This window comes from Paenibacillus kribbensis (assembly GCF_001705305.1).
Taxonomy (GTDB): domain Bacteria; phylum Bacillota; class Bacilli; order Paenibacillales; family Paenibacillaceae; genus Paenibacillus; species Paenibacillus kribbensis_B.
Window position 1 is genome coordinate 172698 of the sequence record NZ_MCBP01000010.1, and the last position, 57671, is coordinate 230368.

The window sequence follows — 57671 nt, forward strand, 5'->3', positions numbered from 1 at the left end:
CATATTACGCAACAGACTATTGATTTGGTTGGTTTCAGGCTTTTTTATGTTCGGTATTTTAAATGGGGGATTTAGCGTTTTACCGATGTTTATTCTTAAATATAAGCTAGCTCCAGACAACTATGAGCAGTATATGGTATGGACAAGTATTATTTTTGGATCAGGTGTGTTGCTTGGCACCTTAATCGCTTCCCTTATCTCCGCCAAGCTAAAGCTACACCAAATGATTGCAGCGGGAGTTCTGGTCGCCGGAATTGGTATATGCATACTTGGATTTGTTAATGACCTTTATGTTTTTTTGATTATCGACTTCGCCATTGCACTGGTACTTCCGTTCATTAATATCGGCATAGGAGGATGGCTGCCTTGTATTGTAGATCCTCAAATGATGGGACGTGTGCAAGGTTTAATTAATCCGTTAATGATGCTGTCCCAATCTCTTACATTGGGTTTCATTGCTATAAGCTTTCCTGCATTTATTTCAATTGACGTCTTGTTTTTATTAGTTGGGGTCTGTACCGTTATTGTAGGAATATACTACACTATTGTGCTCCCCCGTTATGCTGATTACGGCACTTCTTCTAAAGCCATTCAGGAATCTTTATAGGCAAATTAAAAGAAGTTATACATGGCGGCATTGAAGTTATCCACTACATCAGCACTTCTATCTGAAACTGAGATAACTAATTTCTATTGCTGAATTGAGCACACGAAAAATCCAGTAGAAACAAAGGCTGATAAGGTCTTTAATATTTCAAATAACGAAGTACATGTTTCCACTTATTTCTGTATGTATTTATTGGTAAACAGGGCTCCAAATTATAAAAAAATGCCCGGCAGGCGCAATATCTGCGTCAGCTGGACATTTGGATTGTAATCGGAGTAGCGGGATTCGAACCCACGACCTCACCCACCCCAAGGGTGCGCGCTACCTAGCTGCGCTATACCCCGATAAACCAGTGTATGTAGATCAATGCTGTTATTTACCATTATAATCTGGTCATAAAAGCCTGTAAAGGGATTATTTAGATCAATTGATACAAAAAAATAAGCGCCCAATAACTTGAGATCACAGGAGCTAACCATGCAGAGCAAAAAAATAATCATACCCGCAGCCTTACTTCTTTTAATACAGTTAAGCGTTCCTGCCTGCTATACCTTTGCACAGGAGAACCTTGTCATTGATCAAGAAACGAAAGAGAGAATAGCGGAGCAATATGGCTTGGAAGAACCTCAGTCACCTACATCAGAACAGCAGCAAAACATATTATTCGGTGGTGATTGGGGCTTTAGTCCTTCTGCTGGTGCTGTGATGCTGGAATTGACCATCTTAATTCGCAACCCACTTGTATTCATCAGTCAACAACTGGTACATTCGCTGAAACAGTAAGCTTTTTTCTATTCGAAAAATTCAATAATGTAGCGCACAAAGATCACTTTTCGTAGAAGTTGTAGGCTGGCTGGAGTCACTTCATCCTTTTTTGAAAAGGTTTAATTCAATAGGTCCCCTGCCATATAGCCACAGCAGCTCGTCGAATAAAAATGTCAGCCCATCCTTGGCGCGCAAGCGCTCGATGATCTCCGTGACAACTTGCATAACCTCCCCTTGTACCCCCTCTGCCAGTTGCAGACCTCCGCTCTCTCCATCCAGGTAAAGATGCGTATGATATGGTTGTTCTACCTTCTTCACATGGCGCAAGCACAGTATACCGTTTTCAAGGTAAAAGAAATACTGTTGGTCATAAAGAACTCCTTCGCATATCTCATACATATGAGGTAAATCATACGGCCCCTGAACCATGGATACCCGTTCCAATTCCATTACCGATTCCAGCATAAATCCCCGCTCCATTCGTTGGCTTATTTTTTTCAGGAGAATATTAATCGAAGTTGTGAGCATTATTATTTATGGCATTTATCTGTCCTTTCTTCTATTGACAGCTCTTTTAAAATTAGATGTCTGTGCAATATATATTGCTAATTTTAAAATGTTTTGATACGATGAGCATATTACCATAACGTTTATAAAGCATATTTCAGTAAATCAAAAGCACACTATAGTGTTACTTTTGTTAACCCTAATATACATCTAGTGATGTGTATTGTCAATACTTTGATATCAATTTTGAACACTATAGAGTACATTCGGTTGGAGGAAAATATGATAAAGATTCATCTTTCCCGTATTATGGGTGAAAAACGAGTAAATATTGCCGAGCTTTCCCGCATGACTGGATTACATAGAAACGGAATTACTAAACTTTACAATGAAGAAACAGACGGTGTGAAATTTGATACGCTAGATAAAATTTGTAAAGCTCTAGACTGCCATGTTCAAGATGTAATCGAGTATGTAGAGGATGATGCAGACTAGATCCCTTCCGTTTATTTAATCCCTCTTCATTCATTAATTGTTTAGGATTATCAAAATAGTGACTGTTGCTAATTTTAAAGCATTTTGATACTATGGAAGCATCAATCTAGTTTACTTATACTCTAATCAACTAGATTACTTGTTTACAAATATACACTCCTATCCAATATATGTCAACTAGTTTACTTGATTACTTTTTGGAGGAATTGTTGTGATTAGATTTTCTCTTGATAAAATTATGAAGGATCGTGGATTGGAACAAAAAGATATCGTTTCTATTACGGGAATTAATCGGAATACGGTTAAAGCTTTGGCCTCCAACGCAAACGCCCGGATTGACTTTCCAACCTTGAATACACTTTGTAGAACCCTCGGCGTACTCCCTGGTGAACTGATCGAATACTTGCCGGAAGACAACGAAGAGAGCCAATAACATGCTTACGGCTCTCTGTTCTTTATATAATATTCAAAATACTTTTTTACCGAATTACCATTTCAAATAATACTGATCCATATAAAAGGCGGCGATTGCTCCCAATCACCGCCTAATATCCCTTCCTGTGACTTCAATTTAAAGAAAAGTTCACATTAACACGACCTGAGACCAAAATCCTTAATAAATCCATAAAATATTGATCGGATGAGGAAACATAATCCATCCCTACTGGATCTTTTTTTTCCTGATAGTTTTTCAAAAAGTAGTGCGGGCTTCTCCAATTGATTGTAAAAGGTGCAGATGCTCCAAAACCTCCACACAGACAGTCTTTTAAACTAGATAAATTAAATCCATAGTAGCCTCCAGGTTCGTTGATCGCTTCACCTAATGCTATAAAAAAGGTTAGGTAATCAGATACATATTCTCCATCTATAGTATAAACTTCTCCATGCTTGTCTTGCTTTGATGATTTATTATACATGGAATGTATTCTAACCACGTTTAACCATCCTAGGCGCTCTTCTTCGGAGAACTCTTTCCATTTATTTTTTCCAAGCTTATGTTTCCTCCTTAACAAGTCCCATAATCTTAATTCGACAGGTGACAGCTTTGTGTCAAGTACCCCCATAAGTTCAAGATTCGCTTCTCTTTTAATGTCATTAAGTTTCTGAATTTTAAATGATTCCGGCAGATAACAATGATAACTTCCAATCACCTCCTCTTCATCATTTAAAACAGCAATTCGCAAATTGTATAAGGATTGTTTTGTGGCAGTCATATTTTTTATGAATTCTTCATTAAATATAAATTTCTCAAAGATTATTTTTTCATACGTTTCAACAATTGCCTCACTCGTTAAACCAATTACATTCCTACAAAAACCGAGCATGTGCCCACTTTCATCATCAATGATTGCAAATCTATACTTCATATCAGACCTCTTTTCAGAATAGTCAGGGATTCACATTTTTATTTTCCACCCTCTGAACACCATGGTGCTGGAAATAACTTAGGTTCAGAATAATCATGATTAACAACATATCCAAGTTTGCCATCTGGTCTTTTTAAAATCCTATGAGAAGTACCTGGAACATCATATTCTAATGATCCTGCCCATACATTAGAGCTAGCACCTTTTTTAAGCTCGTTTGCTTGGAAAATTGTTTGTTTACCAGTTCCGGGATCAATTCTTGGCGTACCTCTTCCAAGTATAATTTCCTAATACGACCTGTATGTTCTGCTTTCCTCAGCAGCCGTCTCAATCGTAACAGATGCAGTGGTAGTATAGGAACTAATACAGGGCCACGACTTGATCACTTTGTCATTACATTTTTAAAAATAAGATAATATGAACAAAAGAACCTTGAAAGGCATGTAGCCAATCAAGGTCGGGATTTAGTTAATAGTTATTACTTCCCTAATTAGAGAGTTAGCATGGTCTGTTTTCATCGACCAATAATTTTCTAAGAGCTCATCAATTGATTTGTCATCTTTAATTGTATGTAATTTTAGTAATCCTGCTAATGAATCATGTGCAATTATTAATAATTCCGCATTTTCACAAATTATTTTAATGCCAATATCAACTTCGACAAACCAATTATTATCATTAGTCTTCCAAGTTACTTTATCCCTAAGAATAGTAATACCTTTCATTTTCTTCTCGCCATCAGACCTAACAAAGCTGTTTTTTGGTGTCATAGCTTGTTCAATTACTAACTTAGGATATTCATCCCCATCTGATGCTTCCGTGGGTATGTTTTTGATAATGATATCTCTATTTGGTGCTTCAATCAAAACACTTATTGCAAACTCTCCAGATTCATTAATTAATAGATCGAAAGTTTCACCCTTTAAGCTTTTAAGCATGTTTTTTTGTTCTTGATTTAGAAGATTCTTTATAGTGTGCCTCACTCAAGTCCTCCTTATTTTATAAAATGAATTTTTTGCTGTTTGAGCATATTGCCTCCGTTAATATCAACTGCAGGAGTTCCGTCAGAATGCGAGACTGATCTATAAGTGACCGTGGTACCATCTTCCATAATTCTAAGTATTTTACCTTTACCAAGGTCTTTTTCGGTTTTAAATCCTTGTGTTTTTTCATTAAAGAATTCTCGTCGACCTTATCTCCTTCAGAAATATTTCTCACCTTGCTACTTCCGCTCTGACCGATTGTACCAAAGTATCCAGATTCATTGGCTATGAGCTAAACTACCCGGGTTGGTTTGATTAGTAGCAAGACCAAAAAGATATTTAAACTGATTCTGGGTCATTTCCCCACTTAGAGCATACCCAAACATGGATTTACTATGTTTAGATAGAAGTTGTCCTAAAAGCTGATTTTTTACACCATTGCTTGCTCCGCGAGCATTAATTATGCTCATCGTGTCTTCAGATGTTGCCACACTATAATAGAGCCCACCACCACCTGCGCCAGCCATATGTGTATGACCACTTGGATCAATATAAATCAACGGATTGTTTTGAACATACGTATACAAGTTCAAACTCGAAGGATTTTCATTCTCTCCTTCATACGTATCCTCATTGATAAATCTTCCACTATCAGGATCATACCATCTGGCGCGCAGGTATTGTAATTCCGTTGTATCATCCCACAGTTCGCCAGAGTAACGGAATGGATTATGGACTTTTTCTTCCTTGACCTCTTCATTGCCCCAGATATCATATTGATATTGATTCAGCAAGGCTCCAGATGAATCTCTGATTTCAATTATATCTCCGTGACCATTAGTGACAATCCGTTTCGAATTGTCATACGTAAAGGAATCCACTACATCATTTTTGAGAAAGCTCCATTTCGAGATAGAAAGAGACCACATGCAAATATTTCACATGTGGTCTCTACAGAGCATTTTATCTATAGGACTTCTAGTTATTCGCAAAAAGCTATCACGAAAAAAATCAGTTAAAAAGACGCAGAGAATCTAACAAAAAGGTGCGATTATTTTTATTTTTCTCATCAGCTATCTTGTCTTTTATCAATTGTTTACATATTTCCTTTTGTGTACTAGAGAGATTATTAGCCACGCCACTTATCAATTGAAAAGAATGTCTGCTGACTTCAAAGTTATCATCAAGTAAATCTGTTATTGTAACAATATGGGGAACAATATCAAAAGATTCTAAAGCATACAATAACGTTCCTCTGCTCCCTTCTGTTTTTGGGTGTTTCAGTACATTGATAAGTGGTAAAATAGCTTCTTGATTCCTTATATCAGCTAATGCAATAGCGATTGCATTTCTTAATATTGGACTATCAGTTGATCCAAGATGCTTAATCAGTATAGATGTAAATTCATTATCTCTCTTTTCGCCCACTTCTTCTATCATTTTTACTGCTTCCATTAAATCCCCATTATTTATAACATTTTCTAAAAGTAATTTATTCACTTCGTCTCCACCTTATTTTACATTTGGCTTACCAATCGACGTCCAGTATTCATATATTGCTTTAGCCTCTGCACTATCTTCGATATCATTACCACCATATTCTTTCTTGCCCGATCTGTGCCACCATTTTTGAAATTCTTTATCATTATAGCCATACCAATTATCACGGGTTGACTTTGCTCCTCCTCTAAATTCTTTTCCCTTTTTAGCAAATAGCTGTAAATCCATCTTAAGCATATAAGTAGTAGTTTGCTCAACACTTTTTTTACCCAATGTCTTAACTGCAAGAGAGGCTGCAGCTTTATAAGACAAAGTAAATGTACCATCAAATAAAAAGAATAATGGATCTTCTAGAAAAGGAACCTCATTTGCGCTACCTTTAAGTAATTCATTATACTGATCCTTATTCACAATAGGATAGTAAACCTTAGATAAATAGTTAGTTCGATTTACATAAGTTTGATATTTCAATCTAACAAAGTTAGCAGCATCATGTGCACTTTGCATTATAAGTGGATTTCTGTGAACAACTCCAAGTTGAAAAATAGCCTTATACTTATTAATTGAGGCGCTATCATTTGCACTATAGTTAGTACCTATTTCAGTATACATATGTCCACTAGGATCAACAAAACCTAATGGATTATTTTGGACATACGTATACAAGTTCAAACTCGAAGGATTATCCTGCTCACCTTCATACGTATCCTCATTAATAAATCTTCCACTATCAGGATCATACCATCTGGCGCGCAGGTATTGTAATTCCGTTGTATCATCCCACAGTTCGCCCGAATACCGGAATGGATTGTGGACTTTTTCTTCCTTAACCTCTTCATTGCCCCAAATATCATATTGATATTGATTTAATAAAGCTCCAGATGAATCTCTGATCTCGATAATATCTCCGTGACCATTATAGACTGGATAGGCTTCCGTTTGATCCGCATAGGCTATGGCCTCTAATTTTAGTCCCCGAATATAATTGGCTTTTAAAACAGGTTTTCCATTTTCAATCGTAGCTTCTGCTATGATTTGGGCACTGTTTCCATCGTAGTAGTATCGGGTATGAACGCCATCCTGTATACGGTCTGTCAGTAATCCATCCCCGTTGTATCGGTACTCTACGAGCTTTCCGTCGACCTTGACTTGCGTCAATCGGTTCTGATCGTCAAAGCTGTTCTCACGTGGCTTCGTATGAGGAGGTCTCTCCGTTTCCATCGTAAGACGGTTACCTCTGGCATCATACGAATAAGCATCCTGATTTTCGGTAGAGGTAGCAATCCGATTCAACTTGTCATACGTAAAGGAATCCTCTACACCATTTTGATCGGGGGTTCATTTAGAGATAAAAAGAAACCACATGCAAGAGTTTTGCATGTGGTTAAAATAAGATTTATATTTTAAATACATTGTTTATTCAAATCTAAATATGAGCAGTCATCTTCATAGAAATCAATTAGATTGATTCTTTATATAAACTCTTCCCACGTATGATAAATATCAAATAATGCATTAGGATTACGTTGTCCCTTTAATACTGCAAACATTTTATTCGTTACGATCATGATCACATCCATATCTGTTTCTTTAGTCAAACCAGTGATAACAGGATGATTTACGCCAATATAAGACTTTGGTTTAAAAATAATGCCCCAGTCCAACCCACTATGATTACTTTTTACAACTTCCCCTAAATAAATTCCGATGTCTAGTGTAAAAGCTTTGGATTGGGTACTAACCTTTTTGTCATTAATATATTCTTTTATCCATTTAGAAGATTTTGAATACTCCTCTTCTAATTCGGATGTACTTTTATTTTGAATCTGTACATTTGCTAGATACCAATCCCAAATATCTATAAGCGAACGATCACTATAATCCAGATGTATCTGTGAAAATGCACCAAGTTGCTCTAAACGCGAAGGTATTTGTTGTTTAAACCAATTAAAATGTTCTTTCGCTTCTTTTTTATTCATTTCTGAGTATTTTTTCATCTCAAAAGGTGGTTGCATTAATTTATAGTCCATTTAAATTATTATTCTCCTTCTTTTAGCCCTTAGTTCTCCTGCAAACTTATTCTTATTCAGTCGATCTAGTAGTCCAATTCCCCTAAAACTATATAAGAGAGAAAGAACCACACAGAAAATAATCTGAGTGGTTCTTTCTCAAACTCACTATCAAAGAATTATCTTAGGACCAGCACATGCATCTTGCTCCCAATATAACCTTGTTATCTTCTATTTACCTTGAAGACTTTTTACAGTTCCAGCAATGGCCTGATAGTGATTAATAATTGAGTTATTTTGAGGATTAGAAGCAAAACTGTTAGAGATTTGATAAGGCTCTCTATTAAAATTACTAATTCTACCTATATTTTTAATAGAAGGACCATAATTTTGATCGTAGTACCACTCACCATCTAACGTATGGATAAAAAATTCCCCTAAGAAATAGCTTGATAACAGAACGTTTTCCTCCGTTGGTTCTGAACTTAGCAAAGCTTCGATGGTTTTTAATGAATTTTCATCTTTAAAGTTCAGATTATTTACCTCGACAAATTTCTGTAGCTTCTCAAACCATCCTTTATCCAAAAAATTTGCAGGAGGAAGCGTATCTTTAGGGACATTCTCTTCAAACCATTTTAGAGCATGCTGATCAATAATCTCTCCTAGGGTGATGAATATATCTCGTAATGACTCTTCATCCTCATAGTAATGCAATTTCTCCATCTTTGATCCATCAATGAAATAAAAACTATAAACTGATTCGGACTCAGTCATAAAAGTAATGCGTATTGCATTCTCTGTCCAATAACTTTTATCGATTTGGATTATTTCTTTAAATCCATTGACTACTCTTGTATAAAACCAAGTATTGTTTAAATGCTCATAAGCAAAATTTAAAGCAGCCAATTTCTTACCTATAGTTTGTTTAATAATCTTAGATATTTTCATGCAACATTCTCCTTTAAGATAATCGAGACATGCATTCTTAGAACAGAAGTACATAAACATCAATTTAAATAGTAAAAATAACTAATTAAATTAAGTTTCCCTAATTGATTTTGTTCCCTGTCTACTGCCATTTTGTCACTTTGGTTACTTGCAAACTAAAATTAAGAATACAATAAGTTTATCGTAGACTATTAATAATCGCCTTCCCAATACATAATGTTCCCTAGAAGACTATTTAGTCTTGGCTTTATATCATTCAGAAATTCATTATTATCTGTCGAAATGATTTCTACAGAATAGTCATTCACATTTTCAAAAATCATAATGTAAGCTTTTATTTTTAAATCCCTTGCATTATTTGCACGATTACAAACAATACATGTTATAAGCCATGAATCATGGTCTGCAATTAGCTCAGCTTCCTCTCTGCTATTAGCGTAAAATCCCCCTCATCGTAATTTCATCAATTAAGTCATCCTGTAAAAAAGGCATGACTTTATTCAGTATTGAGAGCTCTTCCTTACGTCCCAGAGTATTCCTTATCTCATTCTGATAGACACTTACCAGAAATAACAATGACGAATTGGGAAATGCAAGAGCTTATAAAATATCTAAAATATTCTGCTTACATCCGCATATATCCCCAGTTTTAATTAGTATATGTATCCATTTAATTCCCCAATAATGATGTTTATCACCACTCTATTTATTCCTTTTTCTACATACTATAGGGATTGTAAAATCTTATAATTAGCAATGCCATTAAAATGATGAGTCGCTATGAATCATCCACTTAAATATGCATAATTCTTATATATAAATAAACATATATGTATAAAACTTTAATAACGTGCGCCATTTGAATTTTGGCACACGCTATTAAAGTTTCTGTCTACCTGTGAAGAATCTCTCGTTCTTTTAACCTCTCAATAAAATTATTCATTAGAATTCTGATTTTTGAGACTATCTAAGGTATTCAATATAGTAGTATAGTGTCCAATTATGGAATACTCTTGTGGATTACGTATATAGTTCGTAACCATCTTATAAGGATTTCTATTGAACCCTTTAATTCCTCCAATATTCTGAATAACGGGGCCAAAATTTCCATCTATTACCCACTCGCCACCAAACTTCCTAATAAAAAATTCGCCTATAAAATAACTTGTAACAAAAACAGTTCCTTCTAATGGTTCGTTCTGGAGAATCCTTTCAATAATCGTTAAGGATTCAAAACTTTGAAAATTAATATCATTTTGTTTCATAAATTCTTTTGCTTTTAATTTCCATAGTTCACTCAAAAAATTTTCAGGAGGTAATATATTCTTTGGTCTGATTGATTCAAACCATTTTAGTGCATAATTTTGAGTAATATTTTGAAAATGAACAAGTAATTTTCGTAGAGACTCCTCATCTTCATAGTAATACCATTCCTCCACGTTATTTTTGTTCTCAAAATGAGTACTTGCAACAGAAGTGATATTGTTATAGTAAATTATTCTCAGAGCATTTTCATACCAATTACTTTTATCTATTCGTATATTTTCTTTAAAACCGTTTACTTCTCTTGTGAAAAACCAAGTATTATTTGATTTTTCATAATTAAATCCATACTTGCTAAATTCATTTGCTACGGTACTTTCAATAATTTTTGCTATGTTCATAAACCGTACCACTCCTAATTCACAAAATTATTGGTACACGCATCCTTGGAACAGGGAATAAGCCTCCTGCACCTCCACGTGAAGAATTTCCACTTGGTCCGGGTAGACCATTTGGTAAGGGAACTCCATCAGGATAATATTCTGCCGAGAAAAAATCTTTGATTCTATCCCAAGCACTTCTTGTGCTAGGAACCCTCTCATCTAGTTCCTTATTTCTAAGATTCTTTTCTCCATAATAAATCATTCCAGGATCATATGGATACGTGTAAAATGTAATCTGTTTTTTAGAATTGTAAGGACTAGGAATAGATAGACCATTAGGATTCCAACTAGTTCCTGTACTTGCCCGAAATACTTCGCCTCGAAACCCGTTGACATTTATACCATTTATATATTTTTGTAGCTGTTCTCTTGCAAGCTTATGTTTCTCTGCATTCTTATCTTTGCTCCAAGTTACAGGTTTTAGTTCATAAACTTCAAGTGTCTCAGCACCAGTCTTCAGAATATAGTCTGCAAATCCTTTACCTCCATTTACCAGCCGAATAGGTTCTTCTGTATATGCTACTTTTTTTCCTGTTACATAGTTAACAAAATTAAATATAAAGCCTAGCGATCTATGTGCATAAACACCGTAAGCCGTATCTCCAAACTGTGGAAGATGACCCGTTGGATCGCCATATTTAAGTGGATTATTTAACACATACGTATACAAGTTCAAGCTCAGAGGACTATTGAAATCCCCCTCATACGTATCCTCATTAATGAACCTTCCACTATCAGGATCATACCATCTGGCGCGCAGGTATTGCAGTTCTGTTGTATCATCCCACAGTTCGCCGGAGTAACGGAATGGATTGTGGACTTTTTCTTCCTTGATCTCTTCATTGCCCCAAATATCATATTGATATTGATTCATCAAGGCTCCGGAGGAATCCCTGATTTCAATTATATCTCCGTGACCATTATAGACCGGATAGGCTTCTGTTTGATCCGCATATGCTATGGCCTCTAATTTCAGACCGCGAATATAATTGGCTTTTAAAACAGGTTTTCCATTTTCAATCGTAGCTTCTGCTATAATTTGCGCACTGTTTCCATCATAGTAGTATCGGGTATGAACGCCGTCCTGTATACGGTCTGTCAATAATCCATCCCCGTTGTATCGGTACTCTACGAGCTTTCCGTCGATCTTGACCTGGGTCAATCGGTTCTGAACGTCAAAGCTATTCTCCCTCGGCTTCGTATGAGGGGCTCTTTCGGTTTCCATTGTAAGACGATTCCCTCTGGCATCATACGAATATGCATCCTGATTTTCGGTGGAGGTAGCAATCCGATTCAGCTTATCATACGTAAAGGAATCCTCTACACCATTTTGAGTACGTTTGGTGATATTCTTACCAGGATCGTAGCTATATTGAAAGCTATTGGTTTCCGCATCAGATCGTGTTTGCTTTAATTCAACTAATTCGATCCCGTTATATTTGTTTTGCTGGCGATAACCATTTGCAGATACCGTCGAGTCCAGCAATCCATTTTTGGTATAGGTATATTCCGAAACGGGCTTATCTTTTGTGTTGCCTACGGTCTTCAATCTGTTCAAAAGATCATACGTATAATCTACTTGCTCGCCAAATGGTCCTGTCATTTCAGTTCGATTTCCATTCGAATCATACTCATTGGAGAGCTTTAGACCATCCGGGTAAGACAAGGTGTTCAGTTGCTCCGTATACGGATCATACGCATAGGAAGTTGTACCCGTTTGATCTGTCATGCTTAGACGCTTGCCCGCAGCATCGTATACGTAGCTGACCGTCTCATCTTTACCTACATGCGACTTCAACCGATTACGGCTATCGTATTCAAAAGAAGTTACATTCCCGTTGCGATCTATTTTTTTGGATAAGTTGCCATTGGCATCAAAATAGCGCTTTTCGATCTGGTCCTTCGCGTCTTTGGTTTGAATGACTCTACCCAGTTCATCATACGACTTGACTTTAGCTTGACCATCCGGATATGTGATCCGAGTGAGATTACCCAGCATATCGTAAGTGTACTTCGTCGTTTCGCCATTGGGTTCTGTTACAGATGTTTGATCACCCAAAGCATTGTACGAAAACTGAGTCTCATTTCCATTCGCATCGGTCTGTTTCAAAGTCTGATCGCTTACAGCATCATACTCTATCTTGGAAGTTATTTTCTCATTAACGTCTATTGCTGATTTTTCTTTATTTTGTACCAAACGGTTCCATTTATCGTAGATTTGAATTTGTTCATTAAGCTCACCGTCTCGTTGAATTACTTGACGAAGAGCATCATCATACTTAACTGCTGCTTCTGAACCGTCCGCATAGGCTGTCGAGGTTGTACGGCTCCAAGCGTCATAGCCATAGCGTGTCAGATGCCCAAGTGCATCTTCACTGGACACTAATCTTCCGTTAGCGTCATAAGCTGACTTGGATTTGATCACGTAATCGTTACCTTCGAACAATCCTGACTCGATATTCCAGCCCAAAGCATTGTAACGTGTTTTGGTTCGTATCCCCAGCTCATTCGTAACCGTTACGGTGTTCTCAAGATCATCGTAGGCTACACGGATACTTTTACCGTCCGGATAGGTTACAGCCTTTACGCGATCAAGAGCATCGTATTGATACCCGGTTTTCTGACCCTTCCCATCCAGCGAGGAAGTGATTAAACCAGTTGACTTATCATAATCAGACTGAATGGTTACTGTAGATTTTTCACCATCAATATTTGTAACCTCTACACTTTGTTTCGTTGGAAAAGCATGATCGTAGCCACTGCTGTATTCCGTTGTTGTAGTCACGGACTTGTTACCATTCGCAATCGTCTGAACCGTTGTATTTCCGTAAGCATCGATACCCGAATAATTTACTTTTTGAAGTAATTCTCCCCCGGAATGATCTTTGGAGACGATGACCTGCGTTACTTTCCCTTGTGGGTTACGCGTGTACTCTGTAACTCCAGTGCTTTGGGAATCAATCGGTTCCGTAACGGTTTTAATCCTGTGCTTGTCGTCATACATATACGCAGTTTGTGAACCTTTTTCATCCACTGAGCTTGTAATATTACCGTAATCATCATATTCAGCAGTCGTTGTCAAAACGTCTCCATTTTGATTATTGCTGGACGAAGTACGGATTGGTACAGGTACGGTATAGGCTTTGCCTGTCACCTGCTTGCCGTATTGATAAGCTGTTCTCTTTTCAGAATCTCCTGCTTTAACCACAGATTGATCCAGGTAATACTGTGGTGGCGTGTCTGCACTAATAAACTTTTTAGTATAATTGAATGTTGAACGAACCAATCCATTGTCTGTTACGGTAGAGAACGAAGTATCTTTTACATAGCTCTCACCCATATCGGAATTATAATGAATCGTTTCCCGATTATAGTTTTCGGTTTGATTGTTTTCATATGTGATTTGGTCTACACGTGAGACCGCTCTATATGCCTCGTTTACCGAATTGGAGCCAATATAGCGTTTTACTGGCTGATCTTCGTAAGTATACAAAGTAGAGGCTCCCGTAGGATGAAATACTTTGGTTAACAAAGCGTACGGATTAGAGATTTGTCTTTCAGGATGTGACGCGCTCAAATTAAACTTGGCAGGTGCCAATGTATAGGAATATGTGGTTTTTCTGCCTTCGGCATCTGTCACGGAATCCAGTAATTCAACGCCTTGTTCTGTATGTTTATTATAGACAACTGTGCGGTTTCCTTTAGACAAAGTAACGTCTGTAGCCGTATATTGAATATCAATCGAGTTGCCGATTGCATCTTCTACCTTACTAAGCAATTTACGTTTATAAGTAGCATTGAGTTCATAATTGAACTTTATCGTGTTATGATATGCATCTTCAATTTGCAGCAACTGACCGTCTTTGGAAAAATATTGTTTTTTCGTCCCATCAACAGAAGTTAATACAGTAGCTGAGTTCTCCCCATTAACTGTTACTGAAGTATCGGGAGTGAAGGTCAGTCCTTTCCAGTCGTAACCTTTGAGCTGGTCACCCTCAATTTCATAGCTGCCACCATCCCCCAAGTGCATATACTGCTTGCCCTCTTTGATTTCTACATAAGGTAAATTCCAGGACCACCCCTTACCCAAAGGGTTCAATTGATCTTCTAGCGCAGGATAGGTACGGTTTTGAAAGATAAATGAAGGTTGATAGGCTACAATCTCAGCAAAAACGGCAGCATCTGCATCTGCTGCAATATAATATTTATTCCCATCGTCACCCGGAATTTCAGCCTGAGGACTGCTGTTAATTACATCCCTATAGTACTCAGCCTCAGCAATGGTTGTGAACAGTGCTGTCTGTCGGCGAACAGCCGTTTCGAGCCCCTCTGAAACAATCGTTTCAATTTGTGGTGAGCCTTCCATGGTAAAGGCTGTTCTTGTCCTTCCGCCTTTTCCGTTACTAGTCCACTCGCTATAACCAATATCACTTGTATAACCGGGTTTAGTAACGGTTCCGCTATAATCTTGTCTCCATTCCCGGGTATCAAACCCTGGTTTTGAAACAGATCCTTTGTAATATTTAGTTCCTGATACATAGCATATAGAATTCGCTCTAGAACTATCATAATTTGGACAAGTCGAAGAATAGTAAGTATTGTAGGCATAAAGTGTTCCACTAAATCCATTTGCTGAAGAATAATGCATTGAATTACCACAAGTTGTAATGCTACTACCCGAGTAGTAACCTTGTGAGTTGTAAGATCCCATACTAAAAAAACTGCACGAATCAACTGCACCCATAGAAACAGGCTGAGATTCGCTTCCAGAAATAACATAAGGTGAACCACTTCGAGATAGAGTCCCTTTAAATCCATGATGATCATACTTTATGGAACTGACAAAATCATTCCTCGATGTACTTCTTCTATAATCTGTTTCTGTTCTGGATTCCGAGGGTGTGGTGTAGCTTATTTTCTGTCCCGCTGCTTGACTAGCAGCTTCATAAGTCGTATATGTGCCTATAACTTTTGTTTCTGGCTGGAGATTATAGGTATTCACATCAACATTCCCATCACCGTCTGTGTCCTCTTGCACCCATCTTTTTTGCTGATAGGCTACCTTGTACGACTTGGTAACAGGTTTCATCATCGCCTTAAAGTAGACATAATAATTTTGCACAGCAGCACTGTTGTCAACAATTTCCGCGCCTTTGTCAAAAAATTGAGCCCGATTCGTATCATATTGACGCGTCAAAGAAAAACCAAGTCCATTTCGTCCAGGCAGAGTTAAATCTGTATTTTGCAGTGATAAGCTACCTGATAAAGTGGATATGGATTCTTTATCATCGCCAACAGAATAAGGTGCTTCATTAAAAGAAGATTTATTGTATACTGGCGCTTCTTCTCTAATGGGTGGAAGCTGAGGTACATTTGCCATAAGACTTTGTTTCAGAAAGTCCACTTTATATACATCTTCGGTAACTGTGTTCGCAGGATCTAGATCATCTGTTTGGTAAACATCATCTGCAACATTATGAGAAATCAGGTTACCTAATGGAGCATCCGATAGCTTGTTGTATACATCGCTTGTTACAGTCTGTGATTGGTTCTCTTCTAAAGGAAATAACGATGCTACAGCCTGATCGTAGCTTATATGATCTTGTTCAGCCATATATAACGCTGTATAAATTTGATTTAATGAATAGCCTTTTCTTAATTGTTCCGAAAGAAAAGCTGATGTGACTCCAAATCGGGCAGCCATTTGATCCACCGAGTATTGCGAATTGTCATTCCCCGCACCGAACACATTTGGAGGAACAAAGCCGCTAATTGTACCGAAAATAAATGTGATAATCATGATTATCGCTATATGACGTCTTGTTGTTCTAAATCGCAAGTTCTTCTCTCCATTCCGTGACTTTAATTTTGGTTATACACCGTTTATTTGGAGTTGCTTACTTTTATAATCTGTATTAGGTTACCATTGGAATCGTATTGATATTGGAAAACAACCTGACCATCCTGTTCAATATGTTCAAGCCTTCCATTAGCGTCATAAATATATTTATACTTTCTGGATAAGCCGCTTTTAACACTATTGCTAAACTCCGAATAGTTACCAGCTGCATCCTTGGCTTTTACTGTGAACATATATACTTTCTGAGGTTCTAATTGGTCTACTTGAAAGGTTAATTCCTTGGTATTGCCTATCATCTGACCATTACGATAAACATCGTAGCCAACGACTCCAACATCATCTGTAGATGCTTCCCAGGTTAGAATAATGCTGTTCGGCGCAGGTCTGGAGCCTGCTAATTTCTTAGGTTTGGAAGGACTTGTTATATCCTTGGGCAAATCATCAATAGCCGGTATACGATCCAATCGATCATTAAGCTGTTGTTTGTCTGTATCATTGAGATGCACTAGTAAAGTACGGGCCATATTAATCTCAGTTTGTAATTTTGAAGCTTCTGCTTTTTCAACTGCCTGCGTAGCTGTCTTTAATTGTTCAGCATAGGCAACTTTTGCATCAATGATTTTCTGTATGGCTACTACCCTTTCAACAAGCTTACCTCTGTCTGGATCACGCAGCTTGTTTATCAGCTCTACAGCTGCATTTACATCATTTTATAATTGGGTTGTCTCTGCTTGTGCTACCGCTGCTTCAGCTTGGGCCAGTTGCTCTGCATATTTGGTATCCAAACCTTTAAAAACATAATAATACCCCTTTGAAATCCCATCTTGCGGATAAGCTGCAGGATCTTCGCTTGTTACCTGACCTACAAGCTCCCGGTTGGTAAACGTATGAGCACCTTCCTCTGTTAACGCTTCAGCAGTCATATAGCTGAGGGGGTTTGAACTACTGGAGTAGAAACAAACAAAATATATATCGTCAGCTTTAAAATGAGGCCGTTCTTCATTTGGTACCCCCTCATAAAACAGCTCAGACAAAGAAGTTGCTTCTGACCCTTTCATAAAAATCGAAAGATAACTAACTGTGTCCCAAGTACTATCATCCATTCTAGTAGTTACATATGGATTCACGTATTTTACAACTTGTGGCTCCTGCTTATAAAGCCAATCAATTACTGTAAATTTGCTAACCCCATCCGTTATACTTTCGGTGACAACTCCAGTTGTTTTCACTGTTTTGTAGCCGATGAAGTCTCCATACACATTTGGGGTTTGGCTTAAAGCCTGAAAGAACCTTCGCTCTTCCATTATTCCGTCTTTATCAGGATCACGAGAAAAAGAACCCAGTTTTCCTTGTCTTCCAGGTACTTTAGTCAGTTTATATGTCTTCACCTCAGTACCCTTGTACTTGTCCCAAATATAATGCTCTGTAGCTGCATAAGATACTCCACCGTTCCAGCCCACAGATGCCACCATAAGAACACCTAGCATCAATATTAATGGCCATTTTTCAACATCATCTCTTAACCTCTTTTCTCCAAGTACACTCAGATAATCATTAGCATTATAACTTTTCAATAATTCTACTAACAGTTAGATATTAGAAAGATTAATTTCAAGCATAGATACTTGGAAATGTAACGTAGAGGAATAAAGTCTGAATTAAACCGCAGCAAAGTCTTTTTCAGTCGCAGCAGGATTTTTAATACACAAACTGATATCTGTAGGTGTCTGTGCAACGGGCACCATAGATTCAAATTCCAGGCAACCTTAAAGAACCTGAAAGTGTCTTGGTCGGTTGGATCAAAGTAACTATGCGTTTCATCGCATCTAGCACAATGAGAAGCCCTTCTCTCGACAAATAGAGAATTTTGACAAGCCCTCTCTCCGTGTCAAAGGTTTCCTCTCATTTATTTTTTGTAGGACTCACTCGGAGCAACTCCCTCTGTAAAATAAGTATTGTTTCATGAATGAATTCATCTGTATTCAGGTGGATTAGCTCTCCTGTGTATAAATTGGCGACAGAGTCACTGGAAATCTCCCTTACATTCACTTCACTCATTGATTTTTAATAAACAAAATGTTATATTGTCTATAAAATAATCATCATTTAATCGAGGTGTTTGCTAAAATGGACCATTCCGAACTATTCTGGAATGCTGGAATCGAGGAACTGAAGCGTGGATATATCCATCAGGGAGAGCAGGTGGTCTGCCTGCTGGATGGACAGCGATACGAGCAAGGCATCATCTATCAGGACCAAGGGGTATTTTATGACGCGGAGAAATACATGCGTCTTCATATTGAGCGGACATATGATTCGGTATTTGAATATTTGATCGGCCTGGACAAAAAGCTGACCGGGCTGACGGATCATCAGAATCGGCTGCTTCAGCTATTTTATCAAGGCATGGGCGATGCGGATATTCAAAAGGAAACCGGAATCGGCAGTGCATCAACCATACGCAATCACCGCTTTGGACTCAAGGAAAAAGAACGACAGGCCAAGGTATTTCTCACATTAATGGAGCTGCTAAAGGAAAAGGACCGCCACGCTCCCTCCATCGTCGAAGTGCCGGTACGGGCACGGATGGTGGACGAACGCTATAACATTACGGAAGACGAAAAGCAAAAGATACTTAAGAAGTATTTTCCGAATGGTACAGACGGGCGCTTGAAAAGCTTTAAAATGCAGGAAAAGCACAAACTAATTGTGCTGCGTGAAATTGCGGGACGTTTCGTAAAAGGACAAACGTATCATGAGAAGGATATCAATACGATTTTACAGGAAGTGTATGACGATTATGTCACGGTGCGAAGATATATGATTGAATATGGTCTATTGGATCGCAAGCCGGATGGCAGTGAATATTGGTTGAAAGATTATTAATGAGCAACGTTTATAAATGAGGAGGATTCGACAATGACCCGAAGAAAAGAACTTGTACAGCAGTATATGGAGATAAAAACCGAGGCTGGAATCTATTGCATTCGCAATACACACAATGGAAAAATGCTTGTCGCTGCAACACCGAATTTGAAGTCGCTAAATGGACGTCGTTTTGAATTGCAAATGGGCGCATCTAAAAATAAACAGTTGCAGCAGGAATGGAATGAGTATGGCGAGGATGCGTTTGAATTTGAAGTGCTGGACATTTTGAAGAAAAAGGATTCTGAGTTCTTCGATGTCAAAGATGCACTGGCAAAGCTGGAGCAGACTTGGCTTGATCGACTCCAGCCCTATGGGGACAAAGGATATTTGTAAATCTACTTTTGAGCAGCAGCCGTCTGGAGCCTTCGTTATCCGAATCAATGAAGGCTTCTATACGGTGATGCTAATTTAATAATCCCCAGCCAATTCCAACCAGCACTCCATTAATTAGAAATAATGCAATACATGCTCTCCACTTGTTGACTTCGCTCGTTTGAAAAAATCCAGGCACTTTACCATGGCACATGAACAAAGTAAAAACCAGATTCCAAATTATACGCATACCATACTTTATGTAATATAAAGCAGGACTCAGCTGTACACCACCCAATATGGGCGGGGCATCCGGAATGAACAAAATGGCACACGCATAACGCATAGTCTCATATGTAAAATAAAACACAGCCAGCCACCAGGCCCACTTCTTACCAAACAACATACCGACACCGGCAGTCGTTCCGGCCAAACCAAGCAAAGCAATAAATCCTTGAAACATGCCCCTGCAAATCCCTAGCAACGTAGCAGTCTCATTCAACGCATTGAGTGTCAATAGCTGTGTCACCAGCAAAAGAGCACCATTAAAAATTAATAAAATGGCTGCAATACTTACACCTAAAGGCCGTTCAAGAGCTGTGTTCGTTACATATTCCTCTACTTCTTTTTTGGTATATAAATCCGACACTTCTTCTACTCTCCTAACCCAATGATATACATCCATTTTCGGGCGTCTACAATAACAGTGTGTTCTCGCCTCATTCCCATATATCGGCATTCAGGAAAATATGATTTAGATCAAAAGAATCCCAAATAGAGTAATATCTACCCTCATACTACCATTCCAAGATTGAATCTGACAAATGAAAGCACTAAAGTGTTAATAAATTCACACCAAGCCTTCCGTGACTGCACCTCTCCTTTTTCTGTCTAAAAACGTTAAAGCCCTACCCAAGCCGTAACAATGCTATCCTTGGGTAGGGCCAGCTTATTTTCTAAGTACTATGGGTATGGGCGTAGTGTTTTATTGCGAGTCCTCCGTCCGTACATAAGAGGATAAAGGAATATTCAGCCCGCGAATGCCCTGAGCTACCAGTCGGGCTATTTGCTCCGCGCCATACTCCTGAAAATGCGTATCATCCTTCACCCCATCAGGGAATGCAGGATACACCCCTGGCTCCACATGTAAAAATAGCGGGAGTGTTCCTTCCAGGCCAAGTGTATTGTAATATTCTACACTCAAGCGACTAAGATCAACCAGTGCAACACCTGTCTCGGCTGCCGTTTCCTTCATGGCCTGCACATATTCCGGGAAGCTAATCCGAAAGGAAGCACTTGCCGCATCATAATCCCGACGACCCACAGGAGTAATTAACACAGGTGTCGCCCCGCGTTGTGTAGCTCCTTGAATGTAGGTTTTCAAGTAAATCTTGTAATCCGCTGGTGAAACATAGCGCTCCTGATTGTTGATCGCCGCATCATTATGACCAAACTGTATGAGCAGATAATCCCCGGGCCGGATGTTCCTCAATATATCATCCAGCCGTCCTTGCACCAGGAAGGTCCTCGTGCTTCGTCCACCTATAGAACGATTCACAAAAGTAGTCTCATTTGTAAAAAACGGCGCAATCATTTGACCCCAGCCCGCCTGGGGCTTCATTGAGGGTTTATAGGTTTGAACCGTAGAATCTCCGGCAAGGTATACCGAAGGATGCTCTCCAGCCGTTCGAGCTTCCTTGGGCGTAATAACCAAAGCGTTAACCTTCGGATCATTCCCCGAGAAGTACAATTCCAGCTGACCGTCAATAAGGGCGAGTTCAAATCCTGCCTCGACAAATTGGCCTGCTGCCTTGGTCGTTGGCTCCACCTTAACGATGGACTCGGCTTTTACAGTAATATCTGTGTTTCCGGCTGCGTCTCCGGCAATCAGGGAAAGCGTGTAATCCGCAGGTGGTAAATTGACGACAAAGGATGAGCCTTGAACACGAACAAAATCCGAGCGAATAGCATCACTTCCACCACGATCCTCTTCGCTTACCTTGGACAGATCCATAAATCCATAGCCTCGCTCAGGCGTGTAAGCATCCTTGGCGGTGACCTGGGTATATCCGTCAGCTACGTTCCCCGGACCAAAGTCAAAACGAAAAGGCGCCGCAAGCTGTTTTTCAGCCAGTGCCTGCCCTGGAACAAGTATGGTCGCAAACAATAAGCTAAACCCTGCGCATAATCCAATCATCTTGCCGAACAACCTGTGACGTTTTCCCTTTGGTTTCAAGCGCAACCCTCGCTTTTCAAGTTATTTGAATAATTGGGGTGGTTTGAGTGGCTTGTCGTCGTCTATTCGTGTATTGATCCTCGCCAGCTTTTGCAGCCTTGATCCAGCGCCCAAGATACCGCGATACCAACCGTATACCTGATCAGATCAGCGGTCAGGAACCCCCTGCCGAGCACCAGTCCGCCCAGCGTCGTCGCCCGAATGTGGTTAATCCAGGGAGCCTGGTACATCTGACTGAACTCAATGGCGAAGCAAAACAGCAAGCTGCCCCACAGAGCTACAGACAACTGACGATCTACCCACAACATTCTCAGCCCAAAGTAAATCATGCACGCCCATAAGGCATCCCCAAAGTGACTGGCAACGAATTCAGGCAACCGGGAGGAGAACGCCCGGCTTCCCAAGCCCAACAAGATAGCGACCAGTACGACAACCAGATATACAGCGCGTTTTTTCCAGCGAGATTTCACCTGTATTGCCCGATTGGCCTTCCTACCGACGCTTTTACGAGCACTTCTCATGCTAAATCACCTGCCCTGACACTGGAAAATTTCTGTTTGGCTGCTGGAAATTCGTCAAGCTTCCCCTTGGGATAGCGCTTGCAAAAATGCTGAATCTTATGCTGATGTCATATTGTATGCACACCAGCTTGTCTATATTTTTCATCTTGTAGTAAATCATAATGAGCCTCCGCAATAGATGCTAAAATTCAATACCGCGCACCTTGGAAAAAACCATCTGGTGTGCCAAGTTTCCTTCTTCGTCATATTCGACGTTCCTTAAAATACCCTCCAAAGTAAAGCCTGCCCGTTCCGCTACCTTGGCGCTGCGTGTATTTTGGGAATCACAACGAATCTCCAGCCGGTTTGCCTCCAAATGCTGTATTGCAAAATCCGTAATACCATGAACTGCCTCTGTTATAATGCCTTTCCCGGTCCATGATGTTCTGAGCCAATACCCGATTTCAAATTTGCGAGTATCCCAATCGATACGATGCAAGCCGCTACTGGCTACAAATTCTCCCGAAGCTGTATCAAATACATATAGCATCAAGTCAGACCGCTCCAGAAATTTAAGTCTGGCTTCGCGTGACCTGATCTCCGATTCCTCCGGCGTAGGAAGATTTCTCGCAAAAGGAAGCCAAGGCCGCAGTTCGTTCGCGCTCTCGCGTATGGCCTCATTCACCCTCGCTCCATCTCCCCACTGTGGAGAGCGAATCGTCAATCGCTCCGTCTGGAATTGCTCTGGAAACGATAACAGGATAGGTTGGGTCTGATCGTCTGCTTCATGCCTATGATGCTGTATGCTCATGATGCTCCCTCCTCCATATTCGTTGAATAGCTTTGACGATCCAGCCAAGTGACGATTTCTCGCAGACTCCCAATCCGATCGTCTGGTACGATGCCCTTTTCCTCCCACGGCATAAAACCTTCCAGCCAGATCGTATGCAAGCCTGCACTTTGTGCACCCCGAATATCATTTGTCGGATGATCACCTACGTACCATGCGTGACTGGGATCATCAATTTTCAGTTCCTTCAGGGCCAGCTCGAATATTCGAGGATTAGGCTTCTCGATGTGCACACCGCCCGATACGATAATGGAATCCACATAATCCCTCAACATCACCCGGTCGATTTTCGCTTGCTGTGAGCGGAGTGAACCGTTGGTGATAATACCCAGCTTCAACCCACGTGACCTCAGCTCGGACAGCACTTCCTTGGCCCCGTCCATCAGTACCGTAAACTTATGAAATTCACCATACCAAAAGCCCAGCATCTCTTGTACTGTCGTATCGAGATTTTTTAATTCCAATTCTGCATGCAGCTCGGTATACAGCTCCCTCTTGTCCCGATACCCGTTCTGATCCGCCAGACGTAACCGTTCGATTACAGCTTCCCGCTTCTCTGGATCTTCTGCCACAATAAATCGTTCCACAAAGCGCTCCGCATATGCCGCAAATGCTTGTTTACGATGAATTAGCGTATTATCCAAATCAAAAATAATCGCTTCTACAGACATAAGCAACTCCTTTCTTACGGTCCTTTATACCGATGAGCCAGCAACAAATTGAACAACTCCGAGCGCAAAAAACAAGAAAATAATAGACAAGAAAATGATAATCATGTACTTGATGATTCTCCCGGAGGTCGACCCGCGTTCCAGCTTCGCCTCAATTTGAGTCAATCTTTGTTTGATTTCTTCCAAATCCTGTTCCACTTTCACTCCGTACTCCCCCTCTTTCGTTTGGGCTTATTCATTCTCCTGACCGTTAACTGCATAAATTGCTCCAAAAGCGCACGGTTTTTACGGTATCCAAATTAATCTGTTCATAAGACTTCTCCCCGAATTCATGCTGGAAGTAATCCTGCAAATCTTCCCCATACACGATAATATCCGTTTGATACACTGAAAATACCGGATTTCCTGCTTTACATGGCTGCTCGGGAATATATCTGTGTCCATTGATCGGGATTAGCTTGGGCACACGCAGGAATTCACGTTTACATATGTCTACAGCTTCTGCCGAATCTGCTGGTCTTTCCCCCCATTCAGGAGGCCAGAATACATGCTGCTCAATATCGAAAATCATGCCCTCCAGCGGCCAGTTCAACCTTTGCTGAATTACCTCCATTTGCTGTCCGACTGTACTCTCTTAACCATTCCTCAGCAGCTAATCGACCGAATTGGGGTTCCACATTTCATATCATCCACTCCGGTCTTTCCCAAAAATATGTACTTCTTTCTAGTGTAATCCAATAGGAAAAGAAATCCAAGACCTATCCGCAATGCATTGCTGAATAAGGCTTGGATGGTATGAAGAATCTTTTTATTAGAATCTATAACTTCTAGACATGCTGTCCGTCCACCAGAATCTCTACGACTACCAGCTGTCCCAGCCAATCTCGCATACGACTCCACGCAAAACACTGCTCCATGTGCAATACACCATAGGGAAGTTCTGAGCGGTACAGAGCCAGCGCTGCAAACACAGCTGCCTTGGCGGTTAAATTGGACTGCTGATGTCCCCTTAGCTGGCATTCGACCTTCGTCTGCTTGCCTTTGAGGGTTCCTCGTGCGTCTACCTTGACCGCTACAGCATTCCCTCCAAGATGCAGTTTGCTGAAGCTGCGGACCACTACATCCCGCACGGATTGCTGTCGGAGCAAACCCGATAACCCCGTGGTTCGTAATCCGGCCAGCAGCCGGGTAGTCAACCGCGAATCAAAGCAAAGGCGTGTGCTAACCGTGGGAATGCCGAGCGTACGGGGAAGTGTCTGCTGGTCCGAAAAAGGAAAACGATACGCCCGATGGCGACCCACTCCTGCACCGAAGTCAGTCACTTTGCCGTCGGTAAAGCTTTTTCGCATCACCGGATGACCCTCTTCCATAACCTCCAGGTCCGTATGAATCTGATCCACTGTCCATTCAATAGCAGCCTGACCGTGCTCATCCCCCAAGCCCAGCATCAGAGATATGTTCAGCTCTTCCGTCTGCTCCATAAGCTGTGTCGCTTGCAGCGCCAGCAGATTGGTCAGTCCCGGAGCTAATCCCACACTTAACAGGGCTGTGGCCTGATAAGCTCGTGCCTCCTGATGACACTGCTCCACCTGATGCAAAAAAGCTCCATTGGCGGTGATATCCATGTAATGTACGCCATGCTGAAGGCAGGCACGTACCAAGGACGTATTTTCCTGATCCAGACACATGATAACAACTTTGGCCTGCTCTAGTATTGACGGGGCAATTGGCTCATGAATATTTAGCTGCATAGGCTGTACTTTACCAGCTGTTTGCCGGCTAAATTCAGTAGCGCGCTCCAGACTGCGTCCTGCGGCAAACACCTTGCCAGGGAACCATTCACTTAACTCGGTACATATTATTTTTCCGACATGACCATATCCGCCAATGATGATGATATTATCCTTTGCCATGAGTTGCCTCTCCCCCTTTAACCGCAAACCACGCATTCACTAAAAAAGCGCCATAATACCGGGTGATGTGGGAAAAGCCTGCATCCGCCAGCATTTCCTGTATTACCGTATTGGACACCGGGTCTGACCCGCTGCCAATGGATGCGGCGAATCGCTCCCAGTCCTCCAGGGGAATACCCTGATTCAGCATATGACCTTTCCACGCCTGCATTTGAATGGAAAATGCAGGCTCTTGCGGATTCCCATTTATAGAAGCTAGACAAAAAGGCGCACCCGGCTTAAGACGAGCGGATATCTGTCGTAGCAAAGCCTGTTTGCTCTCCAAGCCCTGAAGAAAATGAAGCACCAGCAGGCAGGTAGCAGCGTCATATAACAGATTTTCGTAGGGCTGTTTGGACTGTTTTTCAGACTGCTCATTGCGCTGTATACACAGCAAATCTCCCAGCGTACCTGCAACAAACGATATTTTTGAGCCGATACCCGCTTGCGTCACACGTTTGCGTGCCAAATCCAGCATATGCTCAGAGGGATCAACTGCCGTAAAGGACCACATTTCATGCCGCCCTCCAAGCGTAATTAGCTCCTGCCCCCCTCCCGCTCCGACAATCAGTACCTTCGGCTCTGTGGTCTGCGTATAGTCTTGTGTCTTGAGCTGTGCGTTTATCAAATGATCTGTCATTTCATACAAATGGGCGTATCCCGGTATTTTTAAAGCAATCGTATCGGCGTACTTATGCACACTCGGATGATTCCAGCTCATGGGTTGGGATGAATCTGTATTTTCGGTATGGATATGCTGCATTGATGGCTCCCTCCAAACATTTGGCCTTGATCTTCCCCGACCATTCGTATAATGTAGATTTAATTAAGAATTATTCTCAATTATAAAGGCCACACGTATATCCACCATCCCATAAATGTGGGATTTCGATGGGAGCAGCTTATGAACGTACACTTTACACAACTCGCACAGCTTAAAGACGCTCGACAGCAGACATACAAGCATACGTTAATCGACCGCTTGCGTACTCAGGTTTCTTTCGATGCTGCGTGCTGCACCTCGGTAGATCCGCATACACTGCTTTCCACGGGGGCATTTACGGAATCGGGTGTGGGACACATCCATAACAAGCTGCTGGAATACGAATATTTGCACGACGATATGATGAAATACGATCAGTTGGTACGAGAAGGACGATCCATAGCGACGCTGCACGGGTCTACAAAAGGTCAACCGGATCGGAGCAAACGGTTTAGAGATGTTTTACAGCCCGCCGGATTCGGGGATGAGCTGCGTATTCCGTTCATGTACAAAGGAAGCTGTTGGGGATTCCTTACGTTGTTCCGCCACCATACAAAGCCTGCGTTCAGTAACGAGGAGCAACAACTGCTTGAAGCACTGGCACCGTCCATAGCCTACCATCTACGTCAGGCAAGTGTCGGTTTATCCCCAGTTCCAAGCACGACCGAGGAAAATGAAATGGAGCCAGGGGTTCTGGTGCTTTCCGACAAATTGGAGCTTATTTCGTCTAATATAACAGCAGAGCAGTGGCTAAAGCTGCTTCGTCAGCAGGAGGGAATTGATGAAAGCAGCCTTCCCGCTCCAGTACGGGCGGTATGCTTGCGAGCGCTATCCACAGCCCTCCAACCGGTCGGGCAAGCTTCTATCACGTCCACTCCACCGGCCAGATTATGTATTCCCTCCGCAGACGCTGGAATCCCATGGCTAACACTCAGGGCCACCCTCCTTCAAGGGGGACAGGGACATCTAGGCGAGAACCAGCTAGCCGTATGGTTCGAGCCTGCCAAAGCAAACGATATGCTACCGCTTATGGCGGAGGTGTATGCATGGTCCGAGCGAGAGAGACAGATTGTCCAGTTCATTGTTCAAGGCTTTTCGACCAAAGAGCTGGCAAGCGCACTTCATATTTCAGCCTACACGGTGCAGGATCATCTGAAAGCCATTTTCTTAAAAACGGATGTAAGCAGCCGTCGCGAGCTGGTATGGAAGGTATATTCCAGATTCAATTAAATGCCAAAAAGACAGATGACCGTCAAGGATCATCTGTCTTTGCATATTTGCTCTATCGAGATGCAGGGCCTATTGCTTCGAAGAGGATTTCGTATCATCGTATGACACTGGGGAAGGCTTGGCAATCCATTCATCAGCCTCTGGCTCGATATCCACGCCGTTGTCCAGCTTCGTTTTTTCCATCAAGGAATCTCCGTCCTCGTTCTTCTGGTTGCGGATTTTCGCTTCGTCTTGAGTGTGGTCGCTCATGTTGATTCCTCCTTTTTGTTTCATCTGATTGTTGTACCTTACTCATAATTACCCAATGCCGTCCTGTACAAACCTCTACACGACCAGATGACCTTTTTTCTCCGCCGGACCAATGGTCGCCTCAATGCCCGCATTAAACTCCAGAAAGTCACTTTCCACTCCATCACTGAAAATAACCCCATTTTCCGGCATCTGCGAAACAATCCGCAGCGGTTTTTGGGCTGCTACCTGACCAAACACCAGCTCCGCAGCGGTCGTCCGACTGGGAAACGGTTCTCTCACCGTAAAATAAAGCGATGGCGAGCTCCAGACTGCACGATGATCATGATTAATTCCTTCTGTTGCTGCTTCTTGACCAAAGACTTCATCCGACACCAACTGGTCTGGAGTCAAAGAAATCGGATGCCGCGTAGCGCTGCCGACAATCCCGGCCGCTCCGGCCAGCACACTGGTCAGCCAGCCCGTCGTCCCCAGCCCCGTGGAAATGATAATGCCGCTGGACGATTGCTGCTCTACCTGATCTTCCAGCCTCAGCTCGTATCTCGCGGAGACATGGGTTTTGCGCCCAATGAACAAATCGTTCACGGCATACAGCGACTGGCCATCATTCAGTTGGGCCTTAGCCAGCGTGACTTCCTTAATCGGCCGCTTGTGCACGAATACATCCGGCACCACCCGGCGCAGATCGGATACGGTAAACGGCAGTAATACCCCGTCCCAGCGCAATGGGTCCGGATTCACGCCAATAAGCGGCTGCTCGTTCAAATATTTTAACGTGTTGGCTACCAATCCATCCTGACCCAGCACCACCACCGTGTCCTGTTCACCAAAAATAAAGTTCGGCACATGCTCCCGCTCCATAATCTGAACACGGCCCAAGGCCGTTAATTCCGACGTTGCCGTCGTCACCGCCCTGCGGTAATTCTCATCCTCCAGCACATAATCGCTGAAATCCGCACCCAGCCGTTCCATAAAGAAGCGCGCCTGCTGGATCGTATTATATCGGACAATCAGCTCCTCCAGCCGCGTTTTACGCTTCACCAGAATAATTTTGCGCTCTGTGATTCGGCTGTTCATCGTGTTCTTCCTCCAGCTCCTCTCGAGCCTGCTGATCCGCTTGTTCCGGCATCAGACATCAGACCTTGCAACAGATCCGGCGTAATGTTCAACTGACCGATTTTTCCTGCATTTTCTGCAAGCTCCTGGAATGCAATCGCAATCAGCTTATCCGGACTCATATCCATATTGGCCATAGCCTGAAGCACATTCGGCTCCACATCCTGTAGCGATTTCATCACTGCTGTCAGCTCGTAGGCCTTGGCATCGGCTTCAGCCTTTTTATTCGTCACCGTCAGCTCAATCAGCTCGCGTTTTTTCTCCTCCAAGGCCGTGTCAAAGCGCAGCTGCTCCTCCTTCATCTCGCTTTGCTTTTGCTTCACAGAACGCTCGGCATCAAGCTGAGTTTCACGGATTTGTCTCTTTTTTGTCTCCACCGCAATTTCCGTGTTCAGCTCGTTCTCCTTCACACGCCGCTCCTGCTCAATGGAAGCATTACGACGCTCATATAGCGCATGATCCGCATTGCGAAGAATTTCCTCCCTCGCCTGCGCCTCCAGCGCTCTCATTGTCTCCTTATTCGGTAAAATCGCCAAGATCGACAACCCCATGACCTCAATCCCCAGCTTTTCCATTTCGGTATGCTGAGCCATATCCTTCGTCATATTTTGCGCCAAACGCTCACTGGACTGAACAGCCTCCTTGAGCGGGACACGCTCCAAATACTTTTTGGTGAGCACCTTCGCAATGTTAATCACACGTTGTGCCAGCTTGGCCGGATCATCCGAAATATAGCGTTTTTCCTTCAAGTCATACGTATAGTTCAAAATCTGCGTCGTTCTCCGATAATCCACAATCCGATAAGTCAGCTGTCCCTGTACCGTCACCGCCTGAAAATCATTCGTCATGTCCTCAAACATGAACGGTACATCAATGGATGAGACGGGTACGACGACGACCGAGGTCGTTGGGGCATAAAAATAAAAGGATAACCCGACACCCTCACGGACCACCTTGCCGTTCTTCACCTTCATCACATACTCACTGGGCTGAAATTTAACAAAATTAAATCCAAACATAGTCGCTTTCCCGCTTTCCTTATAGTTTATGATATTTTGTTATTATCACTTTGTTATTAACAATAAAGTAGCACACTTTTTCAATAATATCAATATGACATTATATAAAAAAAGGCCGCTTCCTCTCCGATATGCTCGGTTAGAGGAAACAGCCTGATTCGTATCACTGCCTGTCCTATGAATCCTTAAAAATTTCGTAATATTATCAAAAGGTTCTACATTTAGCATCATTTCACGGGTCATATAATGAACAACAGTTGTGTAGTTGTATAAAGATATAATGCTCCCGGATTAGCGACGAACTGCATCAGCCTTGGGACGCAAGGAATCCGGTCTCATATCTGTCCAATGAGTGCTTATATAATCCATACATGCCTCACGGCTGTCTGTCTGGTGAACGACCTCCCATCCGGCCGGTACATGCTGAAAATCAGGCCAGAGTGAATATTGTCCTTCTCCATTCATAAGCACTAAATAACCACCTTCATTCTGCTCAAAAGGGTTAACCATGGTTTGTTGTCCTCCTTTCGCTTGTGGTGTCATTTGACTTAGAAAGCCTGTAGTTTGGCTGCAAGCAGTTGTCCAATATGAGCCAAAGGTCCCGGCTGGCACAGATCCTTATGGCGGCAATCCAGTTCATGCTGCTCTAGCCGTCCATCAATATAGGGAAGCCAGGTTTCCGAAGCAATCGGCTCAAACCAATCCGGGATTATTGTAGATCGGAAAAATAAAATATCGCCTTTATACCGTCTCGGAACATACTCCCCCAAGATACGCACAGAATTTACATAAGTATCCTTGAGGTTTAAAATCGTCTCCTCGCTGAGGCTGGCCAATGCGCTGCCATCGCTTCGCAAGATATGCAGGGCATTGGAAAGCCGCAAAGGCTCATCATTCAGACTATCCGGGTCATAACCACCCAGAGCCAGCAGAGCGATTAACGCTTCCTCCTCATCCGGTCCTCCCCGCAGCGGCAAATGATTGCTTGGGTAGGAATCCAGCATAGTCAGAATCGCAATAGTCTCTCCTTCGTATTGAAGCTGTGTCGCTATTGCATGCGCTACATTCCCTCCCAGAGACCATCCCAACAGATGATACGGTCCTTCAGGCTGAACAGTGCGAATATGACGAATATAATCTGCTGCCATATCATCCAGTGTCTGCGGCAATTCCTCCTGTCGGGCGATCCCGCGAGCCTGTAAGCCATAAATGGGAAAATCCTTGCCCATGGATTGGATCAAGCCCGCATAACACCAGCTTAATCCGCCTGCCGGGTGTACACAGAACAGCGGAGCTTGCACGCCGCTTGCACGCAAAGGAAGCAAAACGTCCAAAGCCCCTTGACTGGCACCTACGTTCAACTGCTCGGCTAGGCCAGCCACTGTTGGCGTTCCAAAAAGGTTGCCAATGCCCAACTCGATACCCAAGGCCTCGCGGATTCTACTAATCAGCTTCACAGCCAGCAATGAATGACCGCCCAGATCAAAAAAGCCATCATCTATACTGATTCGCTCCATGCCAAGCGTCTCGGCAAACAAATCACACAGGATTTCCTCCTGTGGCGATCGCGGTCCTCTTCCTCCCCCCGCAGCTATCTGTATGGGAGCAGGTAATGCTTTACGATCCAGCTTGCCGTTAGGTGTAAGCGGGAGATCGGATACCGTGACAAAAGCTGACGGTATCATATAATCAGGCAAGCTGGCTCCTGCATGCAGTCGGAGTCTGGATGCTTCCGGTTCACCGCCGGGTACAGGAACAATATAGGCGACAAGTCGTTTGTCCCCCGGCTGATCTTCGCGGACAATGACCGCTGCCTGAGCCACATCATCATGCCGAACCAGCACCGCTTCAATTTCCCCTGGCTCAATGCGAAAACCACGTATTTTGACCTGCTGGTCAGCGCGTCCCGCATACTCCAGCGAGCCGTCAGACCGCCAGCGGGCCAAGTCACCTGTCCGATACATCCGGCTCCCCGGTATACCATACGGATCGGCTACAAAACGCTCTGCCGTCAAAGCGGGTCTTCCCAAATAACCTTGTGCCAATCCAGCACCGGCGACATATAAATCACCCGTTACACCCGGCGGTACAGGCTGAAATCGATGATCCAGCACATACACTCGCAGGTCGGGGATGGGACGCCCAATCAGACTGTTCGCTTTTACAGCTACCATATCACGGTCCAACGCGATGTAGCTGACATGTACAGTCGTCTCCGTAATCCCATACATATTCACCAAGGTAGGAGCATCGTCTGCATGACGCTCATACCATGCAGTCAGCCGGCCCATCTCCAGGGCCTCGCCACCAAATACCACATAGCGCAACGCCAGCTTTTGCGAAAGGACAGGCTGTTCAAGATCAGCCTGCATCAGTTGATAAAAAGCCGAAGGTGTCTGATTGAGCACCGTTACGTCCTCGTCCACCAGCAATTGCAGGAACTGCTCTGGAGAACGACTAACAGTGTACGGCACAATGACAAGACGGCCTCCATGAAGCAACGGTCCCCAAATTTCCCATACTGAAAAATCAAACGCATAGGAGTGGAACAGAGTCCATACATCCGACGGACCAAAATGAAACCAGGGCTGCGTCGAATCGAACAAACGCGCGACATTTTGATGGGGAATCACTACACCCTTTGGCTTACCGGTCGAACCGGATGTATAAATAATATAGGCAGGATGAAGCGGCAACAAAGGCTTCAGACGGTCTGCATCCACCGGGTTCCGGTCGGGATATGACTTCAGCTCCTTATTGATCTGAGCATCCTCCAGTACAATCGGGAACACCGTGCTTGTGGCCGGAGTTGAGGATATTGTCACGTGAATGCTGGTAATCATCAGAGCAGGTGCAGCATCCTCCAGCATATAAGCGAGACGATCTGCCGGATAATCAGGATCTAGCGGCAAGTAGGCGGCTCCCGACTTAAGCACAGCCAGCAACGCAATAACCATATCCAGTGACCGGGGAAGCGCCAGTGCCACAATGCGATCTGGACCTGCACCACGCGCGATCAGCAGATGCGCCAGTCGATTGGCACGCGCGTTCAATTCCTCATAACTTAGCTGGTTACCTTCGTATGAAACTGCAACAGCTCCCGGGGTACGGACAGCCTGTTGTTCAAATAAAACAGGCAAGCTCGAGGTAGACGCTTGGTTAAGACAAGTGCTCGCGTTCGTGTCACTGTTCCACTTCACGAGAATTTCGTGTCGTTCCTCTGGTCCCAAAATATCGAGTGCCCCTATCGGTTGTTCTGTATTAGCCACCGCAGCCACCAATAGCCGCTCCAGCCGTACCTTCATAGCCTCTATCGTTTCCCTTTTAAATAAATCGGTATTGTATTCGATCCAGCCCTCGATTCCATCAGGCCGCCCGTTTGCGGTCCGACACTCGCGCAGTTCCACAGTCAGATCAAATTTCGCTGCACCCACGCTGTCCAATTGCAGCTGAGTTTCCACACCCGGTAATGGCAATTCAAGATCAGGGGTGTTTTGTAGAGCAAGCATAACCTGAAACAATGGATGTCTCGATCTGGAGCGTGCAGGGTTCAGCATCTCTACGAGGCGCTCGAAGGGTACATCTTGATGTTCATATGCATCCAGACAAGTACGACGGACCCGTTCCAACAGCTCACGGAAAGTAGGATCGTCCGATGTGTCGATACGAAGTACCAGCGTGTTGATAAACAAGCCAACGAGTTGATCCAGTCCCTCTGCGTTGCGTCCCGCTATCGGACTGCCCACCGGGATATCCGTCCCTGCTCCCAATCGGGTTAGCAATGCAGCCAACCCGGCCTGCATCACCATAAACAGGCTGGCCCGACTTTCACGACTCAAACGCAGTAACTGCTCATGCAATTCGGGAGCGATGCAAAATGCAACGGTATCCCCCCGGTAGCTTGCCTCGGAAGGGCGTGGATAGTCTGTAGGCAGGTCTATTTGATCCGGCAGGCCTTTCAATGCGTTGTGCCAATAAGCAAGCTGCTTGTTCATCAGACTGCCGGTTTCGTTCTCCTTGCCAAGCAGCTCCTGCTGCCATAGTGCATAATCCGCATATTGTACAGGCAGCTTCGGCAACACCGGCATTATACTTTCAGGCTGCCCGGGTTGTTCCGCATGTGCATAACGCTCGATGTGCGCAGCATAGGCTGTAGCCAAATCACTTGTGAGTGCATTTAGCGACCAGCCATCTCCGGCAATATGGTGCAGCAGCACGAGCAGCACATGCCGGTCAGCAGACAGCGTGAACAGCTCCGTTCGCAAAGCCGACTCCACTGCGAGATCAAAGCAGTAACGGGACCCTTCTGCAAGTAAGTGTGGCAGATCTGCCTCACAGATTTTCGTCACACGCAGTAGAGGCCAAGCTTGCTGTGTTTCCAGAATGACCTGCTGCGATACACCTTGCACATCTGGAAAAATCGTACGCAGCGTCTCATGGCGGGCCACGACGTCTCCCAAGGCCGCTTGAAGTGCCTCCACATTTACATCCCCTGACATACGGATAACGAGTGGGATATTATATGTAGGACTTGGTCCCTCCATCCGATGCAGGAACCATAATCGACTCTGGGCGAAGGAGAGGGGAATACGTTGTGGACGTACGGCTGGAAGCAATGAGGGCCTTAAGCTCTGCCCATGATCCAGTCGTTCCGCAAAACCGGCAACCGTAGGAGTTTCAAACAGGCCGCCCATATTCAGCTCTACCCCGAATATCTCCCGGATTCGGGCCATCAAGCGTGCGGCAAGCAGCGAGTGACCGCCCAGATCAAAGAAACTGTCATCAATACCAACTTTCGGTAGTGCCAGCACTTCTGCGAACAGGTCACATAATATGGCTTCCTGCGGTGTTCTGGGAGTACGAGCGTGGAAATCCTTATCCATAACAGGGGCAGGCAATGCCTTACGGTCCAGCTTCCCGTTAGGCATGAGCGGCAAGGCCTCCAGCATCACAAACGCTGAGGGTATCATATAATCAGGCAGACTCGCAGCAGCATATTCACGTAACGCCAGTGAATGCAAACGATGAGACGATGAGCCCATGCCCTCTCTTATCCTTTGATACCCAGCAGGTTCGGCAGGCGCTTTTTGATCAGATTGCTCGCTTTGTACCGATGGCTTACCCGGCTTCTGCTGAATAGTCTCTGTCTCGGCTCCGGTTAGCACCGACGTTGCTATAGCAGCGATCGGTACGATATAGGCAACCAGCCGCTGATCGCCCTCCCGGTCCTTGCGGACAATCACAGAAACTTGGGCTACATCGGAATGCCGCGCCAAAACGGCTTCAATTTCACCCAGTTCTACGCGGAAGCCGCGAATTTTAATCTGGTGGTCTGCACGCCCCCCGTATTCAAGAGATCCATCCAATCTCCAGCGGGCCAAATCTCCAGTTCGATACATCCGGCTCCCCGGTGGACCAAACGGATTGGCTACAAAGCGCTCCGCTGTCAAATCCGGGCGGCCGTAATATCCCCGAGCCAGCCCATCCCCGGCAATGTACAGGTCCCCTGTTACCCCTGCCGGAACTGCCTGAAGACTACCGTCAAGCACATACACCTGCGTATTGCGGATAGGTCTGCCGATAGCTGGTGTTCCCGTGTCCTCTTTTTCGATGGAAGCTGCGGTAGACCAAATCGTCGTTTCGGTGGGACCATACAGATTCGTAATGCGGCAATCCAGACGCTGGAGCGTATGCAGCAATTCCTCTGGCAGAGCCTCGCCTCCAACCAGCACCCGCAAGCCCCGAATAGCCTCTGCATGTTCCGTTGCCAGCACATGCCACAGTGTAGGAGTCGCCTGCATCAGGGTAGGCTGTGAACGGTTAATCAGCTCGGCCAAAGCAGAAGGCTCCTGAACGGTTTCTTTCCGGGCAATAATCAGTTGCGCACCATTCAGCAAGGGCAAATAGATTTCCAGCCCGGAGATATCAAAGGATATCGTCGTAACTGCCAGCAGTCGATCCTGCTCACACAACGTGAATTGATCCTGCATGGCGAGCAAAAAATTCGTCAGGCTCTTGAAAGTAATAACAACTCCCTTCGGCTTGCCCGTCGAGCCAGACGTATAAATAATATACGCAGGATGGTCCGTGGATAGAGGCTGAACACGTTCGCGATCCGTAGGATTCGTATCCGGATAGGCTGCGCAACATTCATTGCTGTGTCCGTTCAAAACGGCTGCCAAATCCTCTTGGCCGCTTCCTCCATCCAAAAGCATACGTGGCACAGAAATGTCTGCCGGAATGCGATCCGCTACTTGGGCATTGGTTAAAATGCAGACTGGAGACGCATGCTCCAGCACATAAGCAACACGATCCTGCGGATAATCAGGGTCCAGCGGAACATAAGCCGCGCCCGTTTTAAGCACAGCCAGCATCCCTATAACCATGTTAACGGAGCGTGGGAGCATCAGGGCAACGACCTGCTCAGGTCCTGTCCCATGAGCAATCAGCCAATGGGCCAATCGGTTTGCCCGCTTGTTGAGCTCCTTATAGCTAAGTACCATGTCGTTGCCACATTCCACAGCTGCAGCATCAGGTCTAAGTTCCGCCTGTTGCTGCAGCATTTCCTGTAAGGAAGCGACTGGCATCGGACTGGAAGAACGATTCCAGCCCTCCAGGATAAGCTGACGCTCCGCAGACAGCAGGAGGTCGATTTGTCCAATCGGCTGCTCTGGTTCCGAAGCTGCGAGCTTTGTAAGCAACTGCAAGAAACGCTGTTGATGCTCTTCTATCTCCCGTGTGCTATACATAGCAGGATTAGCATCCCAATCTATGCGCAATCCAGAACCGTCCGACCTGTCATAGACATTCAAGGACAGATCATCAACAGGGCCTGCCGACAGGTTATGTGTAGTTCCGCGAGAACCGTTAAAATTCAGCTCATAGTCAAATGGCATAATATTGACCAATGGACCAAACAATCTCCTGTTTTCACTAAGCAAGCGCAGATCACGCCGCAGCTCCTCATGCCTGTATTTTGCATGACGCCGTATCTCATTCAGCTCCTGAACCAATTGGCGGAGCAATGTGGATACCTTCATTCCTGGCTGAATCGACAAACACAGCGGCAGCAAATTCATTACCATACCCGGCACACGGAGCGAGGCTGAGCCTAATCGGTTCATCATCGGCAAGCCAAGTATAACCTCCTGTGCACCTGTGAGCCGGTGAATATAAATAGCCATTGCCGCCAAGATTAAATTCGGCCAGCTTACATTGAGACGTTCCGCAGCCATCCGAAGACGTTCACGCTCCGCAGAGGTGACATATGCGGTATCGCGTACGAAACCTCCAGTCATCACTTCTTTCGAAGTTACATGCCCGGAGTTTCTCGTCGCATGATCTCCCAAACTGACCACCTCGAACCCATCGGCAAAGCGTTTGATCCAGAATTCACGCTCCTGTCCAAACTTCTCCGAGGTACGATAGGCCGAATCTTCCTCCAATAGTTGACTAAACCGCGGAAAGCGGCCCTCTTCGTCAAAGCGGCCTTCCGCTAAAGATGTGTACAGTTGAGCCACCCGCTGTGCTATGAGCGAAAAGCCAAAGCCATCCAATGCAATATGATGAACACGCTGATACCAGAAAAATTGATGATGACCTGCCCGGAACAATGCCTGTGTAAACAGCGGCCCTTGGGTAAGATCAATCGGCTTGAGCAAATCATCCCTCATCCAGACTTCAGCAGCTTTACGAGGATCAGGAGCTGCACTTACATCTATTTGGTGCAGCGTCCATTCTTCCGAAGGCTGAATCACCTGCCAGGGTCCATCCTCATCCTCTCCGAACCGCAAATGCAGTGATTCAGCCTCGGCCACCGTGCAACGAAGTGCTTCCTTAAAGCAAATGGGATCGACTGGCCCGTGAATTTCAACGTATTCACCGGTATTATAGGCCGGATTTTGCACATCCATCTGTTGGGCAAACCAAATACCCGCTTGCGCTCCCGACAAAGGAAGACGAATATCCTGATGCTTGAGCATACACAAACCCTCCTTTAAAGGGAAAAATAGTCGTAATTAGGCAATACCTGCCTGGTTTGCGAAGACAATAGCTTCCACCAATCAGCAATTGTCGGACGTTCAGCCAACTCCACGAACGTCACCTTTGCTCCGTAGCGGCGCCATTTTTCCACAAGACTCATCATACGAATCGAATCCAGTCCCCTATCCATCAGATTATCGTGGGCAGCCAATCCTTCCGGCGATTCATGCAGCAATCCTGCGACCTGCTCACGTACCAATTGTTCAGTTAACTGCGGAGCCGCAGTCACTTCCTTTTCAGCCATTGCTGATTTTGAAGCCTTTGCCTCGCTTTCTCTTTCACCAGGCTTCTGGTCAGCTATGCCTGTCTGAGCTGTAGCCATATTTCCACTTTGCACCTGAGCACCTTCCGTTGCTGACCGCTTCGTAGTCTCCAACTCGTCAATCAAGGGGGCAGTCAGCATCGTAACTGCGCAACGCTCGGCAGCGTAAGTCAGGGCCATTTTGTGGTATTCCAGTGAGAAGTCCCCCAAGGCATCAGCTACAAAAAAAGGCTGTATATCCTTCATAAATGCCTCGGTCGCGGTCATTAGACAGCCAATATGTGCGTAAATACCGGTAATCATGATCTGATCGCGATGATATTCCCGCAATATATCGTCCAAATTGGTTTTTTGAAATGCGCTATACCTCCATTTTGTCAAAACAATATCCTGATCCGAAGGGGCAAGCTCGTTCACAATCTCCTTTTGAACAGGTCCATCATCCATCCCCTTGCCCCAAAAGTCCTGCTGTAGCCCCCTTTTCTCCGGGGCCTGACCTCCCGGCTGCGCCGAATAGATTACAGGTATCCCAAGCTGCTGGCAGCGGTTTTTCAACAGCTGGATGTTAGCGATCAACTCCTTGACCGGAGATTGTCCGGCCTCAAAAGCGGTAACAAAATATTGCTGCATATCATGAATCAACAGCACTGCACGTCTGGGATCAGGCCGCCATGCCACTTTATTTTGGGGTAAATCCGAAGCATCGGGCATCGGATAAGCTGAAATTGGAGGAATAGCCATCATATCGCTTCCTTTCATTTTTCGATTCATTCCATGTACCTGACTTGCTTTATGTGTCCTCGCTCATCGTTATGTCTCAATTCAGCTCAGGTGCAGCTGATATCTGCTGTGTAATCATTTCCCGTAATACTTTTTTGCTAACCTTGCCTACACTGGTCTGTGGAAACGCTGATATAAACTCAATTCGGTCAGGAATTTTGTAAGCCGCCAAACCACGTTCACGCAGAAATTTCTTCAACTCCGGCACGGTCGGCACCATCTCATACGGGATAATAAAAGCGCAGGAGCGTTCACCCAAATATTCGTCAGGCATGGCTACAATCGCTGCATCATGCACACCGGGATGGGCCAGCAAATGATTTTCAATCTCCTCAGCCGCCACCTTCTCCCCGCCCCGATTAATTTGATCCTTGGCTCGGCCTTCCACAATCACATTGCCATCGGGACTCAACCTCACCAAATCGCCCGTACGATAAAATCCATCCCGCGTAAATGCTCTTGCATTGTGCTGATCCGCCTTATAATAACCCCGAATCGTGTAAGGTCCGCGTGTAAGCAAATGGCCTACCTCTCCCGGTGCCACTTCCTTGTCCTCATCATCCAATATTTTAATTTCATCGTCGATTGAAATGGGACGTCCCTGAGTTGCTACAATGATATCCTCCGGATCATCCAGTCTGGTATAATTGACCAGCCCCTCCGCCATACCAAACACCTGTTGCAGGGTACACCCGAGTTCTGGCTTTATCCGACGAGCAGCCTCCTCACTGAATTTGGCTCCCCCTACTTGAAGCACCTGAAGACTGGACAAATCACAGCTTCTCGACGAAGCACTATCAAGCCATACCAGCGCAAGCGGTGGGACCAAAGCAGTAATCGTCACCTGCTCCTGTTCAATCAATGGAAAGGCATCATCTGGACTCGGCGTAGGCGCAAGTACAATTTTACCTCCCGCATACAAGGCTCCGAAGACACCCGGGGAACTGAGCGGGTAATTGTGAGCCATGGGAAGTGCGGCTAAATACACGCTATTTTCATCCAGACCACATATTTCAACACTGCCGCGCAGACTGTAAATATAATCATCGTGTGTCCTTGGAATCAGCTTGGGCAAGCCAGTACTCCCACCGGAAAGCTGGAGAAAGGCAATATTCCCCGAAAGCACCTGGGGTAACGACTGATCGGGTTCGATATACAATCCGGATAGAGCCGTAAATTCCTGCGGCTTGCCTACGACAATGACATGACGCAGGGTTGCCACTCTGGCTTGTACCTCTCTGGCCAGTCCACGATAATCAAAACCCGAATATACATCTGGAATGATATAAGCGACCGCCTCGGAAAATTCAGCAAAATAGGCAATCTCGCTACTTCGATGAGCCGGAAGCGAGAATATGGGTAACGCCCCCAATCTGAACAGCGCAAAGCATACATCAAAAAACTCCGTGATATTTGGCAACTGAACGATGACCCGATCCGCCTGTCTAATTCCCAATTGGTAAAATCCAGCTGCCAGTCGATCTACTTTTTCATGCAATTCACGGTAGCTTGTACTTTTGTGACCGTCCGTCACTGCCGTTCGGTCACCTTGCGATACTGCGCGCTCCCGCAACATTTCTCCAAAGGTCACTCCCTCCCAGTAACCTGCCTTCCGGTAACGCTCGGCAAATTCCTGCGGCCATGTAGGGCATCCGGGCAACATCATGATACTCCTCCTCTTTCTGTATCGTTCTCTTTATTCATGCTTCAGTCCCAATGCCTGAAGCATGGTTCCAAACTTGGCTGCTGTTTCCGCCAGCTCGTCTTCCGGGTTTGAAGCCGCCACAATGCCTGCCCCTGCAAACAAACGCAAGGAATGCTTTGCAGCTTCTGCACAACGGATCGTAATCACCCATTCTCCATCTCCCGCTGCATCACACCACCCAACAATCCCCGTGTAAAAGCCCCGATCAAACGATTCGATATCCCGGATAACCTTTTTGGCCTGCTCTGTAGGCGAACCGCATACGGCTGGTGTAGGATGCAGCGCCAGGGCAACGGCCAGAGATGAAACCGCCAAATCCGCCAATTCTCCCGTAATTTCAGTCGAAAGATGCCACATCGTCTCTGTTTGTATCAGCGAAGGCTCCTGCGGCACATCCAGTCTCCGGCATAGCGGTCTGAGTGCCAAGGCCACCGCTTCAACGACTACCGCGTGCTCATGCCGGTCCTTGACTGATTCCAGCAATGCCGCAGCCCGTAGCTTATCTTCGACAGGATCATCACTGCGAGGAGCAGAACCGGCCAGCGGATTAACCGTCAGATGCAGTCCCTCTCGGGAAACGAGCAGCTCAGGGCTGGCTCCAATCAGTGTTCGCTGTTCCACACCGACATCAGCCCTGTCTGAACTTGCTTCTACCGCCTCCAAAGCGGGTAAATCAACAGCGAAGGTATAGCCCTTGGTATTATGTCTGGCTAAATTGTGCAAATAACTAGGAATGTCCACTTGTTCCGAAGTATCCAGCTGTAGCGTTCTGGACAGCACGATTTTGTTCAGCTCCCCGGACGCAATATATTTCAGGGCCTGTTCCACCCCCTGTACAAACTCCGACGGTTCGGGCACGGAACGAATACCATAGGCCGGAGCCTGCCCAAGCTTCGTCGGGTTCACACTGCTGGTAGCCTTCGCTGAACCGGCATCTTTCCGATTCTCGGAGTGCCAGCTCGTAGAGTCAGAATGAAGCGGCCCCGCCCATCGAGTCTCTGCCGGAACCAGAAGCTGTGCTGCCTGTGAATCATCAAAGGGAATAGCACCCACCACAATCGGGTGTCCTCCGTAGGACTGACGCACACTCTCGAGCAGCGTGGCTACACGCTCGGCCAATCCGCCCCCTGTATCGCTTGCATCCCCATGCGGCAATGCTCCCAACGTACCTTGAGCCAGTAAGGTCCGGCTAGGTGACGCAAAAAAGAAGGAAGAGCCTGGCTTGTAATCTTTTAGCAACTGAGTCGCTTGCACTTCAAACGCAGTATTGGATTTCATACGTTCAATTGCCCCCTTTTCCATTGTTTTCTGCCACGATTGCCATTATCTATTTCCATACAAAACCGCTGCACTCCACTCAGACACCTAACGTAGCGCCACCATCAATGCGCAAATCATGCATCGTTATATGGCGTGACTTGTCCGAAGCAAGAAAAACAACAGCAGCCGCGATATCTTCCGGATCAGCCAGCCTTCGCAGTGGAATGCCGACCTTGTAAGCGTTCGGTGATCCGTCAATAGCTGCTTGTGCACCATTCTCATCAGACCACAGGGACCGCTGCATTTCTGTCTCCGTAGAGCCTGGAGACACCACATTACAGCGAATGTGGTGGCAAGCAACCTCCAAGCCCAAGCATTTGGTAAACATCGCCGAAGCGGCCTTTGAAGCTGCATAAGCTGCCATATACATACGAGGCACAGCTCCCGCATTGGAGCCCACCGTGACAATTGAACCCGATTTTCGGGGAATCATATGCTTCACCACAGCCCTGGATATGTAAAAGACACCGTTTGTGTTTACAGCAAACGTTTCCGTCCAGTCGCTGTCACGGAGCGTGTCTACTTGCCCTATTCGCAGCACACCCGCAACATTCACCAAAATGCCGACTGGCCCGAGATGATGCTCAATCTGTTCTACCATCTCGTCGACAGCCGCACGATGGCTGACATCGACGGGAAATGCCGTTGCACGATAGCCGTCACGCACCAGCTCTTCCACCAACCTGCTCACACCTTCTGCGTTCTGGTCTACAGCGGCAATGATTGCTCCCAATTCGGCCAGAGAACGCGCCACAGCAGCACCAATACCTTGGGCAGCACCCGTAACCAGAGCTACCTTCCCCTGTATTCCGTCATCACTCATGTTCATTCCATCCTTTCCAGCGAAATCAAAAGAAGCAGTTTAATGCCCAGTTTCTGCTGTAATCGTCATTCATTTTGAATTTTAAGCATTAATAATGATTATCATTATCAATAGCAAGTTACAAAATATGATAACTAAACCATCAATTACAGTCAATGTTGAAAATCGACTATTTTAGTTCATATTTATACATTCAAGCAAATTATCAATTCAAAAAACCCTCTCCTGATAGCACTGGAGAAGGTTTTTTGAATTTTATCCCTTTATTTACTCTATATCCCTTTGGATATCTTCGTTTTTTGGTCCTTTTTATAGTTTTAGTGATAAACCGAAGCAAAACGAACGGCTCTGCTCGCCAGTACTGGCAACACGGATATATGGCCTTCATCTGCAAATTCACGAAATTCTACATGCAAGCCCGAATCCTTCACATTTGTTAAGCGCTCGGCAAGCTCCTTGGCCTTTTCCTGCATACCACTCGAATGTCCTGCTTCCAGCTCTCCCACCCCAATTAACAGCCTTGTATTCTGCTGCTCCTGAGCTGTGGAGGCTAAAAAGTGTTTCTCTTCCTCCATAATAACTCTCCCGCCCCAGTGAATAGAGGGGCTTCCCGCCACATAGACCTGAAAAGAGTCGGGTCTTGTAAACAGGGTATGTAATACGAACAGTCCCCCCAATGAATGCCCGAAGATCGCCTGTCGGCTGCGGTCGATGTGAAAATCACGCTCCATCTCAGGCTTTAGCTCATCTTCAATAAATGACAGGAAATCCTCAGCTCCCCCGCTTTCCATAGATGCTTCTCCGTTTGGTGTTACGGGAAGCTCTACTTCCGTCCCTGGCAGTGTAAGATCGTAAAATCGAGAAGGATGGAACGGTGCCTCAGTCGGGTAGCCTATGCCGACAATGATAGCTGGAACAACACCCGTTTTATCAGGCCGTCGGCCCTGAACACGCACCGCTTCCACCATTGTTCCAAAAATAGAATTCGCATCCAGCACATATATAACAGGATAACCGGACACAGGAGGCTCCTCGACAGGAACGGCTATAAAAATGTGATATTCACGGTTTTCAATGCGTGAGCGCATCACTCGATGCTGGCTGCGGGGAATGTACACAAGTGCGTCAGCATCGCTGGAGTGATGACCTCCGATAAATTGGTTTTTGATGGGGATAACCTCCTTTGAAACCTTACCTAAAAATGGGATCAGGTCGTTTTCTTCATAAGCAAGACTACAAAATAAGGGACTCCGATCACCGCAATAATCAGCCCAACGGGAATTTCCGCAGGCGCGACCACCGTTTTGGCAACAAAATCAGATAATAGTACCAGCACCATACCCACCATACCGCATACGGGAATGACATGACGATGATGAAGTCCAACCAGCCTTCTGGCAATATGAGGGGACAATAAGCCTACAAAACCGATTCCCCCCGAAACAGACACACAGGCACTAACCAGTCCAATGCTGGACAGCAGGAGAATGGACTTTTCCCTTTCGGTCGCAACACCGAGACTTTGGGCCGTGTTTTCATGCAATTGAAATAGATCCAGAACATACGATTTTAGCCAAATGACGGGGACTAAAATGACCAGCCAAGGAATAACAGCGGCAACCAGCTTCCAATCAGCACTCCAAATGCTTCCCGACATCCATACTGTCGCCATCTCAAAATCCGTGGCTTTCATCTTCAGCGACAGATATAAGGTCAAGGAACCGAAGCCGGAGCCAATCGCGATACCCACGAGAAGCAGACGCTGTGGATCAAGACGCCCTGCTTTCCAGGCAAATAAATAGATTAGCAGCGCAGCCATCAAGCCTCCAATCAGGCCAAAAAAAGGCATAGCCAGTGCTGCAGTCCAGCCCGTCGTCTCCATTTGTCCTTGGTAAAAGAACATGAATATAACGATTGCCGCCCCCGCACCTGCATTAATGCCTAAAATACCGGGATCGGCCAAGCCGTTTCGTGTAACCCCCTGTACCGCTGCTCCAGCAATCCCAAGCCCCAGACCGACCAAGGCCGCAATCACAATACGCGGTAGTCGAAAATCAAAAATAACCAAATCCATCTGCGGCGTAGGGTTGATACGGAACAGTGTCTGAACCACTTCCTGAAGGGTCATGTCGAACTCTCCATGGGTCAGACTAATATAGGCAGCCGCTAAAATGAGCACAGCTCCGCCTGTCAGAACGAGCCCCAGCCGCATCGCACTGATTTTACGCATGCTCTCCCCCTCCTTTTCTGCGTATTAAATACAGAAAGAACGGGATACCAATGACCGAGGTAACCACACCAATGGGCGTTTCAAACGGATAGTTAAGAAAACGGCTCAACACATCAGACATGCCCAAAAAAACGCCACCGATCAAGCCAGAGCATGGGATGACCCACCGATAATCCACTCCGATTACATATCTGGTGATGTGCGGAATCAATAAGCCCACAAAAGCAATTTTCCCTGCCAACGCTACAGAAACACCTGTCAGCAATGCAACACAGAGCATGGCCCCCAGCTTGATTGGCAGTGTCCGTTGTCCCAGGCCTGTGGCGACTTCGTCACCCAGCGACAGCAGTGTAATGGACTTTGCTAGCAGCATCGCCCCCACAATTCCCACAATGGCAAATGGAATAGCCAGTTGAATAAGTCCGGGGTCCATTTGGTGCAGACGGGCATTAAACCAGAAGCTTACATTTTGCGATACATTAAAATAAATGGAAAGAATGGCCGACAGGCTACTTAAAAACGTGCCGATGATCGTTCCCAGAATAGCCATGCGAACAGGAGCAAGGCCACCGGGAATCATCCAGGCTAAACCAAATACAACGGCTACTCCCAAGGCTGATCCCACAAAGGAACTGCCGATCAGGCTCATGGAAGTGGAGTTCGGTGCGAGAATCATCATCAGTGTAATTACGAATGCAGCCCCATCCGACACGCCCATAATAGAGGGAGAAGCCAGAAAGTTTCGCGTCATTCCTTGCATAATGGCACCTGAAATTGCGAGAAAGGCGCCAATCATGATAGAACCGACTGCTCTGGGCAGACGTGAGCTTAAAACAACCTGATGATCCACATTTCCGGCATCAAAATGGAGAAAGGCAGCAATTATCGTCTCCCATCCTATCGTTTTAGCCCCATACATCACAGAAAGCAGCATGGTTAAAACGATAAACAAGGGGGCAATGAAGATTACAAGGTAAGGAGAAATCAGCTTTTTTCCCATGCTCCTTCCTTACTGCGAAAGTCGGTTTACAGCCGCTTCCAAAAAGGCGATTTTGCTCCATGAGGTACCACCCTGAGCATTGGGATCTACAATGTTGACGAATGTTTTTTCATTTTTGACGGCATTAATACTGCTCCAGATCGGATTCTTTTCAAGATCAGCCAAGGCCTGCGGTTGGTCCTTGTTTTCTCCTTCTGAAAACTGCACGAAAAGATAATCCGGATTCATATCAGCCAATTTCTCCAGGGAAACCGCCTCTTGTGCTTTGACTCCATTTAACTCTTCCGGCACCTCAGCTCCCAAATCAACATACAGCGAAGGATTGAAATACACATTAGCAGGATATACATACAGATTGCCTGTACGAATCCGTACCATAAGCACCTTTTTGTTTTCCCATAATGGCTTGAGTTTTTGTTGGGCCGCCTCCACGTCTTGCTTGTACTTGTTCAGTACTTCCTCCGCCTTTGCCTCTTTGCCCGTAAGCTGTCCCATCATTAGCAGGTTCGCTTCCCAGTTCGTTGAAATGTGAGATACTGGAATCAATGTAGCGACCTTACCCAACTGTTCTGCCACTGCTGGCCGAAATTTGGAACTGCCCAAAATCACATCTGCTTTCAGCTTCAGGATTGCTTCAGCATTTGGCTGCATCCGGTCACCGACATCTGCGGCTCCTTCCATCGCTTTTTCCATATATTTGGGGAATTCCCCTCCTGAAGTGACCGCACCAATCGGCTTTACTCCCAGGACAGCCGCATCTTCCATCGCTTCCAGACTAGCTACAATAATATGATCCGTCTTGGTCAGTTGGTACGTTTTATCCAGATATGTAATAGTCTTGCTACTCGCTTGATCGGAAACGGACGTCTGCGTCGATGCATTGGTATTACTTTGTACCGAGCGATCCGCCTCCTGTCCCTTTCCACCACATGCCGTCAACAGCAAACTTGCCGATAATAAGGTACACACCCCTACTGCAAATTTCTTCATAACCTGAATGACTCCCCTCTATATACTTAAAATTATTGATAATAGTTATCATTATCGATGATAACTATTATCAATAGTAGGAGAGAAATCACTCTATTGCAATATTTTTTCTAATATTTATCAAAAAATGTTTTCTCCTCCCTTTTTGATATCATCCACATTCCATTCCCTGTAGAATTGCTCCAGGTACATCTCCATCCACTGATGCCGGGTCACCGCCAGTTGTTTGCCATAAGCAGTATTCATTAAATCCTTAAGCTTCAACAGCTTTTCGTAAAAATGGTAGATGGCGCTTTTGCCTGCGGCACGATAATCGTGCTGTGAAAAATCTTTATCCGGGTGATGCATCATAGTGCCTTTTGAGCCTGCATACATAAAGGTTCTTGCAATACCGATCGCTCCAAGGGCATCCAATCGGTCTGCATCCTGTACAACCTGACCCTCCAGGGTTTCCATCGGCGGATTTTGGCCACCATTGTACGACATCGTCGCAATTATAGTCATCACGTGCGTGATAACTCCAGAATCACTTACGTGCAGGCGCAGCCACTGCTCAACTTTATCCAGCCCCGCTTGTTTGGAATCATTTAATTTTTCATCTGCTACATCATGCAGCAGGGCAGCCAGTTCACAAACAAACGGATCTGCGCCCTCTTGGGCACCAATTGCAAGAGACAGCTTTCTCACCCGGTCAATATGCCACCAATCGTGACCACTGTGGTCATGCTCCAGCTGCTGCTGTACAAAGGACTCTGCCTTTTGAATAATATCTGCCATAACAGCTGCCTGTTGCTCTGTTCGTTTTTCCATAGGTCACCTTTCAATCCCGCCGTACATTCTATGGCAGGCTAATATAATTTTTCAAAGCATACATATCCTCATCAGCAGCTCCACATCTACTATATAGGCTGAACTTAAAAAATGTACATAAAAACTTCCAAAACCACATCTAGTGGCCTTGGAAGCTCCTTTATGCCCTGCTTATTTTATTCATATTCAGCCTGTTCCCGTTGCCTACTCCAAGACACCCAACTCACGGTTCTTTTCCTTGAAACGGCTGTTATGGGAGGATACATAAGCCGCTTTGTCTGCTGAAGGATCAATGTATAGCTTGGCACTATTCAGTGCAAGGGCAGCATCCGTGAACGTGCCTGCAATCAGATACAGCTTGCTTCCGTACTCGACAAAATCACCTGCGGCGAAAATTCCCGGTACATTCGTTTCCAGCTTTTCACTCACCCGGGCATGCCACTCTCCCATATCCAGTCCCCAATCCCGAATCGGACCGAAATCGGATTTCAAACCATGATTCACGATGACAGCATCAACATTCAGTATCTGGGTTTCACCCGTCTCTACATGACTGATCGTCACCTGCTCAATTGTTTCTCCATTATGACTATGTAGCTGACTCACCGCATAAGGTGTGAGGACTTGGACCGAAGACGCTTTCATACGAGCTACATTTTTCTCATGTCCGCCAAAATGATCCCGACGATGTACGACGGTTACACTCGCCGCAATAGACTCCAGCTCATTCGCCCAATCCACCGCCGAATCGCCTCCACCGGAAATCAGAACATGCTTGCCCCGGAACGGCTCCAGCTCTTGCACGGTATAATGCAGGTTCGTAACCTCATAACGGTCGGCCCCTTCAATATCCAGCTTAGCCATTTTGAGAATGCCATAGCCTACTGCCAGTATAACGGTGCGGGTCCAATGCTGCTCCCCTGTTGCAGAGGTCAGCAGGAAGGTTCCATCCTCGTGCCGATCCAAGCCTGTAATCTGCTGCCCCAGCACAATCGTAGGCTCGAATGTTCGCGCCTGCTGCTCCAGCTGGTCGATCAGCTTTTCACATAAAATCGGCGTAACTCCCCCAACATCCCATATCATCTTCTCCGGGTATATGCGCATCCGTCCGCCCAGCTCATGCTTGGCTTCGATCAGCTTGGTTTTCATATCTCTCATTCCACTATAAAATGCCGTATACATCCCGGCAGGACCACCGCCGATAATCGTAACATCATATAATTCCAAGGACTCTGTCACTCTGCAACTCTCCCTACCTTAGCGTAATCTGTCTGCTTCTATTATAAGTGATAATAATTATCAATATCAATTAAGAAATAAAAACATGACAATTACGGAGGTTGCTGCACTAGGGTAAGTCCGAGATAAGTCCAAAAACGGCACAATAGATGAAAAAAAATGTAAAAAGGGCTCGAAGGCCCTTCATTTCTTAATTGACGGATCGCCGTGGTCATATCCACAACGTTTTGGAAAATAACCGCGTTTGCAACCAGGTCTCCATACTTAATGGATTTTTCCTGTTGTTCAGGATCATTCAACAATTTCTTTCACACTATATTGCTCGGTATGATAAAGATTGATTGCTTTTGTAATCTCTCTTGAATTTACTTTTGGTCGTCCTCCTTGCCTTCCACGCGCTCTGGCGCTTTGAGATTAATAACACAGGACATATGGAAATTTTTATCACATTAAAAATCCCCATATAAATGCAATATTATTAGCTGATAAAAGCTAACTGTTATAAAATACGTCCGTTGGCTTTTCGGTACACGAGCTATTTTACATATTAAAACGAGGAAAAAGTTCTAAAGCATTATTTCTCGTAACATCCATTAATTGTTCCTTTGAAAAACCTTCAAATTGTTCAAGTTGAGCATTCATATAATGTTCTATGTCTTCTGGGGCGTAATGTGCATCGCTACCATACAAAATATGAGAAACATCTGTCGTTGCTTTTATTGCATTAAGTGAAGCAGGAGCTGTAATTAGAGCTGTATCGTAATAAAACTGTTTCATATATTCTTCTGCATTTTTTTTCAGATTAGGTATTTTATCTCCCATAATCTTTTCTACAGCAAGTTGAGAACTAGATATCCTTTCTTTTAGAAACGGAATGGTTCCTCCACCGTGAGAGAGTATGATTTTTAAATCAGGACAACGTTCAATCGTTCCACCTAGAATTAAATTGGTCGTTGCACGGGTGGTATTAAATGTAAATTCAATCATAAAGTCTGCAACAATATATTTTGGACGTTTATATGATGCAGGTGGCGAACTCGGATGGATATGAACGACCGCTTGACGCTTATTCAGTTCGTCAAATATAGGATCAAAAATAGGGTCTCCAAGGAAATCTTCTTGGTAATTTGTTAAAAGACCTACACCATCCAACTTTAACACGTCTAAAGCGTACCTTATTTCCTCTAATGCTGCATCGACATCTGGTAATGGGATAACGGCAAATCCACCGAAACGATTAGGATATTTTTGTATCATTTCTGCTTGAAACTCATTAACTTGTCTTGCATTTTTTTTTGCGTCTTCTTTTTTTGTAATTGGAATTAAACCAGGTTCTGAGATTGATCCGATTGCCGCTTGGATTCCAAGTCTGTCCATTAGTTCTAAACTATCTTCTGGGACCCATTTTTTTATTGTCATTCCTCCTGACTTACTAACTCCGTGTGTTTCTAATGCAGCACGGTAAACTTCTGGGATAATGTGATGATGAACATCGATACGAAATGGTTTCTGTTCCATAACAAAATCACCTTTCTTTTATAATGAACTTAATGTATATTAATAGACATCGTGTACATTCATTAGTATATTCCGATTTATTTTTAGTGGAATTTACATATATTTAGGAACTGTCTTTTACGAGACAATCCTTTTTTTATTGTCTAAAAAATTTTAGTTCTTATACAAAAGGTGATAAAATGTCTAAAAGGAGAAATCTGGACCCTCGTATTAAAAGAACACATCAATTATTAAGAACAGCACTAGTACAATTATTAAAAGAGAAGGATATAAATTCGATTTCAATTAAAGATATTACCCAAAAAGCAGACTTAACAAGAGGTACGTTTTATTTGCATTACAAAGACAAAAATGATTTTCTCATTCAATGTACAGAAGAAATCTTAGATGAATTAATTGATTATGTACGTCCAAATGAAGCTAATCCTTCTTTAATGATTGAATGGTCCAATCCAGCGGAATCATTCTTAAAGTTATTCGAGTTTATTGGAGATGAAGCCGATTTCTTTTATTTAACGCTTAGTAACCGTGGATTACCCGAATTTAGAGACCGTTTGTTAAAAATAGTGAAAATAAAAGTATACGATAAAATTATATTGAATATAAATGAATCTAAAGATGGACTCTTGATTTCTAAAGATATATTGATTAGCTATATTACCTCTGCCCATTTAGGAGTCATTTATAGCTGGTTAGAAGGTGGAATGAAATATAGTCCTAACTATATGGCTAGTCAATTAACTTATTTGACTGTAACCATCTTAGGACAATTAGGTATTGAAAAAAATTAAATCTAATCTGTTGTTTTAGATCACTTTATTTTAAATTGAAGAACTTTATTTTAAAATTTCAGCTATCATTTAAGATAGCTTTTTTTATTACTTATAATGCAAAATAGCGATTAAAATTGGTACGATATAACATCTAAAGTGATATTAATCTCACTTACTAATTTAGGATTTTTAGTAAGTTATATCTTTCTAAACACAATAGTTTACATTTATTCACACCTATCATGCCGGTTTTGGACTTATCTCGGACTTCCCCTACTTATCGCGCGCAGCGCTTTTTCAATACAATTATATAGTAGGAAAGAGACTCTGTTATAAGCTCTAAAATTAAATATAATATAGAGAAAATGATTTTACTTTCGATTACAATCTAATAAAGATGTATCTCCAAATGTAACTTCCAACGGTACGGTTGAGGCTGCTGGAAAGTTTGTCTTTTTAGTTAAAGGAGCCCTAGTTGTAATAAAGAACGCCATTAAGTATGGTGGCGATGCTCTTTCTTATGTAGTAAAATGGCTTGATTCTGACACTGCCAAATATTTGTCTAATAACACCAGTAAGATATCAAATGGTATTGATAAAGCAATCGGCAAGTTTAACGAGACTGGAGAATACGTAACAGGAACAATCAGAACTATTTTACTTGATGCTCTTCGTGCAGCAGGCGTGCCTGATCGTTATGGCGTTGGTATTGCAGAAGCAATAGCAACGACTGTTGACTGGCTGTTGCTGTAGTCCAATTGTATAAAGAGATGCAGGGAGAAATTAAATTCTCCCTCTTCTGGAAATCTTAAATGAGAGGCGGTTTTAAATAGTGGAATACAGAGTGAATAAATTAGAACAAATGATTACACAACAAAACGAGACTATCGATGCTTTAAAAGATAAAATTGAACTATTAGAGGACAAGATTTTACGTTTGTCTATCTGTAAACTATCGAATGAAGATTACCCTTACTATGAATTTATTTTATCCTATAATATAACACCAGATCAGCAAGCTCAGATTGCCAGACTTTTTACTGCATTATCTCAAAAATTATCTGGAAATCTATTGCCCCCTTCTCTAAAAAAATCGGAAAGCTATTCAACTGAATTTCTATTTGAAAATTCACCCATAAGATATGATGACGTCAGAGACTCGATCCTTAAAATTTGGCCTACCATGGATGATAACCTCCCATTAGCCTTAATTATAGCAATGCAAGAACAAGGGTTACAGGTAGAAGTCTGTGAATATTTAATTTCACAGTCGAAAATTGTGGTTGTTAAATCGGAGGATTAATTAGGAGAGTCGGATTGTATATGAAGTGCGACCCCTCCGACAAAATAAAAATGGCCCATGTATTATCCCAATCTTCTAATTTCAATAGCGCTTCGTCTTTTCAGGCGAATTTTTCAAAAAAATTACTTCCATCGATCAACCAATATCGTTCAGAAGGAGGTACCTCGTTCAAAAAGTTGTGATATTCTCCCTTCCATTCCGTTGGAACATAGTGTTCAAACGAAGCAGGCTCTGGAAACAGCGAGAAGAGAACTTTCTGATCAAAATCAACATACAGCGCAGGACATAGCTCCAACACTTCATCCTTATGTTCAATGGCATCCTCCAGCGTACTGAGCAGTGAGGTTAGTTCATCAGCAGCTACTCTATACTCACAGATATGCCCCAAAAATACTCCTGCCGTTGTTTCATCTAAAATAGAAATACCAAACCGTTCTTCCATCTCCGTATTTAAAAACCAGTACTCTCTTTCCGTCACATACCAGTTCCATTTTCCTTTAAAATTAACACCCACAATGATATTTTGCGCATATTCAGGCCATAATTTCATAAGCTTCGCACGTTACTCTCTTTCTCATTTTCATGGGATAGCTCGATCCAAAACCGATTAACACGCTTTCCATCTTCCTCTATGTAATCCTTATCCGGTACTCCGCCGTTACGGATAATTGTTTTTCTGGAAGCGATATTCTCGGAATCGCATACGACCAAGGCTTTGGTAATACCCAGCTCTTTGGCTTTCTCCAGCGCCAAAGCCAGCATGTTAACAGCGTACCTGTTCCCTCGTGCCGAAGGACGGATACCGTAACCAATATGCCCTCCTGCATTGAATAGGTGTTCGTTAAGCTCATGCCGTATATTCACCGCACCAACCACCTGTTCACTTGCATTTACAAGCCAGTATGTGGAGCTTTTGACCCAGCCTCCAGGCAGGTCAATTCCATGTTCCTGATTGCTTAAAAACGTCAGCATTCCTTCAAAATCATATGGCTCTATAGAAATCACCCAAGGCACCATTGGCTCCTGGCTCTTTTTCCATTCTTCATAAAATGAAAGGTACGCTTCTCTCCATTCCCGAGCGGGCTTTACCAATCTGACTAATTGCATGCCACTCACTTCCTTCTCTTTATATGTTTGATTGGTCTGCCTATGATTTAAATATGTCAACGTCCGTGAATTTTTGGGCCCATTCTGCAAAAGAAAGCTTGTCATCCCAAGTGACTTGCTTCATCGCTTTGGCACATCCCCAGTTAAGAATTTGCTGATGCAGCATATGCACCCGGAATCGTTCAGTAAATCCTTCTTTGGCCCCCATACCTTTGAAGTAAACGGCAAGAAAATGTTGGGCCAGCTCTTTCTCCCCGTTTTCCAGATACATGGTCGTTATTTTCGGGAGGTCTGCAACTCCATCGCCAAAATAAGCGGTCGTAAAATCAAAAAGCCCACTGATTCTCCAGCCATTTTCCCCGTTCTGCACCAGAACATTTTGCGGTTTAAAATCCCCCATCACAAATGTGGCAGCTTCCAGTTGATCGAATGCTTGACGTGAGCCTTCCAACATGTCCTCTACCCATTCCATATCCTGTGCAGTAATATCCGAGTATTTTTGGGCATCCTCCAGCCAATATCGAATTCTTTCATACAACCATGTCCGATAAGAGATTTTAAAAGGGCGAATGGCCAGAGTCGTTGTATCCAGTTCCCCGCTGGTCTTAACCTTCCAGCTATGAAGCTCCAGCAGGGCAGCAGCAAGCTTTTCAGCCATTTGCTGTTTATCCAGCGAAGTCAGCTTTGCCTGCAGTTCGGGTGTATGTATGTGCTCCCCGTATAAACGGGGTATAATGGCGTAGCTCCAGCCGAAAATGTCCTCGGTGTCATCTACTAAATACGGTGCCGGCACAGGAATTGAAGTCCGTGTGTGCAGTTGCTCCACCATATACCTTTCTTCCACCCATTGTCCGGTAAAAAGCGGGTTGCCCTTTAACACAAACTGTCCAGCCGTTGAGGAAATATAAAGGGTTTGTCCCATCACTCCTTCTGCCGTTTTTTTGGAAGACAGCAGACGCCCCAAATCAAAACGATCCAGCACCCTCTGCAATTGATCATTCGTGACCTCTCCTAGCCGATTAGATGAAAAATAAATAGTCGTCGTCATCTCTATACCCCATAATTTTTAATCGTTGCTTCGAGGGTTTCGTCCGTATCTGCCAGCCACACGAGACTATTCTCGAACGTTCCCGGGTTGAAAAACAAGGGAAATCTCCGCTTAAACCAATCCTGCATCGGCAGGTTGAGCGCTTCCTTCATATCCACCCACAGCAGTTCTCCCTCCGGGGGATTATTCAACAGTTCACCTTCCGTTGCTGTAGCCAAATAGTTAAAGACCATGTATCTCAGCCCTTGGTTCGGGTCACAATATTCGTCGATTCCTTTAAATACGATTTCCTTAACCGTTAATCCCGTTTCTTCCTTTACTTCACGAATAGCCCCATCCACAATACTCTCTGGAAACTCCACTTTCCCTCCTGGGGCAATGTAGCCCGGAAAACCCTTTTTATCCGGTCTGTTCATAAGCAATACCTTGGTTCCGTCCTGAATCATACACATGGTATATAATTTGTGTGTCACTTCCGTGGTCAATCCGATCAAACCCTTCTTTATTCATTCTTTCTCTTGATCTACTTATAGTAGCCTTCATCCAACACAGTGTGGGTAAATATGGTATTCCCCTTACTTTAGCGCGTTCTTTTATATAGCGCAATAATCCAAACCATAGACTGGATCGGAGAATACGTATAAAAAAAGACCGCTTTTCTGTAGAGCCGCTGGTACTCCCAAGCAACTCCAGAAAGGAACGGTCTTATCATAAAATTAAATCTAATGCCAATATGCAGACCTCTAGACAACACCCGGATAACGGGAGCCTGCTGCAAAGCCTTTGGGTGAAATACACTCGATCTCTTGCAGCTCTGCCTCCGACAAAGAAACCTGCAGAGCACCAAGGTTTTCCTGTACTCTTTCCAGCCTCTTCGTTCCCGGAATCGGGACGATATCGTCGCCCTGTGCCAGCAACCATGCCAGTCCCAGTTGAGCGGAGGTACAACCTTTTTGCGCCGCCAGCTTTTCGATCAGAGAGACAACCTCCAAATTTTTAGCGAAATTTTCGCCTTGGAACCGGGGAAAGTGACGACGGTAATCCCCCTCTGGCAGATCGTCAAACTTCTTGATCTGACCTGTAAGAAACCCTCACCCCAGTGGACTGTAAGGCACGAACCCGATCCCCAACTCCTTCAGAAGCGGAAGAACTTCGTCCTCCACTTCTCTGCTCCATAAGGAGTATTCGGTTTCCACCGCAGCAATCGGATGCACCGCATGCGCGCGGCGAATCTGCTCAGCCGACGCTTCCGACAGGCCGATATAACGGATCTTTCCATCCTTGACCAGATCGGCCATCGTTCCGACTGTCTCTTCAATCGGAGTATTGGGATCGACCCGATGCTGATAATACAGGTCGATATAATCGACCCCCAGGTGGAATAGACTGGAGTCTACGGATTTTCTAATATATGCCGGATCTCCCTTGGGTCCATGAGTGTGTGTAATTCCGAATTTAGTCGCAATCACGACCTCTTCCCGTCGGCCCTTGAGGGCACGTCCAACCAGCTTTTCATTGCCGCCGAACTTCTGTTGTGCGTATTCCTCACCATACAGGTCTGCTGTATCGAACAGTGTTACACCAAGATCCAACGCTCCCTGAAGTGTGCGCACCGACTCCTCATTGTTCGGCATCATCATCGTGCCCAGGCCCAGTGCCGACACCTCCAGCCCTTCACGTCCCAGCTTTCTTTTCTGCATATGGATGGTCCCTCTTTTCTTTAGGGTAATAGATGGATTGAATGAACATGTACTCATTCTAATCGCCCCGTATAAAGGCAACCACATTACGTTTATGCTAGTAACAAGATTACCAGGCAAAGGGTTGTCATAAAACTGGCGTATAGATACAAATGTGCAGGCCCGGATGGTCCACAATACTTGCTAAGGAATTAATATCATAAGAAACTGCCTCCACAGCGTCAGGGATGTGAAAAGAAACACGGTTCACTTTTTTGAGCTGGATCTTGTGTTGTTTCCACATGGTGTCAAACTCTATACTTTCCACACGCAGTTGTTCTACCGTCTCCTCAAACCAAAGATCTCCTAAGTGCTTATCATAATAGGTCCTAAAAACAGCGACCGAATATGACGCAAACTCCTCCCAGTTAACCATACGGTTACGTAATCCGGGATCGACGAACAATA

49 protein-coding genes, 1 tRNA gene and 5 pseudogenes (2 of these 55 cut by a window edge) are annotated in these 57671 nt (G+C 44.3%); 10 read left to right on the forward strand and 45 right to left on the reverse strand.

Going from position 1 to position 57671, the window contains the following annotated elements:
- Positions 1-607, forward strand: the 3' portion of a protein-coding gene (locus BAZ21_RS18365; RefSeq protein ID WP_068503820.1) for an MFS transporter. It extends 665 nt beyond the left edge of the window; the window shows 607 of its 1272 coding nt (coding positions 666-1272); its start codon lies off the left edge, out of view; the stop codon is at positions 605-607.
- Positions 608-877: 270 nt separating this feature from the next.
- Here BAZ21_RS18365 and BAZ21_RS18370 read toward each other — a convergent pair.
- Positions 878-951, reverse strand: a tRNA-Pro gene (locus BAZ21_RS18370).
- 133 nt (positions 952-1084) lie between these two features.
- On the opposite strand from BAZ21_RS18370, the gene BAZ21_RS18375 reads away from it, so the two are divergent.
- Complete coding sequence (locus BAZ21_RS18375; RefSeq protein WP_068503823.1) at positions 1085-1390, forward strand: hypothetical protein; 306 nt, start codon at positions 1085-1087, stop codon at positions 1388-1390.
- 81 nt (positions 1391-1471) lie between these two features.
- On the opposite strand, the gene BAZ21_RS18380 is transcribed toward BAZ21_RS18375, so the two are convergent.
- Positions 1472-1837, reverse strand: a complete 366-nt coding sequence (locus tag BAZ21_RS18380) for a hypothetical protein (protein WP_068503826.1) — start codon at positions 1835-1837, stop codon at positions 1472-1474.
- Positions 1838-2161: 324 nt separating this feature from the next.
- Between BAZ21_RS18380 and BAZ21_RS18385 the strand changes: the two genes are divergently transcribed.
- On the forward strand, positions 2162-2374 hold the full coding sequence (locus BAZ21_RS18385) for a helix-turn-helix domain-containing protein (protein WP_010349270.1): 213 nt from the start codon (positions 2162-2164) through the stop codon (positions 2372-2374).
- A gap of 211 nt (positions 2375-2585) precedes the next feature.
- A complete protein-coding gene (locus BAZ21_RS18390) occupies positions 2586-2807 on the forward strand; it encodes a helix-turn-helix domain-containing protein (protein WP_068503828.1) in 222 nt (73 codons plus the stop codon).
- 133 nt (positions 2808-2940) lie between these two features.
- Here BAZ21_RS18390 and BAZ21_RS18395 read toward each other — a convergent pair whose 3' ends face one another.
- The 11 genes and pseudogenes from BAZ21_RS18395 to BAZ21_RS29770 all read right to left on the reverse strand — a co-directional run bounded on the left by BAZ21_RS18395 (position 2941) and on the right by BAZ21_RS29770 (position 18321).
- Complete coding sequence (locus BAZ21_RS18395; protein WP_068503830.1) at positions 2941-3741, reverse strand: barstar family protein; 801 nt, start codon at positions 3739-3741, stop codon at positions 2941-2943.
- Positions 3742-4205: 464 nt separating this feature from the next.
- Positions 4206-4724, reverse strand: a complete 519-nt coding sequence (locus BAZ21_RS18400; protein ID WP_068503832.1) for a hypothetical protein — start codon at positions 4722-4724, stop codon at positions 4206-4208.
- Between the two features lie 533 nt (positions 4725-5257).
- A pseudogene (locus tag BAZ21_RS30265) lies at positions 5258-5569 on the reverse strand (RHS repeat-associated core domain-containing protein); the annotation flags it as partial.
- 166 nt (positions 5570-5735) lie between these two features.
- Positions 5736-6224, reverse strand: coding sequence for a HEAT repeat domain-containing protein (locus tag BAZ21_RS18415; protein ID WP_068503838.1), 489 nt, complete (start codon positions 6222-6224; stop codon positions 5736-5738).
- Positions 6225-6832: 608 nt separating this feature from the next.
- A pseudogene (locus tag BAZ21_RS30270) lies at positions 6833-7553 on the reverse strand (RHS repeat-associated core domain-containing protein); the annotation flags it as partial.
- 143 nt (positions 7554-7696) lie between these two features.
- Positions 7697-8254: a hypothetical protein gene (locus tag BAZ21_RS18425; protein WP_068503841.1), complete on the reverse strand. Its 558-nt coding sequence runs from the start codon at positions 8252-8254 to the stop codon at positions 7697-7699.
- A 210-nt stretch (positions 8255-8464) separates the two neighbouring features.
- Positions 8465-9181 (reverse strand): hypothetical protein, encoded by a 717-nt coding sequence (locus BAZ21_RS18430; RefSeq protein WP_068503843.1) that lies wholly within the window; start codon positions 9179-9181, stop codon positions 8465-8467.
- 935 nt (positions 9182-10116) lie between these two features.
- Complete coding sequence (locus tag BAZ21_RS18435; RefSeq protein ID WP_068503845.1) at positions 10117-10845, reverse strand: hypothetical protein; 729 nt, start codon at positions 10843-10845, stop codon at positions 10117-10119.
- A 19-nt stretch (positions 10846-10864) separates the two neighbouring features.
- Positions 10865-16687, reverse strand: coding sequence for an RHS repeat-associated core domain-containing protein (locus BAZ21_RS18440; RefSeq protein WP_256021777.1), 5823 nt, complete (start codon positions 16685-16687; stop codon positions 10865-10867).
- Between the two features lie 83 nt (positions 16688-16770).
- The gene (locus tag BAZ21_RS29765; protein WP_256021779.1) at positions 16771-17271 is read right to left on the reverse strand and encodes a fibronectin type III domain-containing protein; all 501 of its coding nucleotides are present in this window, start codon (positions 17269-17271) and stop codon (positions 16771-16773) included.
- 186 nt (positions 17272-17457) lie between these two features.
- Complete coding sequence (locus tag BAZ21_RS29770) at positions 17458-18321, reverse strand: hypothetical protein (RefSeq protein ID WP_256021782.1); 864 nt, start codon at positions 18319-18321, stop codon at positions 17458-17460.
- A 553-nt stretch (positions 18322-18874) separates the two neighbouring features.
- On the opposite strand from BAZ21_RS29770, the gene BAZ21_RS18450 reads away from it, so the two are divergent.
- Together BAZ21_RS18450 and BAZ21_RS18455 are read left to right on the forward strand one after the other, a co-directional pair.
- A complete protein-coding gene (locus BAZ21_RS18450; protein WP_068503847.1) occupies positions 18875-19633 on the forward strand; it encodes a DUF2087 domain-containing protein in 759 nt (252 codons plus the stop codon).
- Between the two features lie 33 nt (positions 19634-19666).
- Positions 19667-20008 (forward strand): GIY-YIG nuclease family protein, encoded by a 342-nt coding sequence (locus BAZ21_RS18455; protein ID WP_068503849.1) that lies wholly within the window; start codon positions 19667-19669, stop codon positions 20006-20008.
- Positions 20009-20078: 70 nt separating this feature from the next.
- On the opposite strand, the gene BAZ21_RS18460 is transcribed toward BAZ21_RS18455, so the two are convergent.
- From BAZ21_RS18460 to BAZ21_RS18500, 9 genes and pseudogenes are all read right to left on the reverse strand, one after another.
- Positions 20079-20636, reverse strand: coding sequence for a hypothetical protein (locus BAZ21_RS18460; RefSeq protein ID WP_068503851.1), 558 nt, complete (start codon positions 20634-20636; stop codon positions 20079-20081).
- Positions 20637-20972: 336 nt separating this feature from the next.
- A complete protein-coding gene (locus BAZ21_RS18465) occupies positions 20973-22184 on the reverse strand; it encodes a rhamnogalacturonan acetylesterase (protein WP_068503854.1) in 1212 nt (403 codons plus the stop codon).
- A gap of 60 nt (positions 22185-22244) precedes the next feature.
- Positions 22245-22744, reverse strand: a pseudogene (locus BAZ21_RS18470) (ribosomal maturation YjgA family protein).
- A gap of 181 nt (positions 22745-22925) precedes the next feature.
- Complete coding sequence (locus BAZ21_RS18475; protein ID WP_068503857.1) at positions 22926-23534, reverse strand: GNAT family N-acetyltransferase; 609 nt, start codon at positions 23532-23534, stop codon at positions 22926-22928.
- A complete protein-coding gene (locus BAZ21_RS18480; RefSeq protein WP_068503859.1) occupies positions 23531-24244 on the reverse strand; it encodes an HAD family hydrolase in 714 nt (237 codons plus the stop codon). The genes BAZ21_RS18475 and BAZ21_RS18480 overlap by 4 nt, the downstream gene beginning before the upstream one ends.
- Positions 24245-24268: 24 nt before the next feature.
- A complete protein-coding gene (locus BAZ21_RS18485; RefSeq protein ID WP_068503861.1) occupies positions 24269-24448 on the reverse strand; it encodes a hypothetical protein in 180 nt (59 codons plus the stop codon).
- Positions 24449-24494: 46 nt separating this feature from the next.
- Positions 24495-24857 carry a hypothetical protein gene (locus BAZ21_RS18490; protein ID WP_256021788.1) on the reverse strand — a complete coding sequence of 121 codons (363 nt, stop codon included), beginning with the start codon at positions 24855-24857 and terminating at the stop codon, positions 24495-24497.
- Positions 24858-25071: 214 nt separating this feature from the next.
- Positions 25072-26157 carry a saccharopine dehydrogenase family protein gene (locus BAZ21_RS18495; protein WP_068503863.1) on the reverse strand — a complete coding sequence of 362 codons (1086 nt, stop codon included), beginning with the start codon at positions 26155-26157 and terminating at the stop codon, positions 25072-25074.
- The gene (locus BAZ21_RS18500) at positions 26144-26959 is read right to left on the reverse strand and encodes a class I SAM-dependent methyltransferase (protein ID WP_068503865.1); all 816 of its coding nucleotides are present in this window, start codon (positions 26957-26959) and stop codon (positions 26144-26146) included. The genes BAZ21_RS18495 and BAZ21_RS18500 overlap by 14 nt, the downstream gene beginning before the upstream one ends.
- Before the next feature lie 141 nt (positions 26960-27100).
- On the opposite strand from BAZ21_RS18500, the gene BAZ21_RS18505 reads away from it, so the two are divergent.
- Entirely contained in the window at positions 27101-28189 is a 1089-nt protein-coding gene (locus BAZ21_RS18505) for a LuxR C-terminal-related transcriptional regulator (RefSeq protein ID WP_068503867.1), read from the forward strand.
- 69 nt (positions 28190-28258) lie between these two features.
- On the opposite strand, the gene BAZ21_RS18510 is transcribed toward BAZ21_RS18505, so the two are convergent.
- From BAZ21_RS18510 to BAZ21_RS18585, 17 genes and pseudogenes are all read right to left on the reverse strand, one after another.
- Complete coding sequence (locus BAZ21_RS18510) at positions 28259-28438, reverse strand: hypothetical protein (RefSeq protein ID WP_007429480.1); 180 nt, start codon at positions 28436-28438, stop codon at positions 28259-28261.
- Between the two features lie 75 nt (positions 28439-28513).
- On the reverse strand, positions 28514-29515 hold the full coding sequence (locus BAZ21_RS18515; RefSeq protein WP_068503869.1) for a sugar kinase: 1002 nt from the start codon (positions 29513-29515) through the stop codon (positions 28514-28516).
- The gene (locus tag BAZ21_RS18520; protein ID WP_068503871.1) at positions 29512-30573 is read right to left on the reverse strand and encodes an SPFH domain-containing protein; all 1062 of its coding nucleotides are present in this window, start codon (positions 30571-30573) and stop codon (positions 29512-29514) included. The genes BAZ21_RS18515 and BAZ21_RS18520 overlap by 4 nt, the downstream gene beginning before the upstream one ends.
- A gap of 291 nt (positions 30574-30864) precedes the next feature.
- Complete coding sequence (locus BAZ21_RS18525; RefSeq protein ID WP_007429477.1) at positions 30865-31083, reverse strand: MbtH family protein; 219 nt, start codon at positions 31081-31083, stop codon at positions 30865-30867.
- Between the two features lie 38 nt (positions 31084-31121).
- Positions 31122-38555 carry an amino acid adenylation domain-containing protein gene (locus BAZ21_RS18530; protein ID WP_068503873.1) on the reverse strand — a complete coding sequence of 2478 codons (7434 nt, stop codon included), beginning with the start codon at positions 38553-38555 and terminating at the stop codon, positions 31122-31124.
- 14 nt (positions 38556-38569) lie between these two features.
- Positions 38570-39619: an isochorismatase family protein gene (locus BAZ21_RS18535; protein WP_068503875.1), complete on the reverse strand. Its 1050-nt coding sequence runs from the start codon at positions 39617-39619 to the stop codon at positions 38570-38572.
- A 76-nt stretch (positions 39620-39695) separates the two neighbouring features.
- Complete coding sequence (locus tag BAZ21_RS18540; protein ID WP_068503877.1) at positions 39696-41321, reverse strand: (2,3-dihydroxybenzoyl)adenylate synthase; 1626 nt, start codon at positions 41319-41321, stop codon at positions 39696-39698.
- A gap of 33 nt (positions 41322-41354) precedes the next feature.
- The gene (gene dhbC, locus BAZ21_RS18545; protein WP_068503880.1) at positions 41355-42641 is read right to left on the reverse strand and encodes an isochorismate synthase DhbC; all 1287 of its coding nucleotides are present in this window, start codon (positions 42639-42641) and stop codon (positions 41355-41357) included.
- A gap of 79 nt (positions 42642-42720) precedes the next feature.
- Positions 42721-43506 (reverse strand): 2,3-dihydro-2,3-dihydroxybenzoate dehydrogenase, encoded by a 786-nt coding sequence (locus BAZ21_RS18550; protein WP_068503883.1) that lies wholly within the window; start codon positions 43504-43506, stop codon positions 42721-42723.
- 317 nt (positions 43507-43823) lie between these two features.
- Positions 43824-44594 carry an alpha/beta hydrolase gene (locus tag BAZ21_RS18555; protein WP_068503942.1) on the reverse strand — a complete coding sequence of 257 codons (771 nt, stop codon included), beginning with the start codon at positions 44592-44594 and terminating at the stop codon, positions 43824-43826.
- A gap of 119 nt (positions 44595-44713) precedes the next feature.
- On the reverse strand, positions 44714-45736 hold the full coding sequence (locus BAZ21_RS18560) for a FecCD family ABC transporter permease (protein ID WP_068503885.1): 1023 nt from the start codon (positions 45734-45736) through the stop codon (positions 44714-44716).
- Positions 45729-46736 (reverse strand): FecCD family ABC transporter permease, encoded by a 1008-nt coding sequence (locus BAZ21_RS18565; RefSeq protein WP_068503887.1) that lies wholly within the window; start codon positions 46734-46736, stop codon positions 45729-45731. The genes BAZ21_RS18560 and BAZ21_RS18565 overlap by 8 nt, the downstream gene beginning before the upstream one ends.
- 9 nt (positions 46737-46745) lie before the next feature.
- A complete protein-coding gene (locus BAZ21_RS18570; protein WP_068503889.1) occupies positions 46746-47726 on the reverse strand; it encodes an ABC transporter substrate-binding protein in 981 nt (326 codons plus the stop codon).
- A gap of 120 nt (positions 47727-47846) precedes the next feature.
- Complete coding sequence (locus BAZ21_RS18575) at positions 47847-48536, reverse strand: HD domain-containing protein (protein ID WP_068503890.1); 690 nt, start codon at positions 48534-48536, stop codon at positions 47847-47849.
- 204 nt (positions 48537-48740) lie between these two features.
- Positions 48741-49775, reverse strand: coding sequence for an NAD(P)/FAD-dependent oxidoreductase (locus tag BAZ21_RS18580; RefSeq protein ID WP_068503892.1), 1035 nt, complete (start codon positions 49773-49775; stop codon positions 48741-48743).
- A gap of 179 nt (positions 49776-49954) precedes the next feature.
- Positions 49955-50071, reverse strand: a pseudogene (locus tag BAZ21_RS30395) (Tn3 family transposase); the annotation flags it as partial.
- A 244-nt stretch (positions 50072-50315) separates the two neighbouring features.
- On the reverse strand, positions 50316-51293 hold the full coding sequence (locus tag BAZ21_RS18585) for an amidohydrolase family protein (RefSeq protein ID WP_068503894.1): 978 nt from the start codon (positions 51291-51293) through the stop codon (positions 50316-50318).
- Positions 51294-51472: 179 nt separating this feature from the next.
- Here BAZ21_RS18585 and BAZ21_RS18590 point away from each other — a divergent pair, with 179 nt between their 5' ends.
- The 3 genes from BAZ21_RS18590 (at position 51473) to BAZ21_RS18595 (ending at position 53369) form a co-directional block, all read left to right on the forward strand.
- A complete protein-coding gene (locus tag BAZ21_RS18590; protein ID WP_068503896.1) occupies positions 51473-52084 on the forward strand; it encodes a TetR/AcrR family transcriptional regulator in 612 nt (203 codons plus the stop codon).
- 540 nt (positions 52085-52624) lie between these two features.
- Complete coding sequence (locus BAZ21_RS28620) at positions 52625-52819, forward strand: hypothetical protein (RefSeq protein WP_141695001.1); 195 nt, start codon at positions 52625-52627, stop codon at positions 52817-52819.
- A 79-nt stretch (positions 52820-52898) separates the two neighbouring features.
- Complete coding sequence (locus tag BAZ21_RS18595; RefSeq protein ID WP_068503897.1) at positions 52899-53369, forward strand: hypothetical protein; 471 nt, start codon at positions 52899-52901, stop codon at positions 53367-53369.
- 100 nt (positions 53370-53469) lie between these two features.
- Here the strand turns inward: BAZ21_RS18595 and BAZ21_RS18600 are convergent, their stop codons facing one another.
- From BAZ21_RS18600 to BAZ21_RS18625, 6 genes and pseudogenes are all read right to left on the reverse strand, one after another.
- Entirely contained in the window at positions 53470-53919 is a 450-nt protein-coding gene (locus tag BAZ21_RS18600) for a hypothetical protein (RefSeq protein WP_068503899.1), read from the reverse strand.
- Entirely contained in the window at positions 53916-54476 is a 561-nt protein-coding gene (locus tag BAZ21_RS18605) for a GNAT family N-acetyltransferase (RefSeq protein WP_068503902.1), read from the reverse strand. Before BAZ21_RS18605 ends, BAZ21_RS18600 begins: the two co-directional genes overlap by 4 nt.
- A gap of 40 nt (positions 54477-54516) precedes the next feature.
- Entirely contained in the window at positions 54517-55524 is a 1008-nt protein-coding gene (locus tag BAZ21_RS18610; RefSeq protein ID WP_068503904.1) for a phosphotransferase family protein, read from the reverse strand.
- Positions 55525-55526: 2 nt separating this feature from the next.
- A complete protein-coding gene (locus tag BAZ21_RS18615) occupies positions 55527-56018 on the reverse strand; it encodes an 8-oxo-dGTP diphosphatase (protein WP_068503906.1) in 492 nt (163 codons plus the stop codon).
- 249 nt (positions 56019-56267) lie between these two features.
- Positions 56268-57224, reverse strand: a pseudogene (locus tag BAZ21_RS18620) (aldo/keto reductase).
- A gap of 127 nt (positions 57225-57351) precedes the next feature.
- Positions 57352-57671, reverse strand: the end of a protein-coding gene (locus BAZ21_RS18625; RefSeq protein WP_068503908.1) for a helix-turn-helix transcriptional regulator. It continues 475 nt past the right edge of the window; the window shows 320 of its 795 coding nt (coding positions 476-795); the start codon falls outside the window, past its right edge; the stop codon is at positions 57352-57354.

Bases quoted from the DNA above. Each gene is read 5' to 3' on its own strand.
- BAZ21_RS29765 (WP_256021779.1), bottom strand. From the start codon at position 17,271: ATGGCCCGTACTTTACTAGTGCATCTCAATGATACAGACAAACAACAG.
- BAZ21_RS18590 (WP_068503896.1), top strand. From the start codon at position 51,473: ATGTCTAAAAGGAGAAATCTGGACCCTCGTATTAAAAGAACACATCAA.
- BAZ21_RS18480 (WP_068503859.1), bottom strand. From the start codon at position 24,244: ATGTCTGTAGAAGCGATTATTTTTGATTTGGATAATACGCTAATTCAT.
- BAZ21_RS18395 (WP_068503830.1), bottom strand. From the start codon at position 3,741: ATGAAGTATAGATTTGCAATCATTGATGATGAAAGTGGGCACATGCTC.
- BAZ21_RS18540 (WP_068503877.1), bottom strand. From the start codon at position 41,321: ATGTTGCCCGGATGCCCTACATGGCCGCAGGAATTTGCCGAGCGTTAC.
- dhbC (WP_068503880.1), bottom strand. From the start codon at position 42,641: ATGAAATCCAATACTGCGTTTGAAGTGCAAGCGACTCAGTTGCTAAAA.
- BAZ21_RS18465 (WP_068503854.1), bottom strand. From the start codon at position 22,184: ATGATTGGATTATGCGCAGGGTTTAGCTTATTGTTTGCGACCATACTT.
- BAZ21_RS18475 (WP_068503857.1), bottom strand. From the start codon at position 23,534: ATGAGCATACAGCATCATAGGCATGAAGCAGACGATCAGACCCAACCT.
- BAZ21_RS18610 (WP_068503904.1), bottom strand. From the start codon at position 55,524: ATGACGACGACTATTTATTTTTCATCTAATCGGCTAGGAGAGGTCACG.
- BAZ21_RS18425 (WP_068503841.1), bottom strand. From the start codon at position 8,254: ATGGACTATAAATTAATGCAACCACCTTTTGAGATGAAAAAATACTCA.
- BAZ21_RS18565 (WP_068503887.1), bottom strand. From the start codon at position 46,736: ATGGGAAAAAAGCTGATTTCTCCTTACCTTGTAATCTTCATTGCCCCC.
- BAZ21_RS18495 (WP_068503863.1), bottom strand. From the start codon at position 26,157: ATGGCAAAGGATAATATCATCATCATTGGCGGATATGGTCATGTCGGA.
- BAZ21_RS18605 (WP_068503902.1), bottom strand. From the start codon at position 54,476: ATGCAATTAGTCAGATTGGTAAAGCCCGCTCGGGAATGGAGAGAAGCG.
- BAZ21_RS18585 (WP_068503894.1), bottom strand. From the start codon at position 51,293: ATGGAACAGAAACCATTTCGTATCGATGTTCATCATCACATTATCCCA.
- BAZ21_RS18375 (WP_068503823.1), top strand. From the start codon at position 1,085: ATGCAGAGCAAAAAAATAATCATACCCGCAGCCTTACTTCTTTTAATA.
- BAZ21_RS18535 (WP_068503875.1), bottom strand. From the start codon at position 39,619: ATGGCTATTCCTCCAATTTCAGCTTATCCGATGCCCGATGCTTCGGAT.
- BAZ21_RS18520 (WP_068503871.1), bottom strand. From the start codon at position 30,573: ATGTTTGGATTTAATTTTGTTAAATTTCAGCCCAGTGAGTATGTGATG.
- BAZ21_RS18500 (WP_068503865.1), bottom strand. From the start codon at position 26,959: ATGCAGCATATCCATACCGAAAATACAGATTCATCCCAACCCATGAGC.
- BAZ21_RS18555 (WP_068503942.1), bottom strand. From the start codon at position 44,594: ATGCGCTCACGCATTGAAAACCGTGAATATCACATTTTTATAGCCGTT.
- BAZ21_RS18530 (WP_068503873.1), bottom strand. From the start codon at position 38,555: ATGCTCAAGCATCAGGATATTCGTCTTCCTTTGTCGGGAGCGCAAGCG.
- BAZ21_RS18575 (WP_068503890.1), bottom strand. From the start codon at position 48,536: ATGGAAAAACGAACAGAGCAACAGGCAGCTGTTATGGCAGATATTATT.
- BAZ21_RS18510 (WP_007429480.1), bottom strand. From the start codon at position 28,438: ATGAGCGACCACACTCAAGACGAAGCGAAAATCCGCAACCAGAAGAAC.
- BAZ21_RS18515 (WP_068503869.1), bottom strand. From the start codon at position 29,515: ATGAACAGCCGAATCACAGAGCGCAAAATTATTCTGGTGAAGCGTAAA.
- BAZ21_RS18440 (WP_256021777.1), bottom strand. From the start codon at position 16,687: ATGATTATCACATTTATTTTCGGTACAATTAGCGGCTTTGTTCCTCCA.
- BAZ21_RS18570 (WP_068503889.1), bottom strand. From the start codon at position 47,726: ATGAAGAAATTTGCAGTAGGGGTGTGTACCTTATTATCGGCAAGTTTG.
- BAZ21_RS18435 (WP_068503845.1), bottom strand. From the start codon at position 10,845: ATGAACATAGCAAAAATTATTGAAAGTACCGTAGCAAATGAATTTAGC.
- BAZ21_RS18385 (WP_010349270.1), top strand. From the start codon at position 2,162: ATGATAAAGATTCATCTTTCCCGTATTATGGGTGAAAAACGAGTAAAT.
- BAZ21_RS18525 (WP_007429477.1), bottom strand. From the start codon at position 31,083: ATGGTTAACCCTTTTGAGCAGAATGAAGGTGGTTATTTAGTGCTTATG.
- BAZ21_RS18600 (WP_068503899.1), bottom strand. From the start codon at position 53,919: ATGAAATTATGGCCTGAATATGCGCAAAATATCATTGTGGGTGTTAAT.
- BAZ21_RS18490 (WP_256021788.1), bottom strand. From the start codon at position 24,857: ATGGAGGTAATTCAGCAAAGGTTGAACTGGCCGCTGGAGGGCATGATT.
- BAZ21_RS18560 (WP_068503885.1), bottom strand. From the start codon at position 45,736: ATGCGTAAAATCAGTGCGATGCGGCTGGGGCTCGTTCTGACAGGCGGA.
- BAZ21_RS18550 (WP_068503883.1), bottom strand. From the start codon at position 43,506: ATGAGTGATGACGGAATACAGGGGAAGGTAGCTCTGGTTACGGGTGCT.
- BAZ21_RS18430 (WP_068503843.1), bottom strand. From the start codon at position 9,181: ATGAAAATATCTAAGATTATTAAACAAACTATAGGTAAGAAATTGGCT.
- BAZ21_RS18455 (WP_068503849.1), top strand. From the start codon at position 19,667: ATGACCCGAAGAAAAGAACTTGTACAGCAGTATATGGAGATAAAAACC.
- BAZ21_RS18450 (WP_068503847.1), top strand. From the start codon at position 18,875: ATGGACCATTCCGAACTATTCTGGAATGCTGGAATCGAGGAACTGAAG.
- BAZ21_RS18380 (WP_068503826.1), bottom strand. From the start codon at position 1,837: ATGCTGGAATCGGTAATGGAATTGGAACGGGTATCCATGGTTCAGGGG.
- BAZ21_RS18505 (WP_068503867.1), top strand. From the start codon at position 27,101: ATGAACGTACACTTTACACAACTCGCACAGCTTAAAGACGCTCGACAG.